Origin of the sequence: Nonomuraea turkmeniaca (assembly GCF_005889735.1) — a bacterium.
In the GTDB taxonomy this organism is placed as follows: domain Bacteria; phylum Actinomycetota; class Actinomycetes; order Streptosporangiales; family Streptosporangiaceae; genus Nonomuraea; species Nonomuraea turkmeniaca.
Genome location: NZ_VCKY01000062.1, coordinates 1 through 45,639, shown reverse-complemented (window position 1 = coordinate 45,639; position 45,639 = coordinate 1). Strand labels below are relative to the sequence as shown.

At 69.2% G+C, this 45,639-nt stretch carries 48 protein-coding genes and 7 pseudogenes; 28 read left to right on the top strand and 27 right to left on the bottom strand.

Annotation, left to right across the window (positions count from 1 at the left end; genetic code table 11):
• The 4 genes from ETD86_RS19945 to ETD86_RS19930 all read left to right on the top strand — a co-directional run.
• Positions 1–619: NADP-dependent oxidoreductase (locus ETD86_RS19945; RefSeq protein WP_138667656.1), on the top strand; the 619-nt coding region annotated here is incomplete at its 5' end.
• A gap of 252 nt (positions 620–871) precedes the next feature.
• The gene (locus ETD86_RS19940) at positions 872–1,282 is read left to right on the top strand and encodes a MerR family transcriptional regulator (protein ID WP_211370172.1); all 411 of its coding nucleotides are present in this window, start codon (positions 872–874) and stop codon (positions 1,280–1,282) included.
• The gene (locus ETD86_RS19935; RefSeq protein ID WP_211370171.1) at positions 1,279–1,692 is read left to right on the top strand and encodes a carboxymuconolactone decarboxylase family protein; all 414 of its coding nucleotides are present in this window, start codon (positions 1,279–1,281) and stop codon (positions 1,690–1,692) included. The genes ETD86_RS19940 and ETD86_RS19935 overlap by 4 nt, the downstream gene beginning before the upstream one ends.
• Before the next feature lie 2 nt (positions 1,693–1,694).
• Positions 1,695–2,594 carry a virginiamycin B lyase family protein gene (locus ETD86_RS19930; protein ID WP_138667655.1) on the top strand — a complete coding sequence of 300 codons (900 nt, stop codon included), beginning with the start codon at positions 1,695–1,697 and terminating at the stop codon, positions 2,592–2,594.
• Between the two features lie 161 nt (positions 2,595–2,755).
• Here ETD86_RS19930 and ETD86_RS19925 read toward each other — a convergent pair whose 3' ends face one another.
• On the bottom strand, positions 2,756–3,463 hold the full coding sequence (locus ETD86_RS19925) for an alpha/beta hydrolase (RefSeq protein ID WP_138667654.1): 708 nt from the start codon (positions 3,461–3,463) through the stop codon (positions 2,756–2,758).
• 31 nt (positions 3,464–3,494) lie between these two features.
• Positions 3,495–3,632: a hypothetical protein gene (locus tag ETD86_RS55265; protein WP_170223167.1), complete on the bottom strand. Its 138-nt coding sequence runs from the start codon at positions 3,630–3,632 to the stop codon at positions 3,495–3,497.
• Positions 3,633–3,727: 95 nt separating this feature from the next.
• On the opposite strand from ETD86_RS55265, the gene ETD86_RS19920 reads away from it, so the two are divergent.
• Entirely contained in the window at positions 3,728–3,976 is a 249-nt protein-coding gene (locus ETD86_RS19920) for a hypothetical protein (protein WP_138667653.1), read from the top strand.
• Here the strand turns inward: ETD86_RS19920 and ETD86_RS19915 are convergent.
• The 3 genes and pseudogenes from ETD86_RS19915 to ETD86_RS19905 form a co-directional block, all read right to left on the bottom strand.
• Positions 3,941–5,156 (bottom strand): annotated as a pseudogene (locus ETD86_RS19915) (RNA polymerase sigma factor). The gene ETD86_RS19920 and the pseudogene ETD86_RS19915 sit on opposite strands and share 36 nt — an antisense overlap.
• Positions 5,156–5,572 (bottom strand): YciI family protein, encoded by a 417-nt coding sequence (locus ETD86_RS19910; protein ID WP_138667652.1) that lies wholly within the window; start codon positions 5,570–5,572, stop codon positions 5,156–5,158. The pseudogene ETD86_RS19915 and the gene ETD86_RS19910 overlap by 1 nt, the downstream one beginning before the upstream one ends.
• A gap of 600 nt (positions 5,573–6,172) precedes the next feature.
• A complete protein-coding gene (locus tag ETD86_RS19905) occupies positions 6,173–6,670 on the bottom strand; it encodes a winged helix-turn-helix transcriptional regulator (RefSeq protein WP_138667651.1) in 498 nt (165 codons plus the stop codon).
• Positions 6,671–6,741: 71 nt separating this feature from the next.
• On the opposite strand from ETD86_RS19905, the gene ETD86_RS19900 reads away from it, so the two are divergent.
• Positions 6,742–7,341, top strand: a complete 600-nt coding sequence (locus ETD86_RS19900; protein WP_246148019.1) for a dihydrofolate reductase family protein — start codon at positions 6,742–6,744, stop codon at positions 7,339–7,341.
• Positions 7,335–7,907: pseudogene (locus ETD86_RS58250) on the top strand (MBL fold metallo-hydrolase); the annotation flags it as partial. The gene ETD86_RS19900 and the pseudogene ETD86_RS58250, both read left to right, overlap by 7 nt.
• A 63-nt stretch (positions 7,908–7,970) precedes the next feature.
• Here ETD86_RS58250 and ETD86_RS58245 read toward each other — a convergent pair.
• From ETD86_RS58245 to ETD86_RS19865, 6 genes are all read right to left on the bottom strand, one after another.
• Entirely contained in the window at positions 7,971–8,693 is a 723-nt protein-coding gene (locus ETD86_RS58245; RefSeq protein WP_246148018.1) for a recombinase family protein, read from the bottom strand.
• A 76-nt stretch (positions 8,694–8,769) separates the two neighbouring features.
• On the bottom strand, positions 8,770–9,948 hold the full coding sequence (locus ETD86_RS19885; protein ID WP_138667659.1) for an RNA polymerase sigma factor: 1,179 nt from the start codon (positions 9,946–9,948) through the stop codon (positions 8,770–8,772).
• Positions 9,949–9,952: 4 nt separating this feature from the next.
• The gene (locus ETD86_RS19880; RefSeq protein WP_138667658.1) at positions 9,953–10,360 is read right to left on the bottom strand and encodes a YciI family protein; all 408 of its coding nucleotides are present in this window, start codon (positions 10,358–10,360) and stop codon (positions 9,953–9,955) included.
• A gap of 176 nt (positions 10,361–10,536) precedes the next feature.
• Positions 10,537–11,037, bottom strand: a complete 501-nt coding sequence (locus ETD86_RS19875) for a pyridoxamine 5'-phosphate oxidase family protein (protein ID WP_138667649.1) — start codon at positions 11,035–11,037, stop codon at positions 10,537–10,539.
• Positions 11,038–11,115: 78 nt separating this feature from the next.
• A complete protein-coding gene (locus ETD86_RS19870; RefSeq protein WP_211370174.1) occupies positions 11,116–11,541 on the bottom strand; it encodes a VOC family protein in 426 nt (141 codons plus the stop codon).
• 310 nt (positions 11,542–11,851) lie between these two features.
• Positions 11,852–12,838 carry a GlxA family transcriptional regulator gene (locus ETD86_RS19865; RefSeq protein WP_138667657.1) on the bottom strand — a complete coding sequence of 329 codons (987 nt, stop codon included), beginning with the start codon at positions 12,836–12,838 and terminating at the stop codon, positions 11,852–11,854.
• Positions 12,839–12,960: 122 nt separating this feature from the next.
• On the opposite strand from ETD86_RS19865, the gene ETD86_RS19860 reads away from it, so the two are divergent.
• Together ETD86_RS19860 and ETD86_RS19850 are read left to right on the top strand one after the other, a co-directional pair.
• Complete coding sequence (locus ETD86_RS19860; RefSeq protein ID WP_138667647.1) at positions 12,961–13,926, top strand: NADP-dependent oxidoreductase; 966 nt, start codon at positions 12,961–12,963, stop codon at positions 13,924–13,926.
• A gap of 534 nt (positions 13,927–14,460) precedes the next feature.
• Positions 14,461–15,051 (top strand): DinB family protein, encoded by a 591-nt coding sequence (locus ETD86_RS19850; RefSeq protein WP_138667645.1) that lies wholly within the window; start codon positions 14,461–14,463, stop codon positions 15,049–15,051.
• A 103-nt stretch (positions 15,052–15,154) separates the two neighbouring features.
• On the opposite strand, the pseudogene ETD86_RS19845 reads toward ETD86_RS19850, so the two are convergent.
• Both ETD86_RS19845 and ETD86_RS59165 read right to left on the bottom strand, forming a co-directional pair.
• Positions 15,155–15,691, bottom strand: a pseudogene (locus tag ETD86_RS19845) (Tn3 family transposase); the annotation flags it as partial.
• 25 nt (positions 15,692–15,716) lie between these two features.
• Positions 15,717–15,890: pseudogene (locus ETD86_RS59165) on the bottom strand (Tn3 family transposase); the annotation flags it as partial.
• A gap of 277 nt (positions 15,891–16,167) precedes the next feature.
• On the opposite strand from ETD86_RS59165, the gene ETD86_RS19840 reads away from it, so the two are divergent.
• Positions 16,168–16,548 (top strand): hypothetical protein, encoded by a 381-nt coding sequence (locus tag ETD86_RS19840; RefSeq protein WP_138667644.1) that lies wholly within the window; start codon positions 16,168–16,170, stop codon positions 16,546–16,548.
• Positions 16,549–16,694: 146 nt separating this feature from the next.
• On the opposite strand, the gene ETD86_RS19835 is transcribed toward ETD86_RS19840, so the two are convergent.
• Entirely contained in the window at positions 16,695–17,048 is a 354-nt protein-coding gene (locus ETD86_RS19835; RefSeq protein WP_211370170.1) for a hypothetical protein, read from the bottom strand.
• Between ETD86_RS19835 and ETD86_RS19830 the strand changes: the two genes are divergently transcribed.
• Positions 17,005–18,051 carry a hypothetical protein gene (locus ETD86_RS19830; RefSeq protein WP_138667643.1) on the top strand — a complete coding sequence of 349 codons (1,047 nt, stop codon included), beginning with the start codon at positions 17,005–17,007 and terminating at the stop codon, positions 18,049–18,051. The two genes, ETD86_RS19835 and ETD86_RS19830, sit on opposite strands and share 44 nt — an antisense overlap.
• Before the next feature lie 447 nt (positions 18,052–18,498).
• Here ETD86_RS19830 and ETD86_RS19825 read toward each other — a convergent pair whose 3' ends face one another.
• Positions 18,499–19,113: a TetR/AcrR family transcriptional regulator gene (locus ETD86_RS19825; RefSeq protein WP_170223166.1), complete on the bottom strand. Its 615-nt coding sequence runs from the start codon at positions 19,111–19,113 to the stop codon at positions 18,499–18,501.
• Positions 19,114–19,179: 66 nt separating this feature from the next.
• Here ETD86_RS19825 and ETD86_RS19820 point away from each other — a divergent pair, with 66 nt between their 5' ends.
• From ETD86_RS19820 to ETD86_RS19810, 3 genes are read left to right on the top strand one after another with little or no spacing between them, the layout of a single operon-like run.
• Entirely contained in the window at positions 19,180–19,539 is a 360-nt protein-coding gene (locus tag ETD86_RS19820) for an ATP-binding cassette domain-containing protein (RefSeq protein ID WP_138667641.1), read from the top strand.
• A gap of 18 nt (positions 19,540–19,557) precedes the next feature.
• Positions 19,558–20,793 carry an FAD-dependent monooxygenase gene (locus tag ETD86_RS19815; RefSeq protein ID WP_138667640.1) on the top strand — a complete coding sequence of 412 codons (1,236 nt, stop codon included), beginning with the start codon at positions 19,558–19,560 and terminating at the stop codon, positions 20,791–20,793.
• A 34-nt stretch (positions 20,794–20,827) separates the two neighbouring features.
• On the top strand, positions 20,828–21,346 hold the full coding sequence (locus ETD86_RS19810) for a DoxX family protein (RefSeq protein WP_211370169.1): 519 nt from the start codon (positions 20,828–20,830) through the stop codon (positions 21,344–21,346).
• Between the two features lie 157 nt (positions 21,347–21,503).
• Here the strand turns inward: ETD86_RS19810 and ETD86_RS19805 are convergent, their stop codons facing one another.
• The 4 genes and pseudogenes from ETD86_RS19805 to ETD86_RS19790 form a co-directional block, all read right to left on the bottom strand.
• Positions 21,504–21,767, bottom strand: coding sequence for a hypothetical protein (locus ETD86_RS19805; protein WP_211370168.1), 264 nt, complete (start codon positions 21,765–21,767; stop codon positions 21,504–21,506).
• Positions 21,768–21,841: 74 nt separating this feature from the next.
• On the bottom strand, positions 21,842–22,075 hold the full coding sequence (locus tag ETD86_RS19800) for a hypothetical protein (protein ID WP_211370167.1): 234 nt from the start codon (positions 22,073–22,075) through the stop codon (positions 21,842–21,844).
• 358 nt (positions 22,076–22,433) lie between these two features.
• Positions 22,434–22,922, bottom strand: a pseudogene (locus tag ETD86_RS19795) (transposase); the annotation flags it as partial.
• A 220-nt stretch (positions 22,923–23,142) separates the two neighbouring features.
• Positions 23,143–24,996 carry an extracellular catalytic domain type 1 short-chain-length polyhydroxyalkanoate depolymerase gene (locus ETD86_RS19790; RefSeq protein ID WP_138667638.1) on the bottom strand — a complete coding sequence of 618 codons (1,854 nt, stop codon included), beginning with the start codon at positions 24,994–24,996 and terminating at the stop codon, positions 23,143–23,145.
• Between the two features lie 298 nt (positions 24,997–25,294).
• On the opposite strand from ETD86_RS19790, the gene ETD86_RS19780 reads away from it, so the two are divergent.
• The 3 genes from ETD86_RS19780 to ETD86_RS19770 all read left to right on the top strand — a co-directional run bounded on the left by ETD86_RS19780 (position 25,295) and on the right by ETD86_RS19770 (position 27,644).
• Positions 25,295–26,188, top strand: coding sequence for a hypothetical protein (locus ETD86_RS19780; RefSeq protein ID WP_246148017.1), 894 nt, complete (start codon positions 25,295–25,297; stop codon positions 26,186–26,188).
• 32 nt (positions 26,189–26,220) lie between these two features.
• Entirely contained in the window at positions 26,221–26,997 is a 777-nt protein-coding gene (locus ETD86_RS19775; RefSeq protein WP_138667636.1) for a hypothetical protein, read from the top strand.
• A gap of 263 nt (positions 26,998–27,260) precedes the next feature.
• Positions 27,261–27,644 carry a hypothetical protein gene (locus tag ETD86_RS19770; protein WP_138667635.1) on the top strand — a complete coding sequence of 128 codons (384 nt, stop codon included), beginning with the start codon at positions 27,261–27,263 and terminating at the stop codon, positions 27,642–27,644.
• Positions 27,645–28,107: 463 nt separating this feature from the next.
• Here ETD86_RS19770 and ETD86_RS19765 read toward each other — a convergent pair whose 3' ends face one another.
• The 5 genes and pseudogenes from ETD86_RS19765 to ETD86_RS19745 form a co-directional block, all read right to left on the bottom strand.
• The gene (locus ETD86_RS19765; protein ID WP_138667634.1) at positions 28,108–28,335 is read right to left on the bottom strand and encodes a hypothetical protein; all 228 of its coding nucleotides are present in this window, start codon (positions 28,333–28,335) and stop codon (positions 28,108–28,110) included.
• 59 nt (positions 28,336–28,394) lie between these two features.
• The gene (locus ETD86_RS19760; protein ID WP_138667633.1) at positions 28,395–28,592 is read right to left on the bottom strand and encodes a hypothetical protein; all 198 of its coding nucleotides are present in this window, start codon (positions 28,590–28,592) and stop codon (positions 28,395–28,397) included.
• Positions 28,586–29,076: pseudogene (locus ETD86_RS19755) on the bottom strand (IS256 family transposase). Before ETD86_RS19755 ends, ETD86_RS19760 begins: the two are co-directional and overlap by 7 nt.
• A 45-nt stretch (positions 29,077–29,121) precedes the next feature.
• On the bottom strand, positions 29,122–29,322 hold the full coding sequence (locus ETD86_RS19750) for a hypothetical protein (RefSeq protein ID WP_138667631.1): 201 nt from the start codon (positions 29,320–29,322) through the stop codon (positions 29,122–29,124).
• Positions 29,323–29,332: 10 nt separating this feature from the next.
• On the bottom strand, positions 29,333–29,605 hold the full coding sequence (locus ETD86_RS19745) for a hypothetical protein (RefSeq protein WP_138667630.1): 273 nt from the start codon (positions 29,603–29,605) through the stop codon (positions 29,333–29,335).
• Positions 29,606–29,864: 259 nt separating this feature from the next.
• Between ETD86_RS19745 and ETD86_RS19740 the strand changes: the two genes are divergently transcribed.
• Both ETD86_RS19740 and ETD86_RS19735 read left to right on the top strand, forming a co-directional pair.
• Positions 29,865–30,521: a tyrosine-type recombinase/integrase gene (locus tag ETD86_RS19740; protein WP_211370166.1), complete on the top strand. Its 657-nt coding sequence runs from the start codon at positions 29,865–29,867 to the stop codon at positions 30,519–30,521.
• An 85-nt stretch (positions 30,522–30,606) separates the two neighbouring features.
• Positions 30,607–31,149 (top strand): hypothetical protein, encoded by a 543-nt coding sequence (locus ETD86_RS19735; RefSeq protein WP_138667629.1) that lies wholly within the window; start codon positions 30,607–30,609, stop codon positions 31,147–31,149.
• 332 nt (positions 31,150–31,481) lie between these two features.
• Here ETD86_RS19735 and ETD86_RS19730 read toward each other — a convergent pair whose 3' ends face one another.
• On the bottom strand, positions 31,482–32,042 hold the full coding sequence (locus tag ETD86_RS19730; protein ID WP_277750836.1) for a recombinase family protein: 561 nt from the start codon (positions 32,040–32,042) through the stop codon (positions 31,482–31,484).
• Between the two features lie 210 nt (positions 32,043–32,252).
• Between ETD86_RS19730 and ETD86_RS19725 the strand changes: the two genes are divergently transcribed.
• Entirely contained in the window at positions 32,253–32,927 is a 675-nt protein-coding gene (locus tag ETD86_RS19725; protein ID WP_138667628.1) for a hypothetical protein, read from the top strand.
• Between the two features lie 477 nt (positions 32,928–33,404).
• Here the strand turns inward: ETD86_RS19725 and ETD86_RS19720 are convergent, their stop codons facing one another.
• Complete coding sequence (locus tag ETD86_RS19720; protein ID WP_170223165.1) at positions 33,405–36,170, bottom strand: helix-turn-helix transcriptional regulator; 2,766 nt, start codon at positions 36,168–36,170, stop codon at positions 33,405–33,407.
• A 67-nt stretch (positions 36,171–36,237) separates the two neighbouring features.
• Here ETD86_RS19720 and ETD86_RS19715 point away from each other — a divergent pair, with 67 nt between their 5' ends.
• The 6 genes from ETD86_RS19715 (at position 36,238) to ETD86_RS19695 (ending at position 43,343) form a co-directional block, all read left to right on the top strand.
• Positions 36,238–37,458, top strand: a complete 1,221-nt coding sequence (locus ETD86_RS19715; RefSeq protein ID WP_138667626.1) for a GNAT family N-acetyltransferase — start codon at positions 36,238–36,240, stop codon at positions 37,456–37,458.
• 358 nt (positions 37,459–37,816) lie between these two features.
• On the top strand, positions 37,817–38,836 hold the full coding sequence (locus ETD86_RS19710; protein ID WP_138667625.1) for an aldo/keto reductase: 1,020 nt from the start codon (positions 37,817–37,819) through the stop codon (positions 38,834–38,836).
• A gap of 138 nt (positions 38,837–38,974) precedes the next feature.
• Positions 38,975–39,148, top strand: coding sequence for a VOC family protein (locus ETD86_RS55260; protein ID WP_164903668.1), 174 nt, complete (start codon positions 38,975–38,977; stop codon positions 39,146–39,148).
• A 213-nt stretch (positions 39,149–39,361) separates the two neighbouring features.
• Positions 39,362–40,711 carry a cytochrome bc1 complex cytochrome b subunit gene (gene qcrB / locus ETD86_RS19705; protein ID WP_138667624.1) on the top strand — a complete coding sequence of 450 codons (1,350 nt, stop codon included), beginning with the start codon at positions 39,362–39,364 and terminating at the stop codon, positions 40,709–40,711.
• Positions 40,695–42,440 carry an L-aspartate oxidase gene (locus ETD86_RS19700; RefSeq protein ID WP_138667623.1) on the top strand — a complete coding sequence of 582 codons (1,746 nt, stop codon included), beginning with the start codon at positions 40,695–40,697 and terminating at the stop codon, positions 42,438–42,440. Before qcrB ends, ETD86_RS19700 begins: the two co-directional genes overlap by 17 nt.
• 63 nt (positions 42,441–42,503) lie before the next feature.
• Positions 42,504–43,343 carry an NAD(P)H-binding protein gene (locus ETD86_RS19695; protein ID WP_138667622.1) on the top strand — a complete coding sequence of 280 codons (840 nt, stop codon included), beginning with the start codon at positions 42,504–42,506 and terminating at the stop codon, positions 43,341–43,343.
• 278 nt (positions 43,344–43,621) lie between these two features.
• On the opposite strand, the pseudogene ETD86_RS19690 reads toward ETD86_RS19695, so the two are convergent.
• Positions 43,622–44,156: pseudogene (locus ETD86_RS19690) on the bottom strand (sigma-70 family RNA polymerase sigma factor); the annotation flags it as partial.
• A gap of 163 nt (positions 44,157–44,319) precedes the next feature.
• On the opposite strand from ETD86_RS19690, the gene ETD86_RS19685 reads away from it, so the two are divergent.
• Entirely contained in the window at positions 44,320–45,045 is a 726-nt protein-coding gene (locus tag ETD86_RS19685; RefSeq protein WP_127933454.1) for an SDR family NAD(P)-dependent oxidoreductase, read from the top strand.
• Between the two features lie 224 nt (positions 45,046–45,269).
• A partial coding sequence (locus tag ETD86_RS19680; protein ID WP_138667621.1) for a hypothetical protein occupies positions 45,270–45,639 on the top strand: 370 nt, incomplete at its 3' end.

Genomic DNA, 45,639 nt, shown 5'->3' with positions numbered 1-45,639 from the left:
CCCCAAGCCTGCCTCCCTCGACCACGTGCAGGCCGCCGCCGTGCCGTTGGCCGGGCTGACCGCCTGGCAGATCCTCATCGACACCGCCAATGTCAAGCCCGGACAGCGGGTACTCATCCATGCCGCAGCCGGGGGCGTGGGACACCTGGCCGTGCAGTTCGCCCGGCACTTGGGCGCGCATGTCATCGCCACCGCGACCAGCGCCAAGCACGGCTGGCTACGCCATCTGGGTGCCGCCGAGACCATCGACTACACGGCCGCCTCCTTCGAGGAGATGGTGAAGGATGTCGATGTGGTCGTCGACCTGGTGGGCGATGAGCACGCTTCCACCAGCACCCGGTCGCTGCGGGTGCTCAAGCCCGGCGGCCTGCTCGTGGCGGTGCCCTCTGGAGTGTCGCCCGACCTCAGCGACCGCGCCCAGGCCGCTGGGGTGTGCGTCACCCCGTTCCTGGTCGAGCCCGACGGCGCCGCGCTCCCAAAGATCGCCTCCCTGATCGACCAGGGCGCGGTCAGCGTCGAGGTCGAGCGGGTGCTGCCACTTGACCAAGCCGCCGAGGCCCACCGTCGCGGCGAACAGGGTCACACCCGCGGCAAGCTCGTCCTGGACCTGCAGTCCTGATGGCCGGAGGACCCGGCTGGCGGTTGGACGCGGCCGACACCGCCCCGCCAGGATCTCCCTGACCCGCGCGGGATGGACGGCTGGTCCGAGTGCCGCCTAGGTGTGGCCATGTTCAGCGTCGTCCTACACCCGCGCACGCCGATCTCGGCTTCACCACGATCGCTCTGCCCGGCATCCGTGATCCCCCAGGCAATGGCGGCATCCGCGTCCGGGCTTGCGTTCGAGCGCGCTCCAACTTCTAGCGTTACCGCCATGACCATGACATCACCGTCGGCGTCCGCCCTCGTCGAGGATGAGACGCTGCCCATCGCCGAGGTCGCCCGGCGTACGGGTCTGTCGGCTGACACCCTGCGGTACTACGAGAAGGCCGGCCTCATCGACAGCGTGCGCCGCACAGCCGGCGGCGTCCGGCGGTACGCGGCCGGCGACATGGACTGGCTGGCCTTCCTGCTCCGCCTGCGCGACACGGGCATGTCGATCGCCGACATGCAGCGCTTCGCCGAGCAGCGCCGCGAGGGGGACGCCAGCGTTGCAGAGCGCCTGGCCCTGCTGCGCGAGCACCGCGACTGCGTCGACAGGCGCATCCGCAGTTTGCGGGAGAACAACCGTGCCCTGGATAACAAGATCGCCCACTATGAGGAACTGCTGGAAGGAGAGCGATGATGGAGGACGAACGATATGCGCGCGGCCTTTCGATCTTGGACGCCGTGGATGGGGAGAGCGGTCACCGGGTCGTTGATTCCCTGCGCGACATCGCACCCGATTTGGCCAGGCACATCGTGTCTCACGCCTTCGGCGACATCTACGCCAGGCCGGGTCTGCAGCCGCGGCAGCGGCAACTGGTCACCATCGGCGTGCTGACCGCCCTCGGTGGTTGCGAACCGCAACTTGAGGTCCATCTCAACGCCGCGCTGAACGTGGGGCTGACGCCCGAGGAGATCGTCGAGGCGCTGATCCACAGCAGCGTGTACTGCGGTTTCCCGAAGGTGCTCAACGCCGTCTTCGTGGCCAAGCGTGTCTTCGCCGAACGTGGCCTGCTGCCTGTCGGCGCCGGACGTCCCGGGGAGGTTTGATCATGCGCTTCCCCTTCGTCTCCGGTTTGAACGGGCCGCGCGTGCTGGTCGCGGGCGCCCTGCTGGTGACCGCCCTGTCGGCATGCGCCGGTGACGGCGGACGGCCGCGGGTCGGGGCTGGTACGCCGGCGCCCAGCCTGGCCACCACCGGGACCCCCGCCTCTCCGGGGTCCTCCGCCACCCCCGGCGCTCCGCTGCACACCGGCTTCTCTTCCCCGACCGGCATGGTCTACAGCCCGGACGGCAGCGTGTACGTGTCCAACTGGTCCGCGGGAACGGTCGAGCGCATCACGTCCGATGGACGTCGCTCCACCTTCGCCGAGATCTCCTCTCCGTCAGGCCTGGCCATCGACGGCAAGGGCAATCTGTACGTCGCCAGCTACTCGGACGACGTCATCCACCGGGTGACGCCCTCCGGAGAACGACAGACCTTCGCCACCGGTTTCCATACCCCCGCCGGGATCAGTTTCGACTCCCGGGGCAACCTGCTGGTCTGCAACAGGGCCAGCGACGAGATCATGCGCGTCGCCCCGGACGGCGCGGTCAGCCGCGTGGCGGGTGGTCTCAACACGCCGGTCGGGGTCGTCGAGGACTCCGCAGGAACGATTTACGTGTCCAACTACGTCGGCGGCGTGGTCTCCCGGATCACGCGCGACGGCAAGGCGGAGCCGTTCTCCGACGATTTCCAAGGCCTGGGCGTGGGCTTGGTCGTCGACCGCGACGACCGCCTGTTCGCCGTGGACTTGTCCGGCGGCCAGATCAAGCGGATCGAAAGGGACGGCCAGGCCGTGGCGGTGATGTCGGGGCTCGCCTCCCCGGTGGCGCTGGCCGCCGCCCCGGACGGGGTTCTGCACACCGCCACCTGGGGCGACGGCGCCCTGTACCAGGTGCCACGAAGCTGAGGCCCGGCACCCAACCGGCCCTGGAGGATCGAATGCCAGTGGGGTGTCGAGCCGCTGGTCACGGGTGCGTTCCGGTTGTGGCCCGATCGGGCCCAAGCCGGTTCCGCTCTCGCACAAACGCAGCCGCGATCTCGGCAACGTCGCCGTGGGGAAGGAACGGTTCACTGCTCGATCCTCGTGGCAGACGCGGTAGCCGCGTAGCTCGCCAACAGGTCCGCCACCTCTCTGGGGCGGCTGAGTGCGACGCAGTGGCCGCCCGGGATCTCGTCGGGGACGATACCCAGGCGCTCGGGCACCAGCCGGCGAAAGAAGTCGGGCGGGAAGAAGCGGTCGTCGCTGCAGAGCACGAACCTCGTCGGCACGTTCGGCCACGCATCCAACGGCCATGGAGCGGCCGATGCGGCCGTGGACGGATGGTCGCGCTCCTTGCTCATCGCCTCCTCGGCCAGCGCCCGGGGTACATCGTGGTAAAAGCTCACGAATGGATCCGCGCTGCCGGTCAAACCGCCATCGCGCTTGGCCTGCTCCGCCACCGCACTCTGGTAGCCGGTGTTGGCCCACCACTCATCCGGCGACTCACCCGGCGACGGGATCATGCCGGCCAGGAGGACCAGCACATCGACGGGCAGCCGATCGGCGACCAACGGGGCGGTGAACGCGCCGAACGAGTGGCCCACGACGACCAGGTCCTGCTTGTCACCGACGGCCTCGACCACCGCGTCGGCGTAGTCCGCCAGGGTCTTCGACTCGTCATCACCCGGAAGGTCGGGAGCCAGCACGTCGTGCCCACGCGCTCGTAGCTCGGCCTCCACCAGGTGCCAGGACCATCCGACGTCTCCGCCGCCGTGGATCAACACGAATGTGCTCATTGGACTCTCCCTTGATTGTTGGAACCCGGATTTATCGTGAGAACTCGGAGCGCACGATGACGGCGACCGCGAGCCCCACGATCATGCCGCCGCCGACGATCGCCAGGGCGGCCCCGACGAGCAGGAGGGGGCTTCGAGCTTTGGTCCGTGCAACGGCGGTTATTGTCATGCCAGCCACACTAGGAGCCAGGCGTCATTGTGAAAAGCGATTGTTTCCGATGAACTCGATCGCTAGACGCGATGACTCGAAGGACGCTGGGCCCCGTGACCGATCTCGTAGCGGTCGGCCGCCGGGCCGCCGATCTCCCGGCCCAGGCCGGACTGACTCCGCGCGCGGTGGACATCACCGCGCACGAGGCCGAGGAGGTGCTGCGCGCGGCCGTCGACGTCGCCGACGGGCTCGACGCGCCGACCGTGGGCGAGTTTCTCACCGGGTTCGCCCCGCTCCCGCCGTCCGCGTCCGGGAAGCTGGAGAAGTCAGCCCAGCGCGGCCGCCTTGCGCAGCAGCACTGAGCGTTCGCGCTGGTTGGCGCAGAGCCGGGCCGCCAGCTCGAACTCGGCGCGCGCTTCCGGTCGCCGTCCGAGCCGGGCCAGCAGCTCACCGCGCACGGTCGGAACCAAATGCGAACCGGGGAGCCGGTCCAAGGCGATCAGCTCGTCCACCATGGGCAGGGCTTGCGCCGGACCCGAGGCCATGGCCACGGCGACGGCCCGGTTGAGCTCGACCACCGGCGAGGGCGCGACCCGGCCGAGTGCCTCGTAGAGCACCACGACCCGGTCCCAGTCGGTCGCCTCGACGGAGGGCGCCGACGCGTGGGTGGCGGCGATCGCGGCCTGCAGGCCGTAGGGGCCGAGGCCGCGAGTCGATGCCTTGGCCAGCGCGGCCAGCCCACGGCGGATCGCCGAGAAGTCCCACCGCCGCCGGTCCTGCTCGTCGAGCAGGACCGGCGAACCGTCCGGGCCGGTCCGGGCCGGGAAACGCGCGGCCGTCAGCTCGCACAACGCCAGCAGGCCGTGCACCTCGGGCTCGTCCGGCTGCAGCGCGGCCAGCGTGCGGGCCAGCCGGATCGCCTCGTACGCGACGTCGGGGCGCAGCAGCCGGTCGCCCGACGTGGCCGTCGACCCCTCGGTGAAGATCACGTAGAGGACACTGAGCACGCCGCCCAGCCGCTCCCGGCGCTCGGCGGCCCGCGGCAGCTCGAACGGCACCCCGGCCGCCGCGATCGTCTTCTTGCCCCGGGTGATGCGGGCCTGCACGGTCGGCACGGATACGAGGAACGCGCGGGCGATCTCCTCGCTGGACAGACCGCCGACCACGCGCAGGGTCAGCGCCACCCGGGCCTCGGGGGAGAGCACCGGGTGGCAGCTGACGAACATCAGCGCCAGCAACGTCGTCATCGATCTTGTCGGGGTCGACTTCTTCGTCGACCGCCGAGTCGGCCGCCAGCAGGGCGTATCGGTCCTGGAGGGCGGCTCGGCGGCGGATCGCGTCGATCGCCCGCCGCCGGGCCGTGGCCATCAGCCAGCCGGCCGGATTGGCCGGAGGGGCAAGCGGCCATGACACCAGCGCCTCTGCCACCGCCTCCTGGGCCGCGTCCTCGGCCAGCCCGAAATCGCCGGTGAACCGGGTCAGCGCGGCGACGATCCGCGCCGACTCGATCCGCCAGACGGCCTCCACGTCGGCCGTACCCATCAGATCTGGTCGCTGCTCTCGCGCCGGGCATGCTCCTCGGCGATGTACTTGTCGTCCTGCGGGACCTCGTCGCTCCCGGCCACCCGGCGGACCTCGATCTTGGACCCGGGGACCGCCGGGACCCGCTTGGCCCACTCGACCGCCTCCTGTTTCGAGGCGACATCGAGCAGGAAGTAGCCCCCGAACAGCTCCTTGGTCTCTTCGTACGGGCCGTCAGTGACCACCGGGGCCTCGCCGCTGAAGTCGACCACGACGCTCCGGCCCGGATGGTCCAGCCCTTCGGCCGCGAGGAGAACACCGGCCTTGATCATCTCCTCGATGAACCGGCCGGTCGCGGCCATCGCCTCGTCGATCGAAGCCATCATGGCCGCGTTCGACTCATCGGTGCCCCGCATGATCAGCATGTACTTCGGCATCGTGTTCTCCTCGTCCGGCGGGGCCGCCGCTCGGCCCTCGCACTCGCACCCACACGTCGAACGAGCGGCGCACGGATCGACACAGTCCCGAAAAAATCTCTCGCCACGACGCAGCCGATCCCTCCGAGCCGCGTTTCGCCCGTCGAACCGATGACGCGGACGCCCTGCTGAATCAGAAAAGCTTAACGTCGCATCTTTGGAAGGTGGCAACGCTCACACGGATCTGGGAAACCATTCGGACGCGGCCAGTGATTCCTTCCCGCTACCTGGCTGAAGAGATGGCGACGGGAATCTTCAGCGGCGTTTCGCCCGCGGCGCACGCTCTTGCCGCGATCCGCGCGTCTGCCCGCTGCGGTCAAGCGTCGCCATCCGGGCGGCGCGCGTCAGCGAGGCGCGGTGTCGAGAACGCGGCTATCCGCCCCTTCTGACGGGAACTGGACCCTGACCTACTCGGCCGCCGGCAAGCTGGCAACCGCCACCGAGTCCGCTCAGCAACCGAACGGCCAGTCACGTTAAGGAGCCCGGCGGACGCCTCTTATCGTCGCCGGCGTTCCGATGCAGTAGCCCAAGAAGGTCAGGGCGGGGGCCGGTCCGTCACCGTTAATCGACGTGTTCTTGCTCGGCGGCCGCGGCGTAGGCGGCGTCGAGGCGCTCGAACGGGCCTGGACCGTCGTGCGGCTTCGGCGGGGCGTCGAGGTGGCGGACGCGAAGCTCGTCCATGAGCTCCTCGATGAACGCCGGACCCTCATCGCGCATGAGCTGCTGCCGGCTCCGGAGCTCGTCGCTGCCCGGGCGCCAGTCGAGGCCCCAGTTGCCGAGGGCGTAGATGATCGGAAGAGTCTGGATGCCGGCTTCAGTGAGGCTGTAGCGAGCGCGCTGCCCCCGCGCGGCGGTGCCGCGGGTGAGGATCCCTGCGTCGACGAGCCGCACGAGGCGGTCGGCGAGGATGTTCGAGGCGATGCCCTCGATCGACCCGGTGAGCAGCGCCCGAAAGTAGCGGCGGTCGCCGAAGATGATGTCGCGAAGCACGAGCAACGACCAGCGATCTCCGAGCACCTCGACGGCGGCGTTGATCGGACACCCGGACCGTGGTTCCACGATTCCTCCTTGACACGTATTTCCCCCTACCTATAGTAGTTGCAGAGTACAATCACTCTTGGGAAGAGGCGATGATGGGCCGCTTCGTCTATTCGATGCAGGTGTCCCTCGACCTGCGGATCGAGCAAGTTCCTGGGGACAACGGTGCTGGCGAGTGGCTGCGTATCCACGAGGAACTGCACCGCGAGGCTAATGCGCAGACGCGGGCGCTCGCGCTCATGGTCCACGGCCGGGTCATCTACGAGGTCATGGAGGAATACTGGCCACGGGCGCGCGAGGACGCGTCACTGCCGGACTACATGCGTGAGTACGGCGAGATCTGGACCGCCAAGCCCAAGGTGCTTGTCTCCCGCACGCGCCTCAGCGCCGATCACAACACCCGGATCATCGGCGGAGACGACGTGATCGAGCAGCTCGCCGCCCTGCGGGCCGGAACCGACGGCAGCATCAGTGTGGGCGGCGCGGCGCTCGCGACGCAGCTGCTCCGGGCGGGGCTTCTTGACGAGTTGATGCTCTGGACCCATCCCGCGATCCTCGGCTTCGGCAGGCCGCTGTTCGACGACTACGACATGCCGATCGAGCTCGACCTGCTCGAGCAGCGATCGTTCGAGCAGGGCGTCACGATGCATCGTTACGCCATCCGGGATGCAAAGGAGGCGAGCTCGTGCTGAGGCAGGTCGCGGAGGGTGTGCTGGTCCACGAGAGCGAGTTCGTCCAGAGCAACGCCGTTGTCGTGCACGGCCGGGCCGGCGTGTTGCTCATCGACCCCGGGGTGCAGGACCACGAAATGGCCTGCCTCGCGAACGACCTGTCCGATTCGGGCCAGACCGTTGTGGCAGGCTTCTCGACGCATCCGGATTGGGATCACCTACTCTGGCACGCCCAGCTCGGCGCGGCCCCTCGTTACGGCACGGCCCGCTGCGCGGCCACCGTCCGGGAGCAGCTGTCCGACCCGGACGCGAAGGCCCGCATCGCCGCCCACCTGCTCGAGACGGAAATCGCCGGGAAGGTCCCGCTGGACCTGCTCGGCGACATCACCGCCCTGCCCGCCGAGACGACGCAGATTCCATGGGATGGCCCTCAAGTCCGGATCATCGAGCATCAAGCGCATGCACCGGGTCATGCGGCGCTGTTCATCGAAGAACGCGGGGTTCTCGTCGCCGGCGACATGCTCTCTGATGTCTTGATTCCGATGCTCGACTTGGACGGCACCGTTGACCCGATCGAGGACTGCCTCGTAGCGCTGCGGCTGCTGGAGGGCGTGGCGGGCGACGTCGATGTCGTCGTCCCTGGCCACGGGTCAGTCGGCGGAGCCGATCAGGTACACGCACGGATCGAGCTGGATCGGGCGTACGTGCTCGCCTTGCGTGAGGGCCATGTTCCCAGTGACCCGCGGGTCGGCCCATCGGCCAAGCCCGGCTGGGAGTGGGTAAGCGATGTGCACAACGGGCAAGTCCAGCGCCTCGCCCGAAGAAGCGAGCGCGACGGGACGCCCGGCTAGCGATCGGTGTGCGACAGCCGGTACGCGCGGCGCGTTTGTCGTCCTCGACAACGGGGGGCGGCCGCCGACCCGGCCGCGTGCGCGGGCGGGGTCCAGACCGTTCTTGGTCTTGCGGATGATGTCGCGGCGCCGGTCCTCGGCCAGGGCGAGCACGATGTCGAGGACCAGGGACCGTTCGGTGTGCTCGCCGGCCGCGATGCCTTCCAGGACCTTGACGACGAGGCCTTGCTGGAACAGGTCGTTGAGGACGATCAGCCCTTCCAGGAGGTTGCGGCCGAGCCGGTCGACCTCTCGGACGGTCAGCAGGTCACCCTCGCGGATGTAGCCCAGCGCGCTCAGGAGGTCCGGCCGGTCGTCGGTGGCGAGCTTGCCGCTGATCTTCTCCTCGAAGACCTTCCCGGTGACCGTGCGGCCGGTCAGGTCCTGGACGGCGGCTGTCGTCCCGGTGCCGCCCCGCAGGCCCGGGGGCGGCTGCGCCGGCAGGGACGTCGTGCGGGACGCCCTCGCTCTCGTCGGCGTCACGGGCTTGGTGGTCGCGGGCGGCCTGGATCAGGTCGGGTTCGACGTCGGCCGGCCAGCAGGGTTGAGCAGACCGTCCCTATCGGGTCGGTGAATGCCTGCCACCCGCCGCTCGACTGCGCAGCTGCGTGTTGAGCCGTGCCGCCTGTCGCGTGAGGTGGTCGCGTTCGGGGAGGCTGGGCGCCGATCGGGCGGCTTCGGCGTAGAGCCGTGCCGCGGTCACGGGGTCACCGTCACGCTCGTGCAGGTACGCCGCGACGGCGGCGTGGCGGGGGAGAGCGGGATCGAGCCCGGCCAGAGCGGCCAGGCCGGCCCGCGGGCCGTCGGCTTCGCCGACCGCGACGGCCCGGTTGAGGCGGGCCACCGGGCTGCCAGTGAGACGCACCAGTTCGTCGTACCACTCGACGATCTGTACCCAGTCGGTCTCCTCGGCCGTCTGGGCGTCGGCGTGCAGCGCGGCGATGGCGGCCTGGGCCTGGAACTCGCCCAGGCGGTCGCGGGTGAGGGCCGCCTGGAGCACGTCGACGCCCTCGGCGATCAGGCGGGTGTTCCACAGGCTGCGGTCCTGCTCGGCAAGAGGCACGAGCCTGCCGTCGGGGCCGGTCCGTGCCGGGCGCCGCGCGTGGTGGAGCAGCATGAGCGCGAGCAGGCCCGCGACCTCCTCATGGTGGGTCTTGACCGCCAGCTGGCGAGTGAGCCGGATCGCCTCACCGGCGAGGTCGACGTCGCCGGAGTAGCCCTCGTTGAAGACCAGGTAGAGCACGCGCAGCACGGTAGCGACGTCACCGGGCTGGGTGAACCGGACGCCTGAGACGGTCCGCTTGGCCCTGCTGATCCGCTGGGCCATGGTCGCCTCCGGCACGAGGTAGGCCTGCGCGATCTGTTTCGTGGTCAGGCCGCCGACCGCGCGCAGCGTGAGCGCGACGGCCGAAGCCGGTGTCAGGGACGGGTGCGCGCACAGAAAGTACAGGTGGAGCGTGTCGTCCACCGCCTCGCCCGGGCCGGGAAGGGGCTCCGCCTCGACGCGTACCTCGCGGTGCCGCCGGGAGGTGTCGGCGCGGGCGGCGTCGAGGAACTTCCGCCAGGCCACGGTGACCAGCCAGCCCTGGGGGTCTCGCGGTGGGTCGTCCGGCCACACGCGCACGGCCTCGACCAGGGCGTCCTGCACGGCATCCTCGGCCGACGCGAAGTCGGCTCCGCGACGGACGAGGGTCCCGAGCACGGCGGGGGTCAGGGTCCGCAGCAGGGCCTCGTCCACCATGTCACTCCGTGATGGTCGAGGGAGCCGCCAGGAACGGGCGCACCTCCAGCCACTCCTGGACCGGCCTGCCACCCGCACCCGGAGCCGCGGACAACTCGCCGGCCAGCTCGAGCGCCCGCTCGTAGGTCTCGACGTCGATCACCATCCAGCCGGCGATCAGGTCCTTGGTCTCCGCGAACGGGCCGTCGGTGACCGGTGGCCGCCCCTCGCCGTCGTAGCGGACGAACGTGCCCTCCGGGGTGAGCGCCTGGGTGTCGACGAACTCGCCGGTGCCCTCGAGCCGAGCGGCGAAGTCCTGCATGTACCGCACGTGGGCCGATAGCTCCTCCGGCGTCCACTGGTCCGTCGGCACGTCGTTGACCGGTGCCGGCGCGCCCCGGTAGTGCTTGAGCAGCAGGTACTTGGCCATCATGTTCTCCTCAGTGCGCTACGGCCCATTGTGGCCGTGTTCTTCCTGGGACGAAACCGCGTGGGGGTTCTCGACATCCCTTCGCGGCATTTCCCGGCGACTTCACAGACTCCACCTACCGTGGTGGCGGGGTTGAGGCGTGGGCGATCCACCCGGCGCGGGCGACTGTGCGGCGCTCAGGCGCGCTGACGCTCCTCCCGCTGCCGGATCAGCTCCTCGACCGCGCTCGGCAGAGTCGTCTCGAAGTCGATCAGCTTCGCCCAGGTCGGGGTCACGACGATCCGGACCATGCCGTCGTGGTAGAGCGAACGCACCTCCGCCTCCCACACGACCCGTTGCTCGGGCGTCATCTCGTAGGTGCTGGTCGCCTGGAGGTACTCCTCCGGGATGTCATCGACGAAGTCCAGCTCGGCCCGGCCACGGATGAGCAAGATCATGGGCGGGTGCACCTCGGTGTCGATCGTCAGGGCAACCATCGGGTTCTCGCTCAAGGCCTGAAGCTTCGGAGCGTTCTTCGGCGTGCACATGACGATCTCCGAGCCGTTCCAGGCAAAGATGATCGGGACATTGCGAGGTGTGCCGTCCTTGGCGACGTAGGCCAAGCGGGTCACGTCGCGAGCCAGCAGCTCCTGACTGATCGGTCGGTTCAGTACCTCGGTGATCTCGTTCGGTCGCACGGTTACTCCTCCTGTTGTCGTTCTCGGTCCATTCACCGGATCGTTCTTGGTTGGTCGCAGGTCGGCCGCGACGGGCCGTCAGCCGAGCTCCTCGGCCAGTGCGACGACGATGCCCTCGGGGCCGCGGATGTAGCAGAGCCGGTGGATGTCCTTGTACTGCACCACCTCGCCGACGAGTTCGGCGCCGTGGGTGCGCAGGCGGGCGATGACGTCGTCGATGTCGTCGACCGCGAACATGATGCGGCGAATGCCCAGCGTGTTCGCCGGGGCGTCCTCCGGCACGCCGCCGATCGCCTTCGGCGTGTGGTACTTCGCCAGCTCGATCCGGCCGTGGCCGTCCGGGCTCCGCATCATCGCCACGTCGACTCGTTGGTCGTCGAGCCCGACGACACGTGCCGCCCAACGTCCCTCGATCAGCGCCTTGCCCTCTAGCTCCATGCCGAGTTCCACGAAGAACGCGATTACAGCGTCGAGGTCGTCGACGACGATGCCGACGTTGTCCATCCGCAGGATCGTCATGCTGGGTCTCCTCGTGTAGTACGGCCACGCTGGCCGCGCCTGCCCCTGAGACGGAGCTGCCAAGCCGTTCTCGACATCCTCTGCACCATCTTCTTCGAGAACTTCTTGACGTGGCAGTTCGCGTCACGCGCCAGTCGTACCGCTCCGGACGAAAGCACCGCAGGTCAGAGACCCTCTCGCCATCCTGCGAGGCCAACCCTGACGCTCAGCCGGGCCATGAAGCCCCAAGTCTCAGCGAGACCTGCGCCACTATCGTGGAAAGAACGCTCTTCGTGGGTCATGCGGCCCCCATGCGTCAGACCTCGGCGTGCTCGGGTGGCGATTCGTGCGTGTGGAAGGTGCGCCGATAGGCCATCGGCGAGACGCCGATCGCCGCGTGCAGGTGGTGGCGGAGTGAGGACGTCGTGCCGAACCCGGTCTGGCGGGCGATGAGGTCGACGGGCAGGTCGCTGGCTTCCAGCAGATGACGAGCCCTGTCCACGCGCTGCCGGATCAGCCACTGGCCCGGCGGCATGCCGACCTCCTCGCGGAAGCGGCGGATGAACGTGCGTACGCTCATCCGCGCGTGCGCGGCCAACTCCGGCAGCGGCAGCGACTCGTGCAGGCGTTCCAGGGCCCAGGCGCGGGTGTGTGCGGTACTGGCCGTCGACGGCGCCGGCACGGGCCGTTCGATGTACTGGGCCTGGCCGCCCTCGCGCCATGGCGGGACCACACAGCCACGAGCCACCTGGTTCGTCACCTCGCTGCCGTGGTCGCGGCGGACGAGGTGCAGGCACAGGTCCACCCCGGCCGCCGCGCCCGCCGAGGTCAGCACATCGCCGTCGTCGACGAACAGCACATCCGGATCCACCCGGACACCGGGGAAGAGCCGCTGGAAGTGATCAGCATGGCCCCAGTGTGTGGTTGCCGGCCGACAGTCGAGCAGACCCATCGCCGCCAGCACGTACGACCCGACGCAGATCGACACCATGCGAGTGCTCGGCCGCACGGTCGCGAGCGCGGCGTGGAGCGCGTCCGGCAGCCGTCCCAGCTCGTGGATCATCTCGGAACCGTAGGCGGCGGGGATGATCAGGGTGTCCGCGGTGGCGAGGGCTTCGGCTCCATGCTCGACGGCGATGGTGAAGTCCGCCGTGGTCCGTACGGGGCGGCCGTCGACGGTGCAGGTGATGACTTCGTACAGCGGTTCGCCGTTCGGGCCCACGGCGGTGCCGAAAACGCGGGACGGGATGCTCAGCTCGAACGGGATCACGCCGTCGAGGGCGAGCACGACGACGCGATGCATGGCGTGATCCTTGCGCACAATGGCAATCATGCCACTTCTTCCGGGCCCGTCCATCGCCGAGGCTGGTCACCGGCGCCGCAGTCGCGACGCACTCACCCCGGCTTTGAAGGAGCGTTCTTCCCATGAGCGAAGACACGACGGCGGCGGCACGGATGCGCGCGATCATCCAGGAGTCCGCGAGCGGCCCCGAGGTGCTGACCCTGGCGGAGGTGGACCGTCCTGCGCCGATGCCGACGGAGGTCCTGGTCCGGGTGCACGCGGCCGGCGTCAACCCGACGGACTGGAAGTCACGGACGCATGGCAGGCTGCTGAGCGACCCTCCCGCCATCCTCGGCTGGGACGTGTCCGGGGTGGTCGAGACGGTAGGTCTCGGGGTCACCCGCTTCCGGCCGGGTGACGAGGTCTTCGGCATGCCCCGCTTCCCGCACAAGGCGGGCGGCTACGCGGAGTACGTGACCGCCCCGTCACGACACTTCACCCGTAAGCCGGCCGGCCTCGACCACGTGCACGCCGCGGCGCTGCCCTTGGCGGCGCTCACCGCGTGGCAGGTCCTGTACGACACCGCGAACGTGCAGCCGGGCCAGCGCGTGTTGATCCATGCCGCGGCCGGCGGGGTCGGCCATCTGGCCGTGCAGCTCGCCAAGCATCTCGGCGCGTACGTGATCGGTACCGCTCGTACGCCCAAGCACGCCTTCGTACGTGAGTTGGGCGCCGACGACGTGATCGACTACGCCGAGAGGGACTTCGCCGAGACGGTCCACGACGTCGACCTGGTCATCGACAGCATCGGTGGTGACTATGGGGTGCGTTCCCTGCGGACGCTGCGAGACGGTGGCACCCTTGTCCAACTCGCATCGGAGCCTGACGAGGACCTCATTCGTCAGGCCGGGGAGCGCGGCATCTGGGCGTGCTCCGTCCTCGTCGAACCGGACAACGCCGCGATGGCGACGATCGCCGAGCTCGTCGAGACAGGGCGGCTGCGCGTCGAGGTCGGCACCGTCCTGCCGTTCGAGCAGGCGGCCAAGGCCCACGAGCTCGGCGAGACCGGCCGTACCACCGGAAAGATCGTGCTCACTGTCACCGGATGACGTGCACCGGCGCCAGGTCCCTGGGCTGGACGTTCAGAATCCCTTCTACCGTGACGAAATGATGCGACCGGCCCATCGAGCCAGGGCCAGCAGGCTCGGGAAGCTCAAGAGCACCAGAGGCTACAAGCCACCACGATATGGACACTCCCTACGAAAGTTCCGCCGCAGCACCGACGTGGTCAGCGTCTTCCCCGACCGAGCGGCGATCATCCGCCTTGTCGGCGCCTCTTCCTGTCGGCGAGAGGAACTCGAACGCCGGGGTAGTCGTTTGACGACAGGCGGACAGGGTTCGATCCTCGGTCGCAGGGTTGAACCCTGGTGAGGGTGTCCAGCCTGCCCGTTTCCGCCGCCCCGTTCGGCCTTACGCCCTCGCCGCCGCCAGAGGCCGGCGACGGCGCCCGCTCTTCGCCGCGAGGCAGTGCCGTCCGTGACTGTGAACAACGGCGGCCATGGCCAGGCCTCGGCTCTGACAGTCGTTGCGGACCACGTACGGGAACTTGAGACCATGAGCAGCCCATGGCAGGCTCATGCCGCATGATCGATGAATTCGCGAAAGACACCCTGCATGGGAGACTGCGGCGGGACCGCAAGGCGCTGCTCTGGAAACTCGACGGCTTGTCCGAATACGACGCCCGCCGACCTTTGACAGCGACCGGGACCAACCTCCTCGGCCTGGTCAAACACGTGGCCACCGTCGAGGCCAGGTACTTCGGCGAGGTCTTCGACCGCCCTTCCCCGGAACCGCTGCCCCGGTGGCAGGACTCCGACGGCAGCGATCTGTGGGCGACCGAGGACGAGACCCGCGATCAGATCATCGGGTTCTACCGGCGCACGTGGGAACACTCGGACGCGACGATCAACGAGCTTCCCCTCGACGCCCCCGGCCACGTGCCGTGGTGGCCGGAGTCAACGCCGGCCTGGCACACGAACCTGTTCGCCATCATGGTCCATGTCCTCGGCGAGTCCATCCGGCACGCCGGGCACGCCGATATCCTGCGCGAGGGCCTCGACGGCCGGACCGGGTTGCGCGCCGAACACGAGAAGCAGATCGACGAGGAAGCTCGTGCAGCCTACTGCGCGAAGATCGAGCAGGCCGCCAGATCGGCCGCACCAATCACGGCTTAGTTTGACATATCAGGCAGCCTCACATCAGCTCACCTACCGGTGCTTGCGATTTCCGAGCACCCCGGCCACCACCTGATATGCCAGCGTCACCCGATGTGGGCGTTCAGTCCACGCCTTCGTCGTCCTCGTCCAGCTCGGGCGCGTCCGGGTCGCGCAGCGGGCGGAGGGCGCCGGCGGCCGGGGTCGAGGCGGTGAAGCTATAGCGGCCGAGCAGGTTCAGGTTGCGGTGCTTGAGCGGGGAGAGCCGGGTGATGTCCTCCTCGCGGATCTCGTGGCCCTCGGCCTGGAGCTGGGCGACGGCGGCATCGATGTAACGGGTCGTCCAGAGCACGATGGCGTTGAGGACCAGGCTGAGCGAGCCGGGCTGGTCCTCCATGCCGTCCCGGTACGCCTGGTGGATGGGTCCGCGCTTGCCGTGGCACACGTCCCGGGCCAGCTTGTGGCGGGATTCCTGGACGGTGAGCTGCCGGTTCATCTGCCTCCGGCAGGTGCCGTCGACCGGGTCGACCACGCGCAGCAGGTGCTCGGTCTTGGCGATCCGCCCGTACTCCGCGAACGCCGTACCCAGCGGAGTCAGGCGCCCCTCGCGTCCGAACATGCGCAGCAGGCCGTAGGCACGGACCTGGTTGATGACCAGGGAACCGGCGACCTTTCAGCATGTCCGGCCAGTGCCTGATCACCTTGTTCAGGTTCACGCGGTTGCGCGCCAGGTCTTCCACCGCGCCGTATGTGCCCGTCTCGACGCCGGGCATCGTGGCCCGCCAGAACCGCTGGTCGTCCAGGTCGCGGAACCGCGGGCTGAAGTTGTAGCCGAGGATCTTGAACAGGCCGAACACCATGTCGGAGTTTATATGGACACTGTCAAGGCTTGTCGCCCGCTCAGGCCGACCGATCGCCATCACTTCGGTACCCGCCTGCCAGGCTGGGGGCGATCGCCGCGCAAGGCCCACCACTCGGGTCAGCTCGACCGGACGCAAGGTAGCGCTGAGTAACATTGATGACGTTCAGTGCTCGCAGAAATGAACCGGCGCGGGCCTGCGACTCTTATGTGATCATTGGCGAGTGCGACCTGTGGGTGAGACTTCCCGGCCATCTGCTCGGAAGCGGGTGTCACTCGTGGCGGCCATCGCCGCCACGCCTTTCCTCCTGCTGTACGCCGCCGCGATGGCCCCCCAGTGGATCACCGATCACCGCTTGGCGAGCCTCGAGAATCGAGCCCTCAAGCATCCGTTGCCACCGGGCACGACGTTCGGCGGGTCCGAACCTCAGGGGCCCGTGACCGGAGACTCCGGCGACTGCTGGGCCGGCTTCGCCTTCAGCCTCCGCACCGAACGCCCACCCGAGGAGATCAAGCGGTACTACGAGGCAGCTCCCTTCATGCGGACTGACGCGGACTTCTCCGAGCTGAGTGTCAGCGCCTTGCAGGAGTCCGCCGACCACGTATCGGTCGGCGTCGACACGATTTCCTCTGGCATCGGGGACCTCCGCTGCTGGTGAACGCCACTTACGGTCCCAGATTCCAGATGTAACTCTCAGTTACTTCCTCGGGTGACATCAACCCGAGCGGTGGGCTCGCAACGCCTCCTTCGTCGGCGCTGCGCATCGAGCATGCTGTGGGCTCGCGATGGATGTGATCGGCTCGCTCAGTCCGTCGACGTGCATGATGACCTTCCTGAAGAGTTGCCGTCACCCGGAGCGGTGGTCTCGCCGAGGTCGGTGAGCAGGCCGGTGAGACGGCGGGCGACGGCGGTGTGCCGTTCAACCTCGCGGGTCCAGCCGCGTTCGTCGGCGTCCTGGACGAGCTGCTGTTCGACCTCCAGACGGGCCCGGAGTCGTGGGGCGTAGTCCGGGGTGGTGACGAACTTGGCGCAGGTCAGATAGAGGTCGCACTCGCAGGGGCCTTCGGCGGGTAGGCGCAGGCAGTGGCCGAGCTCGAGCTCAGTCTTGAGGAAGGTGCTCTTCAGCCAGTCAACGGCCTCGGCGGGCTCGGCCGTCATCACCGGCCGTGAGGTCACCGCGCCGACCACGGCGACCATCACCGCCTCCTACGGCTCCGTCGTCCAGCGGCAGACGATCGCAGTCGTCCCTGCCAGCACTCCGGCCCCGTCGCCGAGCCCTTCCGATCTGCCGAAGCTACGCTCGGGCAGCGTCTCCCCGCCCGTCATCACCGGCGGCGACGGCGCGGTGCAGACCATCACGCTGGACCGTCCGGCACCGGCCGCCGGCGTGGTTGTCTCGCTGAGCTACGACTTGATCTACGGCGCATCCACCGGCCGCAGGGCCGTCGTCCCCGCCGGCGCCACCAGCGTGACCTTCCCCTTCCGCATCGGCGCCCCCAAGCAGGAGACGCTCGCCCGGCTGCACGCCCAGGTGCCCGGCTCGGCGCTGATGCCGATCGCTGAGGTCAGGATCCTGCCCGCCGACCCAGCCATCCGCGCCGTGACCGCTCTGGACTTCTCGGCCCCAGCGGCTCTCGTCGGCGCCACGGTGACCGGCACCGTGACCTTGAAGGAACCGGCACCGACCGGCGGCATCACGGTCGCCCTCTGGTCCAACACGAGCTACGGGCCCAGCGTGTACGTCCCGCCGTACGTCACCGTCCCCGCGGGCAGCGTGAGCGCGAGCTTCCCCGTCAGGGTCACCGAGGCCGCTACCGCGTCGGTCGTCACCCCGTCCGCCGACCTGGGCACCTCGCTGGTCACCCATGAGCTCGTCGTCGTGCCCGACACGTTCTCCCTGTCCGGCGGTGGCGGCCTCCAGCCCGGCGAGACCGTGCGCGGGGCCGTGGGGATCGGGTCGGCGCCCAACCCGGGCGGCGCCACCATCGCGCTGGCAAGCGACAGCCCCAGCGTCAGTGTCCCCGCCACCGTCACCATCCCGCCGGCAAGCCCCGGCGCGGCGTTCCCGATCACCGTGGGGGACGCGATCCCGGCCGACCGGGTGGCGGACCTCACCGCCACCTGGAACGGGCAGAGCGTCACGTCCACCCTCTACTTCTGAGCCCCCGGCACCGCTGGCACGCTGGCCATTCGCCGCGCCAGCGGTGCACCCAGCTCTACCCCGGTGTACGTGTGAGTGCATTCTCTGCCACCGCGGTGATCTCGCCCGTCAGCGCAGAAGCCCGGCACATCTGACCTGAAGCATCCCTCGGGGCGTGCCGGGCCGCGTGCCGCAAGGAGCGGCACGCACGGTTCCGAGGAGCCTCGGTGCCGCAATGCACATTGGGACTACCCGGCAGGCGGAGGGCCCGATGACTTCATGCGGAAGGGACAGCCCGCCCGAGGGGAGGCTACGCTCCGCTCCAGGCGCTCGGTCACCTCGTGCATCTCGCGCTGCTGATAGCCGCCGGGCATGCCATCGTTGTCACCACATCAGCAACATCTAGACTCACCGCCACCACCCCATGGGCCCCGGCGGTCATCGCGGCCGACCCACCGGCCAAGATCTTCAGGACAGTCCTCGGCGACGTGCCTGCCCGCCGCAGAGGCGCAGCGTGCTTTCCAAGCACAGCGCCTCTGCCTCGTGGGTGGTGAGGTGCCCGGTTGCGACTTGTGCTGCGGCGGTGTGCTGGAGCCCGAGGATGGCGGCGGCGAGCCAGGCTGCGGGGAGTGAGGGGTCGAAGTCGCCCGTGTGCTGGCCTCGCTGGATGAGTCGTTCGAGCCGCGGGGGCGCGGTGTCGTGGGGATCGCTGTGGGGCCGCGGGATCTGGGCGGCGCCGGCGTTCAGCAGGAGGGGATAGCGGCCGAGGAATCGCCAGCCGGCGCTGAGGAACTGGGCCAGCGCGTCGGCGGGCGGGGCGGTGTCGAGGTCTGCGTCGTCGAGCAGGGTGGCGTATTCGGCGGCCGCGGTCTCGACGAGGGCGGCGATGAGTGCGTCGCGTGAAGGGAAGTGCGCGTAGACGGTCTGGCGCGTGACGCCGGCCGTGGCGGCGATGTCCTCCATGGTCGCATCGGGCCGCTCGCCGAGCACGATGCGGGCCGCGTTGAGGATGGCGTCGATGCTGCGCCGGGCGTCGGACCGGCGGCGTCGTGGCGGCGTGGCGGTGTCGTGCGGGTTGGCCATTCCAAGAATGGTAGGGCATCCGGCCATAACCTTGACAAGCTGTAAGAGATAGATAAGTCTTACGGCATGTCAAAGAAGAGCTTAGGTGGAGATCATCCGGCGATCGAGGTGCGCGGCCCGATCAACGCCTATGGAGACAACCGGGTGCTGGGCGGGATCGAGCGCACAGTCCGGTGCGGTCAGGTGTTCGGGTTCGTCGGCCCCAGCGGGGCGGGCACGACCACCACGATCCGCATCCTGACCACGCTGACCCCGGCCGGACGGCGGGACCGCCCGCGTCCTCGGCCACAACGTGCTGACCGTGGCGGAGGCGATCCGGGCCGGGTGGCGGTGACCGGCCTCGGACATACGCCCATGCTCCAGGACGTGCCGCGGGCCACCCCTCTGCCGGCCTTCACCGGGATCCACGCCGTACGGGTGGACTGAATGGCAAGGAGGGGTGGCATGCGGATTCTCATCTCCGGCGCCAGCATCGCCGGTCCGGTCGTGGCGTACTGGCTCACCAGGCACGGCATGTCCGTCACCGTCGTCGAGCGCGCGCCGACTCTGCGCAAGACCGGTGGCCACGCGGTCGACCTGTTCCGGCCCGCGGTGAACATCTCCGAGAAGATGGGCGTGCTCGCGCGCATGCAGGAGCGGGCCACCGGCACGGACCGGATGACCATTCACCAGGAGGGCGCGCGCCGCCCTGTCCGGGCGGACCTCACCAAGATCTTCAGCGCCACCTCCGACCGGCACCTGGAGATCATGCGCGACGACCTGAGCGAGATCTACTACGACGCCACGTGCCACGACGTCGAGTACGTCTTCGGCGACTCGATCACCGAGATCTCGCCCAACGGAGAGGTACGGTTCGAGAACGCCGCGCCGCGCCGTTTCGACCTCGTCGTCGGCGCGGACGGGCTGCACTCCAACGTGCGCCGCCTCGTCTTCGGCGAGGAGTCCCGCTTCAGCGCCTTCATCGGGGCCTACCTCGGGGTGCTGACCCTGCCCAACGGTGCCGACCTCGACGGCGAGCTCTTCATGCACGTCGGCGTGGGCCGCACTGCCGGCATGTACGGCGCGCGGCACCTCGGCGACGCGCGGGCGTTGTTCCTGTTCCGGAGCGAGCGCGAGCTCGACTACCACCACCGCGACGTGCGCCGGCAAAAGGCGCTGCTGCGCGCTGCGTTCGACGGCATGCACCCCGAGGTGGACCGCTGGCTGAGCGAGCTCGACCGCACCCCGGCGTTCTACTTCGACTCGATCAGCCAGCTCCGCATGGGCACCTGGTCACGAGGGAGGGTGACGCTCGTCGGCGACGCAGGCTACTGCCCCGGCCCGGCCGTCGGCGGCAGCACCAGCCTGGCCGTCGTCGGCGCCTACGTCCTAGCCGGAGAACTGGCGCAGGCAGCCGGCGAGCACGAGCGCGCCTTCCCCGCCTACGAACACGCCATGACCGAGCACGTACGCCGCAGCCGCGCGGTCGCGCTGAGCGCGGCCAAGACCCTCATCCCCACATCCCGGCTCGGCGTCTCGGGACTGGCCCAAGGCGCCCGCCTGCTCTCCGCCCTCCCCGCGGGCCCCAGCCGCGCCCTCCTGCGCCTGGCCACCAAGAGCGCGCGCCTCTACAACTCCATGACCCTCGACGACTACCCCCCGCCGCCCGCCGCATCAGCAGGCCGAGTCGGCACCCGCTGACACATGGATAGTGCGACCACCCCAGGGAGGGCCAGTGTTCCCGTTCATCATCATTCCGACCGGTGTAGTGATCTTCCGGCTACTCGGGGCGGTCGGCGTGCGACGATTCTCCACCCTGCCGACCAGCGCGGCACACGCCATGGCGCTCATGCTCGTGATCACGGCAAGCGCGCACTTCGTCCCGGCCAGCGTCTCAGCGATGCCGAACCACGCAGACCTCGTCGCGATCATGCCGCCCTTCGTCCCGTTCCCCAGCCTGGTGGTCTATGCGACCGGCGTACTGGAACTGCTCGGCGCCCTCGGCCTGGTCATGACGCCGACACGCCGCCTAGCGGGGATCGCGCTCGCGATCTTCTTCGTGCTCGTGCTTCCGGCCAATATCTACGCCGCCGTCGCCGACATCCGCTTCGCCGGCGAACAAGCCACCCCGCTGTGGCTCCGGGTGCCCGAGCAACTGGTCTACATCGCCGTGGCCCTCTGGGCGGCAAGATCAGCCGACTTCAGCGCCGAGGAGAAGTCAGGGCTCACGGAAGGAGAGGCGCCGAAGCACTGAGTGTTCTGCGACGCGAAGTGCAGCGAACCCATCTCACCCACACTTGACCGCCTACACCCGTGGCCGCTGCCGTGGCTCACAGGCCAAGCGCCCAGCAAGGCTCACGCGGAGGGAACGGCAGCCAGTCGTTCTCCTCGGCAAGCCTCAGAAGGTCTCGTCAACTCCCATATCCGAACCTGATCATGGATGCGCCGACCTGACCATCGTCCTTCCCATGCGAGGCGAAGGAATCCCGGCGGCTCAGCACCGCGGCCGCGTCGAGACCGCTGGTCACCGCTTCGCGCTCTCCCGGCATCTGACGCGCCGCCCGCAACGCCGCCGCGCTGCGCAGCAACGCCTTGGTCGGCATGCAGGCCCCGTAGGAGCATTCCCCACCGACGAGCTCGCGCTCGACGATGGCGGCGCTCAGCCCGCCCTGCACCACCCGGTCGGCGACGTTCGCCCCGACCGGTCCGGCCCCCGATGACGACGACGTCGTACGTGTTGCTGTCCATGTCAGTTTCCCTCCGCGGCGCGGCCGAGGCGGATGGCCGAGATGAGGAAGAAGATGCCGCCGCTGATGATCATCGGCCACTGGCCGCCCATCTTGCGGCGGGTGACCCCCATGATCAGCTGGATCAGCCCGGCTACGACCGCCCAAGCGCCCCACACGCGCAGCAGCGCCGGGATACCGGAGGCACACGCGATGGCCACGCCGATGGCGGTGATCAGGCTGACCGCGATGTTCACGTACAGCAGGGCAGGTGATCGGTTTTCCAGCCGGTCTGCCGGGTGGGCGGAGCGAGGTCTTCCGCGTGCAGGTCGAGGGCCAGTTTCCCGGCTGCCCGAGCGAGGTGTTCAGCTTGGCCACGGAGATGGCGGCGCTGCTTGCGGGTGCCGTCTTGACGTTGGTGGCGCTGGGTGAGCGGGCGCCAGCGTCTGGCGCGTGTCTGGCCGAAGGCCCACCGGCAGGCGTCGGAACAGTACTGGCGAGGCTGCCCGCCACGGGCGACGGGCGGGCGCAATGGTGCCTCGTAGTTCAGGCATTGCTCGGTCCGAGATCCCATGAGGGCACTCACCAAGGGTTTCGCGGCCGTATGGCTGCGGCTCAGCGTCTCTCGTTTGATGGGTTCCGAGGCACGGTAACCCGCAGCGGTGCGGTCACGAAACCTTTCCCCAGGACGACCTGGCGAGGGCGCTGCGGGTGAGGCGGCGCGTCATCGGTATGGTCGCCGAGCAGATGATCACGATTGTGCTGTTCTGGGGCCAGCCGTTCATGGTCGCGCATGTTGCGGCGGGCGCGCAGCGCCCACGACGGGCTGCGTTCCACCCCCCAGCGCTTGGCCAGCACGACGAAACCCTGAGCACCGCGCGGCCGGGAGACCACCTTGACGGTGAGGTTCAGGAAGGTGCGCGCCCACTCGATCAACGCTCCCGCGTAGACGGAGTCGGCCCGGACGAGCGTGATCTCGGGGTGGGTCAGGCGCAGCCGGAACAGCAGGTCGCGGGCGCAGTCCCGGTCGGCCATGTCGGCCGGGGTGACCATGACCATCACCTGGAGCCCGTCCGGATCGACCAAAAGATGTCGCTTCCTCCCGTTCGTTCGTTTCGCGGGTCATATCCGCGCGTGGACTTGCTGACCGTCTCCGATCCCTTCACCGACTGAGAATCGATGATGAGGGTGACCGCGTTGGGACAGCCCTGCCACAGCACGATGGCGGTACGCAGCCGGTTCTCCCGCCGGCGCGGATCCCCTTGATCACGGCCCGGTCCCACCGGTCCATGACGGGGCCGTGATCAGGGAAGCGCGCTGACGGTCAGGCGCAGGTGTAGCCGGACGGCAGGGCGGTGTTGCCGTTGGGCCTGCTCGCCTGGAAGCCGAAGCTGGTGGTGCTGGCTCCCGGCGCGAGCGTGCCGTTGTGGCTGGAACTTCTGGCCGTGACGGTCTGGCCGCTGGTGGTGATGGTGGCGTTCCACGAGCCGGTCAGGGTGTGTCCGGCCGGCAGGGTGAAGGTGACGGTCCAGCTGGTGATCGTCGAGGTGCTGGTGTTGGTGATGGTCAGTGGCTGGATCACATACCCGTTCCCCCACTGGGACTGCACGGTCGGGGTGGCCGAGCAGGCACCGGTCGTGCCTCCCTGAGTGGTGATCTGGACGGTGTTGGAGACCGGTGAGACGTTGCCAGCGGCATCGCGCGCCCGGACCTGGTAGCGGTAGGTGGTGTTCGCAGTCAGGCCCGTGTCGGTGAACGAGGTCGTGGCCGAGGTGCCGACCTGGGTGAACGTGCCGCCCATCGCGCCGGGAGCGCGCAGGATGTCATAGCCGGTCACACCGGTGTCGTCAGTGGAGGCCGTCCAGGTCAGGCTGGTGCCGGTTGTGGTGGTACCCGAGGCGGTGAGCCCGGCCGGGGCGGTCGGCGGCGTGGTGTCGCCTCCGGTGGCGGCCGTGGTGAAGGTGGCCGCCGCGGAGTTGCCCGACAGGTTGCCCGCGCCGTCACGTGCCCGTACGTACACCTGGTATTGGGTGTTGGCACTCAGCCCGGTCAGGGTGATCGAGGTGGTGGTGGACTGGCCAAGCTGCGGATCGGTGGCGCCCTGCTCCCGGTAGACGTTGTAGCCGGCCAAGCCGGAGCCGCCCTGGTCCGTGGACGCGGTCCAGGTCAGCGTGGCACTGGCGGCGGTCACGTTGGACGCGACCGGGGTGCCTGGCGTGGTCGGCGGCGTGGTGTCGGTCGAACTGGTAGTCAAGCCGAAGAACTCGATGGCGTAGAGGGCCATACCGCTCTGCGGAAGATTGTGCCCGGCGCCCTGGATGCTGTACGCCTCCACCTGCACGGTGCCGGACAGATTGGCGTACCGGCTGCGGTTCCAGTTTGCCTGCGGGGTGTCGGTGCTGGTCGGGGTCTGGCTCAGCCCAAACACATTGGTCCACTGCTCGATCGATTCTCGCAGCAGCGAGTAGGGCACGAGGGTGTCGCTGGTGCCGTGCCACAGCTGCATGCGCGGGCGGGGGCCGGAATATCCCGGGTACGCCTGGCGGACCGCATCGCCCCACTGCTGGGGTGTTCGGTCCATGCTCCCGCCGGTGCACCTACTGCTTCCGGGCGGGTAGTCGGAGGCGCCGGCGAAGCAGTTGAAGGGCACACCCATGAAGGAGGCCCCTGCCTTGAACACGTCCGGGTAGACGGCGAGCATGTGCTGGGTCATCATGCCGCCGGACGAGCTTCCAGTGGCGTAGACACGGTTCGGGTCTCCCTGATAGTTCCGCTCGACATAGTCGATCATTGAGGTGATCGAGACCGGATCGCTGCCGCCGCCGCGCTGCTTGGCCGCGTCCGACCAGGTGTCGAAGCAGTTGCCGAACCCTGCCGACTGGGTGGCGGTCGGGTAGATGACGATGAAGCCATGTCGATCCGCCAGCGAGGCGAACTCACTGCCCTGGTAGAAGCCGGGACCGGAGCCGCCGCAGCCATGCATCGCAACCACGATCGCCGGCGAGGCCGGGTGCGAGTCCGGCACATAGACGTGCATCCGCATGTTGCCCGGGTTGTTGCCGAAGCTGGTCACCTCCACCAGGGTGGCGGCGACGGCCGGCGATCCGAGTGCCACGGTCATGACGGCTAAGAGCGCCGCGGCACAGGCACTAGCCAGCACCGTGGTCAATCGTCTCATTCGCGCTCCTCCTCTCCATAGCCGCGGCGCGCCGGGGTCGGTCCGCCGCGTATTGACATCGGTCGCTGGAAAATAGAAGGGCCACAGTCCGCCGTCAATGCACGCTTGGTGCGCATGTCCGCCGGTTCACCTGGCAGAGAGCCGTTTCCCCTGGTTATCAAGTAGCTTGCTATCAAGGTCCTTGATAACGGTGTGGGAAACTTACATGGGGGCTCGTTCTGATGGGGCGCGATATCGTCTCCTGGTGACCGATCCGGGTGTCCCCGCGGCTGCTGCGCCGGATGCACCGCCGCCCCGTGTGAGTTACCTGGTGTTCCGGCTGGAACGCCGCATCCGCGCCTGCCTGGATGAAGCGCTCGCCCGGCACGGCATGACGACCACCGAATACATGGCGCTGAGCGAGCTGCGCCTGCGCGACGCCCATCCTCGGCCGACCTGGCCCGAATCGCCTTCGTCACCCCGCCGGGCTGGGCGCGTCCAGCGGCCCGAACGACGCCGCCCGCCTCGCCGACGTACAGGCGCCGCCGCCGGCATCAGCGTGAAGCCCGCCGTACGGGCGGGGACCACGGCCAACGTGGCCCTGACCGGGCTGCTGACGATCGACGGCATCACCCTGCTTGTCGGTGACCGGGTGCTCGTCAAGGCGCAGACAGACCCCGTCCAGAACGGCTTGTACACCGCGGCGGCGGGCGCCTGGTCCCGCACGGCCGACGCCCTCTCGCCGAACACGTTCGTCTTCGTCAGCAAGGGGAGCACGTTGGCGAAGACCGGGTGGACGATCTCCACCAACGGCGCCATCACGCCCGGCACCACGCCGATCGCGTGGGCGCAGTTCGCCGGTGGAGGAGGCGGCGGGGCCGGGGCAGGCCTCGCGCAGAACGGCGCCAACCTCGACATCGTCGCGGCGGACGGCTCGATCGTCATAATCCCGGACAGCATCACTGTGGGACTGGTGCCCATCAGCAAGGGCGGCACCGGCGCCACCACCGCGGCGGCCGCCCGGACCGCTCGGCGTCGGCAGCACCTTCAGCGCGCTGCTGCCCGCCCTCACCGCGGGCGTGTGGACGAACGTGGTGCACAGCCTCGGCACGGAGGACATCCTCGAGCCGTCGTTCCGCGAGGTCAGCTCGAAGGAGTTCGCGAAGCTGGACTCCAAGACCGTGGACGTCAACACTCTGGCCGTGCGCGCTGACGTCGCCGTCACCGCCAACCGGTGTCCAGCTGATGCGGCACCTGTCCACGATCACGCTGCCGCACCTGGCGACAGCACCACCGAACCCGCCCGCCGGAATCACCCTCCTGTACGCGAAAGCGGCCGGGCTGCACGCATGCACACCCGCCGAGCGGGATGTGCCGCTCGCCCTGACGTGGCGGCGCCTGCCCGCCAACGTGTCCGCCGGTACCGCTGGCATCACCATCACCGCCCTGAACGCGCCCGTAACCACCGGCACGTACTCCGTCACGTACTTCGGCACCTACACCGGCGCATCCGCCAGCGTCGGCGCGAGCTTCGCGGTCCCCGGCCCCGCCGCGTCCGCGATCATCGGCCACCTGGAGATCGCCACTGCTGACGGATTCGACATGAAGCCACTCACCGGGCTCGGCGGGTACGTCGGCACAGGCCTGTCCCTGGGCGCGACAGCGCTGCCGTTCATCATCCGGGCCACCATCACGTTCACCACCGCTGGGACGCTGTCGCTGTCGGCAAACGGCCACGGTGGCCGCCGCCGTTGTCGCCTCAGTCAACTTGGGCGGGAACATGCAGATGCCGACAGTGCTGACCGCGCTGGGGGCGCTGTCAGCCAGCGACTACGCCGACCCCGGCGACCATCCGGTGACCGTGGACGCCGTCGTGACCGTCACCCAGGCCACGTCGATCCGGCCGGTTGCGGCGTCGCTCACCGATGGGTCGGGGCTCAGCGTGAAATCCGGCATCGGGTGGGCGCTCCGCGCGGCCAACTGAAGGATGCCGCCCACCTTCAGAAGTTGGCCTGCCAGTAGGAGCGGAACGGCGAACCGGGTTTGCTGTCACATCTGTTGACGCTGGGCGGGATGATGATCGACGGCGGCCCCGCCGTGATCTCTGGCGGGAGTCGCTGACCAGCCGATCTCTAGGGGTATCGGCGACGTCGCATGCCTCTGGTTGTCATCGTGTGGCTCGGGTGAGCAGGCCGAGCGAGCCCTTGTTGCCGTTGAGCTGGATCCCTTCTGCTGTCGTCGAGCATGGTGACAAGCTGATGCGTATGAACCCTCAAGCTCGTCTTGTGATCAACACTAAGGTGCACTCCCTGTCGTGGGGGTTGTTGGCGGCGACTACGCCTCGGATCCTCCTGAACGGTCACCCCTACCCGGCGCGGTGGGGTCAGAACGTGCTAGTGCTGTCGCCCGGCCAGTACCAGGTCGAGGTGTTCGTGCCGGACTTCAGGTGGCGGCCGCGGTACGGGCACGCGCACGCGCCGGTCTCGCTGCAGCACGGTCAGGTGCTCGAGCTGGAATACCGGGCTCCGCTTGACGAATTCCTCTCCGGATCGTTGGGGCAGGGGGCGCAGTCGTGGAACGGGTCGGGCATGCTGATCGCCATTCTCGCGCTCCCTGCCGTGGCCGTGCTCCTCGGCGTCTTGGTCGGCGTGGTGCTGGCGTTCACGTGATCGCAACAGTTACGGGGGTCGATAGCGCTGTTGGCGACCTTCTGCGAGCTGAAGGAAGGTGGCACCAAGCAGGGAGAGTGTCAGATTTTCTGTGCGCGGGAGCCTTCACCTGTCCGGAATGAGCCATGTGGCGGCATTCCGTGTTCGCACGTTCTATTGCCTTGATGCCCGACATGTGCTGCGCTTCGATCGATTCGGACTTACCGAATCTAATGTGGCCGAATGCTGCGCGTCTGTGTTTTCCGGGCTTTGCCGTTGTTCTGGACGCCGCTGCTTGGCTCTTTCGAGCCGTGTGGCGGGCTGTTCCGTGATTCGAATATATGAGGTCGTATCGGATGATGCGAGGCGACACGCCGCGCCGACCCGCCGGTTCCCCGATGATGGCGGCCATGCCCGCCGTGTCCCGCTGTGCAGTTCTCAAGTAGCCCGGCTGACGCCATCTCGATGGGCGAGCGGCGGCAGCTCAAGACGGGGTGAGGGCGGTGTGCTCGGCGGCGGCATCGCTCAGATCAGCGGCGGCCAGGGCCAGGTCGATGCTCAGCTCGGCCGGGCTGCGCTCGCCAGGTGCATGTTCAGCGTTGACCAGCTCGGCCATCTGCTGGCCGGCTAGCTGGCCGATCACCACGGCGGCGTGCTCGAGGAGGTCGATGATCTCCTCAGCGTCCATCGCATCCAACGGCACGCTGCCCATGCGCACCTGCCGCCACCGACCGACACCCCTGCCTCACCCCGTCTGCGTTGATCACCCTGTCACAGCTGGCCAGGGAAGCGTTCGGGCCAGCGGGCAACCATCTCGCCGTAGGCCTCGCGCCACCCGGTGGTGACGTGCCCCTCGATCAGCCGGGGCGAACTCAGCCGCTCGCCGGCCGCTTTCCCGGCCTGCTTGGCCCGCTCCGCCGCCCGCTTCTCCTCAATATCGAGGATGGCCAGCCACAACAGCTTCACCACTGCGTCATCGTTGGGAAATGCCCGCGCGTTTTCAACACCTTGCGCATCTGCCGGTTGAAACTTTCGATCGCGTTCGTGGTGTAGAGCACTTTCCGCAACGCCGGCGGAAACTCCAGGAACGGGGTGAATTTGTCCCACGCGCGTTCCCAGACCGCGACCGCCGCCGGATACTTCTTACCCAGTGGCGAGTCGGCGAACTCCAGCAGCGCCTGCTCCGCCGCCTCGCTATCACAGGCCGCGTAAACTTCTTCAGCTCCGCGGCCAGCTTCTTGCGATCCTGATAAGCGGCGTAGCCCAGGCTGCGCCGGACCAGGTGCACCACACATGTTTGCACCGTCGCCTCCGGCCAGGTCGCGATGATCTCCTCGCCGAGCCCGGCCAGCCCGTCGCAGCAGACGAACAACACCTCCTCCAGGCCGCGGTTACGCAGCTGGGCCAGCGCCTGCGCCCATGCCTTGGCACCCTCGGCGCTGGCCACCCACATGCGGCGGACCTTTTCACCGGCCCTGTTCTCCAGCAGAGAGCTGGGTCAGTTCAGATCTTCGATGATCGTCCAGCCGCGGCTACCGCCGATCTTGGCCAGATGCCGACGTAGCACCGCGATCCGCTCACGCGCGTCCGGCCCAGCGATCCCGATCGTGATGCGCTCATCGGTCGCGTGATAGCTGGTCCGCCGATCGCCTGCCGCAACCCGGCACGCCGCGTTGATGGCAGCTCGCAGCCGGGTCACTTTGCGTGGATCACCTTGCCCCGCCGAACCCTTCGATCGTCACGGACGAGAATAACGGTGCGAGACGCAGGCCGGCCTGTCGATTGACAGCATCCAACTCTTCCTGATCGGCACTCAGATCCTTCAGGATCCTGTCCCGGTCGACCGAACTGATCGGCCTACGACCGAGCCAGTCGGGCCAGCCATCCGGCCGAGTTGGCACCACCCGCACCGGCTCGAACGGAGGCGGCGCTATCGCCTCACCGGCCTCGTCTTCAGCATCGGCGGGGCCGCTGTCGCTCAACCAGTCTCCTCATGCCGCGCCCGCGCGGCAGCTCGTGATCTTCACCCGATCGTACCGGTCGTTTCCAGGCCGATGACCTACAGATAGGACAGGCGTGTCTCATCGTGGGCGCGCCATCCACCCACGCCCCTTCGCAACCCTGCCTGACCTGCGGCGGAGGCTTATCGTTCAATTCCGGCCGGATAGTCCCAAGAACCCCTGTCTGCGGCAACCCGCAAGCGCAAGCGCGGCGCCGTCGCCTCCAGGTGCAAGTTGGGCCGTGCGCCACGACCTGCTCGACGCCAACCCCATGGACAAAATCGACACCATCAAGGTGGCCAAGAACCTGCCCCGCCCCGCCGCGACCGTCGACGTCACCAAGGTCCTCAATTCGATCTGCAGCCGCCGACCGCGCAAGGACGTCCCCCTCGACCGGCTCCGCGACCGGGTCCTGTTCGAGACGATCTACGTGTGCGGAACCCGTGCCGCCGAAGCCTGCGTCCTCGACCTCGACGACTTCGACCTCCGCCAAGACGACGAGCACGTCCGCATCTACGGCAAGGGCGGCACGGTCCGCACCGTCCTGCTCGACGACCACGGCTACGTCGCCCTCCTCAAGCTCTACCTGAGTCGCGCCGGCTACCGGTTCGGCCCCGTCTTCCGCGCCAGCATCAACGGGACCGGCGGACCGCTGTCCTACGACGCCGCCCACCACCGGTGGCAGGGCTACTGCGAGGCGGCCGAAGTCGACATCGAGATCCACCAGCTACGGCACGCCCACGCCACCGAACTCATCAACGCCGACGTCTCCATCGAGGTCGTCCGCCGGCGGCTCGGCCACGCCTCCACCGAAACCACCCAGCTGTACACCCTCCTCGCCGACGACGTCGCAGACACCGAGATCCGAGCCGCCCGCCGACGCCGCGACCGCCGCTGACCTGCACGCTCACTGCTCCACACGTCACTACACACAACCAAGATCAATCTCAGCGCCAACGGCTGTTCCCAGGTTCCTCAACCCCGTGGTCGGCGTCGACCAGCGTCCACGACGCGATCAGATCATCGAGGTCCCACTCACGGCGCACCGCAACACCGTGGCAGACAACGCCGCCCGCCGATACACCCCACAGTCCGGCCAGGCCGTTACGCTGGCCAGCGCACAACCAGGCGCGAGAACGGGGTACACAATGCACAGGTGGGTCCGCTACGAAGCCCCGATCATGGTCCGCGTCGACATCGACGACCACACCGAACACACCGCGGTAGACAAGGTCGTCGTCTGCATCGACCCTGACGACATCCACCTCGCCCGTGACTACCGCGGCCAGTCCCTCGTCTACGACGAGAACATGGAACCCGTGCACAGCGACACCGACCACCCCGCCCGAACAGCGCTCCACGTCGCCGAAGACCGCGCCGGCTGGCCCGCCGCCGACAGCCTCGACTGGGAAGACGGCCCCGACCCGCTGCGCTTCCCCGACCTCTACGACGACGAGGATGCCCAAGACGACGAGGACGACCTCGAACCGCTGGACCTCACCGACGAACCCGCCCGCACAGCCTGAACCGCGCCTCACAAGGCCATCAGCCGCGCTCAACGAGCGCGGCTGATCCATATCCGGCATCCAGTATCAAGATCAAATATTTGTGGTGCTGGGGCAGCTAAACAAGCGTGGGGCCGAGGGCTGGGCGCGCGTCCGGCCTCCGTGAGGCGATCAGCCTGCGCGGTGCTTGGCTGGACCGCCAATGAGGTGTCCTGGCCGACCGCAAAGCCGTCATGGCTGAGCATTCTGCACCACCAAGATCAGAGCCGAAGGCGGAATCCGACAACAACACGCGGACACGGCCCAGGACTCCTGAAGCTACGGCGAGCCGCAAGGTAGAGCTTTGGTGCTCGTCAGCGGGCCGGCTCTATCTCGTTGGTCTCGGCCGCTGTGGCGTGTTCGTCGTGGTCGCGGAGCATTCGCATGACGGTGGCGGGTGAGGGTCGTTTGCCCTTCTTCTTGCCTTGGGTGATGAGGAGTTGGGCGGCGATGTCGCGCAGGCTCTGTCCTTGGTCGCGTAGGTGCAGGGCCATGGACAGCATGGCGGGGTCGGTGACGGTGGCGCCGCCGATGTTCTTGCCGCGGACTCGGGCGGACTCGTGGCCGTCGAGGGTCTTGTCGCGGATGTACTCGCGTTCCATGCCGGACAGGGCGGCCAGGACGGTGAACACGATACCGCCGGGGTCGTGGTGGCCTTGGAGTTCGCCGGTGAGGAATTCCAGGCCGATGTCGCCGGCGCGCAGCCGTTCGGCGAGCTCTGCGAGTTCCAGGCCGCGGCCGAGCCGCTTGTGCTCGTGCACGACGAGGGTGACGGCGACGCCGGAGGCGCGCAGGTCCGCAGCGTGCGCGATGGCGCGTTCGAGTTCGGGGCGGGTCGTGATGCGGGTGGAGACCTTCTCGGAGAAGGGGGTCAGAGAGATTTGGAACGGAATCCGGCGTTAACGGGGTTCTCCCAGGTCAGCAACCCCCTGCCGCTGCGGTCTTCCGGACGTGGTTGACGCCGGATTCCGTTCCATCGCACAGACGGTTGGCGCTGATAATGATCACGTGTGGGAGGCAGCCCTGGGTCTCTATGTGGTGAAGGTGCAGCGGGCGGCTGGTGGGGGTCTGGGACGATCTGAGGCATGGCGCGTGGTGATGGTGGCGGCAGGGACGGCCGGGGCGAACCCGAGTGGCGCCCGGTGGCCGACGTGGACATGATGACCGCGGTCGTCCTGGAGCAGCTGGGCGCCAACCGCGATCAGGTGCGGACCCTGGAGCCGGCGCGGCGCGCCCCGCATCTGCTGGACGACCACACCGTGGAGCGGATCAAGCAGGTAATCAGGCAGCAGCGCGATCACATGTGGCTGTGGGTCGAGACCGGTGAGCGCTGGCAGGCTCAGGACCTGACCGCGGCCGAGGCGGCGAAGGTCGATCAGTACGTGGCGGCGGTGGAGGCGTCCGCGGCGAGCAACACGGTTATCCTGGCGCTGGCCGATGAGTTGGCTGCGGGCACGATCGAGGCGGCGCTGGCCAAGTCGGACCTGGAGCTGGGCGTGGAGGCATTGGCGGGAGCGCTGGCCCGGCAGGCGAACCCGTTCCCGGACGCGTCTCCGGTGCGGGTCCGCTACCCGTTGACGGCCGGCGACACCGATGAGACGTGGTGGCCGTGGCTGATGGGCCTGGTGGTGGGCAGGGTCGCCCCGGGCGAGTGGGACGTCGTGGTGATCGATGACCGTCTGGTGGAGGGGCTGGACGCCGGCGGGAACCCGGTCTACCCGGTCTGCCGCCGCGCGGCCGAGGCGATCCGCCTGCAATAGCTCTTGTCGGCATCCGTAACGACCGGCTGCTGTATCGTGATCCGCCGCCGCGCGAGCCGGAAACGGCGGCTGCGCCGGACGTCCCCGGCCGCCACGGCGAGCCGTTTTCCTGCGCCCGCCCCGACACCTGGGGCGAGCCCGACCAGCAGCTGACCCTCCACGATGGGCACTACGGCCAGGTCAGCGTCACCGCCTGGCACGGCCTGCACCCCAAGCTGGACAAGAAAGACCACTTCGCCCACCGGGCCGAAGCGCCGATCCTGTCCGGCACGGTCATTTGCGTCCAGGTGGAGCGGCTGCCCGGCGGACGACGTGCCGCCCTCAAGCCGGCCTGCCAGTAGGAGTGGAACGGCGAACCGGGCTTGGTGTCAGATTCGTTGACGCTGTAGATCCGACCAGGCCAGTCTTGCCCGCGGCACGATGTGGGCAAGGCCACCAAGCGCGTCGAGACGGTCACCGGACCAGGAAAGGTAAACGTCAAGCTAAGCGGGGAAGGACCCCCGCCAGCCCCTCACGGAACGCGATGGCCGCCGCCTCGGTGCGGGTGGCCGCGCCCAGTTTCGTCAGGATGTGGGAGACATGCACCCCCGCCGTACTCGGTGAGATGTGCAGCCGGGCGGCGATCTGCCGGTTGCTCAGGCCCTCGGCGATCAACCTGAGCACGTCACGCTCGCGCTCCGTGAGCCCACCCTGAGCCGATCGGGGTCGCCCGAGCAGGGCGATCTCGCGGGTGAGCGGCGCGGCGCCCAGGTCTTCGGCCAGCCACGCGGCTTCCCTGAGGCGGGCCGTTGACCCGGGCCGGTCGCCCGCCGCCAGCGCGGCTCGCGCGCCGTGGAACAGACTCAGCGCCAGCTCGTACGGCTGCCGCAGCTCCCGCCAGGCACCCGCGGCGTGGTCCCAGCCGTCGTCCTTGATAAGCGCGCGCAGCATGATCTGCCAAGCTCGGTCGAGCGGCCCGTCCACGCCGAGCGCCGTATCGGCCGCGGAGAGCTCGGCCTGTCGTTTCGCGACCCGCTGCCGTAGGTCCCTGCCGTCGCCGTGCGCGAGCCGGGCCCGCTGCGCCAATGCGCCGGCGACCAGGACCGGCCGGGCGTCGCTGCTGTAGATCCGGGTGAGCGCCGGGTCGGCCAGCGCCCGGTCCAGGAGCAGGTCTGCCCTCTCGTGGTTGCCCTGGGCGACGGCGAGCAGGCAGAGCAGCTGATAGCGGGGGAACAGGCCCCCGTTGCCGGTGTGCTCCACGGCCGCCGCGGCGTCGGCCGCCCTGGCCAAGTCTCCGCGCAGCAGCGACAGGTAGCCGGCGAGCACGCGCAGGGCCTGCCGCGGCAGCGGTGGCGGGTCCTCCTGGAGGCTCTCCTCCAGCACGGCGGCGGCCTCGTCCCACCGCCCGGCCAGGATCAGGCTGTGTCCGGCGAAGCGCGCGAGCTCGGCGCCCCGGCTGCGGCCCAGCCCGTACCGGCGGGCGTGGCGGATGCCGTCGCGGGCCGCCTCGATGCCGCGGTCGTGGTCACCGGCCTTGGTGTGCAGCGTCGCCTCGTACATCGGGACGGTCATGAGCAGGTCGTGGCCGTCGAGCCGATCGGCCAGCGTGCGGGCCTGCGCCAGCATCCCGAGGTCGCCCGTCATGGACCCGACGCCCAGCAGCCCACGGACCGTGACCGTGGCATCGCCGGTACGCCGACCGATGGCGAGCGCCTCCTCGAACGGCTCGCGAGCCCGGTCCACCTCCGGCAGCAGGCCCATGGCCAGCACGCCGAGCAGCCGCCCTCGCTGAACGCCGCCGGGGGTGGCGGGCACCAGTTCCAGGGCTCGTTCCCAGTCGGAGACGCCGGTCGCCTCCAGCCGGTGCCGCAGCCTGCCTCGATGTTCCAGCAGCTGGGCGGCCCGCTCGGGCTCGCGCCGCTCGTCCACGGCGGCCAGCCCGGCGCTGGCGTACTCGACCCCGCGAGCGTAGTCGCCGCTGAGCATGCACGCCTCGGCCGCGCCGGTCAGTACGTCGATCCTGTCGACGCCCAGCCGCGCCTGCGGGTCCCAGAGTTCGAGGACCTGGTCGAGCATGCGGACCTGCTCCTCGTAGGCGTAGGACCTGCGCGCCTGGCCCGCGGCCAGGTAAGCGGCGGACAAGGCCAGCCCGCGATCACCGGCGGCGTGGGCGTGTGCGGCCAGCTCCGCGTGGGCGCCGGAATCGCGCAGGGCCTCGGCGTAGCGCGCGTGCAGGCGCGCCCGCTCGCCGGGCAGCAGGTCCTCGTACACCGCCTGCCGGATCAGGGCATGGCGGAAGTCGTAGCCGTCCCCTGCGGTGACGAGCAGGCTGCGGTCGACGAGCTCGCGCAGCAGGGCATCCAGCCCGGTCCCGTCCTGCCCGGCCACCTGCGCCAGCAGCCGGTGGCCGACCCGGCCGCCCGCTGCCGAAGCGATGCGCAGCAGCTCGCGCGCCGGGCCGGGAAGCGACCGCGGGCCGTGCAGCAGCAGGTCGCGCAGGCTGTCCGGGGTCCGTTCACCGGCGTGGGCGAGCGCCTCGACGAACAGCGGGGTGCCGTCGCTGCGTTCGTGTACGCGGCGTACGGCGGCCGCGTCCGGCTCGGTGCCGAGGATCGCGGCCAGCTGCCGGCCCACGCCCTGCCGGTCCAGGCCAGGCAGCCGCAGCGTGGTGGTGCGCGGGCGGCGGGCCAGCTCGGACAGCAGCGGCCCGAGCAGTCCGTTGCCAGTTTCCGGCGGCCGGTAGGTGATCACCAGGAGCACACCGGCCTGGGTCAGGTTCCTGGCCAGGAAGCCGAGCAGCTCGCGGGTGGCGGCGTCGGCCCAGTGCAGGTCCTCGATCGAGACGACGAGCGGCTGGTTCGCGGCCACCCGCTCGACCAGCGTCAGGACCTCCTCGTACAGCAGATGCTTGCCGCCTTCCGCGTCGCCCGCCTCGCCGAGCTCGGGGAACCAGCGGGCCAGCTGGCGGTAGGGCCCCGGCAGCACCCCTTCGACCCGGATCAGCCTGCGCAGCACCGTCACGAACGGCGCGTACGGCAGGCCGTCGCTGCCCAGCTCCGCGCAGGCGCCCTCGACCACCCGCACGCCCCGGCCCAGCGACCGCGCGAACTCGGCGAGCAGCCGCGACTTGCCGATCCCGGCCTCCCCGGCCACCAGCACCACCGCCGGCCCCTGCCCGACAGCCGTGTCCAGGGCCGCCACCAGCGCCGACAACTCCTCGCCCCGGCCGACGAACACCGGGCTGACCACGCGCTCCGCCACCACGACGCCAGCATATAAATACACAGATCACCCGATGTGCGGTGCCTGTTTACCCGGCCATTCTCGAAGCATGACGGCGACCTACCCCCTGCGGACGATCCGCGCCGACGAGCTCGACGCGTGGGCTCGCATGATCACCACGACCTACGGCCAGGACTGGTACGAGGGCGGCCTGCGGAACGCCGCCGACTCCATCGAGCCCGGACGCACGATCGCCGCCTACGACGGCGAGGAGATCGTCGGCGGTGCGTCGATCTACGGCCGCGTCATGACGGTCCCCGGCGCGGTGACGCCCGTCGCCGGCATCACGCTCGTCGCGGTCCTGCCCACCCACCGGCGCCGCGGCATCCTCACCGCGATGATGCGCAAGCAGCTCACCGACCTGCACGAATCAGGCGGCGAGCCGATCGCCGCGCTCAACGCCGCCGAGGCCACGATCTATGGCCGCTTCGGGTACGGCGTCGCCAGCTGCGTGGCCGAGATCCAGGCGGACAAGAAGCTCCTGGCCCTGAGGCCCGGCACCGACCTCGGCGACGGGACGATCCGCCTGCTCGACCGCCGGCAGGCCCGGCCGCTGCTAGAGAAGGTCTACGACACCGCCCGCCGTACCGGGGTCGGCTGGGTGGACCGTACGGAGAAGTTCTGGGAGGCCCGGCTGGCCGACGGCGAACGCGCGCGCGACGGCGGGACGGCCCTGCGCTTCGCCGTCCACACCGAGCCCGGCGGCGAGGTCAGCGGCTACGTCTTCTACCGCTCCAAGCCGCGGCTGGTGCAGGTCATCGAGGTCGCGGCCACCACTAGGCAGTCCTACGCCGCCCTGTGGCGTTACCTCATCGACCTCGACGCTCACGCCGGCCTCACCTATGACGGCGCCGTCGACGAACCGCTGAAGCACCTGCTGACCGACCCGCGCGCGGCTCGCACCAGCGTGATCGACAACCTCTGGGTCCGCCTGGTGGACGTCGACCGCGCGCTGGCGGCACGCCGCTACTCGACTCCGCTGGACCTGGTCCTGGAGGTTCAGGACACGTTCTGCCCATGGAACGCGGGGCGCTACCACCTGTGGGCCGGCGACTCCGTCACCTGCGAACGCACCCAGGCCCGGCCGGGCCTGCGGCTGACCTCCGCCGAGCTGGGTGCGGCCTATCTGGGCGGCACCACCCTGGCGGCCCTGGCGGCCGCGGGCCGCGTCGAGGAACTGCGCCCCGGGGCGGTCACCGCCGCCTCGCTCGCCTTCCGTGGCGAGCGCGAGCCCTTCCACCCCTCGGGCTGGGCCTTCCCCGCCTTCTGACGGGCGCTTTGGAGACCAAGGACGTCGCCTGGCGGACTCCACTGGAGAGCCGGCGCTTCAGCGGCGCAGGACGCGGCGACGATCGCACCCACCGCGACCCTGGATGGAGCAGTGCTTCCGGGAAGGCGAGGGGCGTTGGACGTGCCGCGGCTTCGCCGCATCTGGAGCCGACTGCGGCAACCGTCGCGCAACGGCGCCGAGGTGGTGAGCCACGACGACCTGGTCCCCGGAACGTGCTGGTTCGGACGGCCGTCTCACCGGAGTCCTCATCACACCGGGCGCCGAAGCGGATCAGATCGGCATGAACATCATAATGTCCGGCCGGAAGCCGGAACCGCACACGAGGGAGACAAGTCACATGCGCACTCATCGCCTCGGTCGCAGCACGGTGGAGGTCACCGAACTGGGCTTCGGGGGCGGGCCGCTGGGCGGCCTATTCGAACCGGTGGACGACGACACCGCGGCGCAGGCACTGGCGGCCGCCTGGGACTCGGGAATCCGCTACTTCGACACCTCGCCGCACTACGGCATCGGGCACTCTGAGCGCCGCATCGGCGAGCTGCTGCGCAGCAAGCCGCGGGCAGAGTTCACGCTGTCGACGAAGGTCGGCCGGCTGCTGGTCCCGCAGGATCCGAACGGCCGGATGGACGAGGGCTTCGCCGTGCCGGCCACGCACCGCCGGGTTTGGGACTTCTCCCGCGACGGCATCCTGCGCAGCGTCGAGGACTCGCTGACCCGCATGGGCGTCGACCGGATCGACGTGCTGTATCTGCACGATGCCGAGGAGCACTTCGAGACTGCCCTGCGCGACGGCTACCCGGCACTGGCCGAGCTGCGCTCCCAGGGCGTGGTCGGCGCCGTCGGCGCGGGCATGTACCACCCCGGCAAGCTGACCCGCCTGGTGCGGGAGACCGACGCGGACGTGGTCATGCTGTCGGGCCGCTACACGCTGCTGGACCACACCGCCCTGGACGAACTGCTGCCCGCCTGCGCCGAACGCGGAGTCTCGGTCCTGGCCGCCTCCGTCTTCAACTCCGGTCTGCTGGCAACCGACCGGCCCGCCGAGGGGGCGCGGTTCGACTATGCACCCGCCGCCCCGGAGCTGCTGGAACGGGTCAACCGCATCGCGGATGTCTGCGAGGCGCACGGCGTGACCGTTCCCCAGGCCGCCATGGCCTTCCCGCTGCGCCACCCCGCGGTCGCGGGCATCGTGGTCGGTATGCGCTCGGCGCAGGAGGTGCGGCGCAATGCCACCGCGTTCTCAGCGCGCATCCCGGCCCGGTTGTGGTCTGATCTGCGCGACCGGCTCAAGACCTGGGCCGACTGGCAGGACCTCTCGGCGCAGGCTCACGGCACGCTCGATCAAGAAGATCGGTGACCCTCTGCTGGACCGCACCCTTCAACGTCACCAGAGTTTCCCTGCGCGGTGCGTCTGCAGGGCCGGCCTCCATCTGGAGGCGCAATCTGGCCCGGTCGGTGCTGCTCAGCGGTCGGCGAGGGGCCGGCCGGTGCGGTGGTGTCCTTCGCCGTCACGAACCTTCCGGCCGAATACGCGCGGCCGGTCGCGGGAGGCGCCGCCGTTTCCCGCCCGCTGCGCACCGAGTCGTGGGGCGAACTGGTGGTGCAGCTCACCGACCCCGCCGGCGCGCTCGTCCAGCTCACGCAATGGCTTCCGCCCAGCGGGCGGTGACGCCCGCCGTACACCGACAAGACGCGAGGAACCGTGCCGCCTGGTCGCCGTGAGTAACCCCGTCAACCGCATCAATCGCCACCATCAAGCAGCCCACGGGCTGAGGAGTAAGCAAGCAATGGCACACGGGACTGACAACCCCGCGCGAGTTTCGCATCACATGCATCGGCGGGAGTCCAAGGACTCCGCTGGACTCTTCCGCGTGGTCGGCGCATGAAGGGCCTGCAGGTACGGCTGGCGCACGTTGTGGGCAAGCGGCCACTCAGCCGTACCGACCATTGGTCGTTCCTGTTCTGCCAGATCGCGATCTACAGCCTGGTGGTCCTGGTCCTCACCGGAGCATTCCTGACCTTCTTCTACGACCCGGACACGACCCAGGTCATCTACCAGGGCGCCTACACTCCGCTGCGCGGCGTGCTGGTCAGCCAGGCTTTCGCCTCCACCTTGGAGGTCAGCCTGGAGGTACGCGGCGGTCTGCTGATGCGGCAGGTCCACCACTGGGCCACGCTGATCTTCATCGGCGCCGTGTGCGTGCACCTGCTGCGCCTGTTCTTCACCGGCGCCTTCCGGCGGCCACGCGGCCTGAACTGGCTGATCTGGGTCGCCCTGTTCATCCTGGGCATCGCCGCGGGCGTCACCGGCGGCATCCTGCCCGACGACATGCTCTCCGGTGGCAGCCTCAGCCTGATCCAGGGTGTCACCCAGTCCATCCCGCTCGTCGGCACCCACCTGACCGGCCTGCTGTTCGGCGGAGCCGTCCCCGGTGATCAGGTCATCCCGCTGTTCTACCGGCTGCACGTACTGCTCATCCCGGTGATCATGGTCGAGCTGCTCGTCGTCGGACGCTGGCTGCTGCGGCGGCACGGCCACAGCCACTACCCGGGCGCCACCCACATACCGCCGCTCAGCTCGCTGGCGTTGTTCTTCGCCACCTGCGGCATGCTCACTTTGCTGGGCACCGTCGGGCAGATCAACCCCATCTGGCTGTACGGCCCAGCCCGCCCTGGCACCACCGGCGCCGGAGCCGTACCCGACTGGTACATGGGCTTCCTCGACGGTGCCATCCGCATCATGCCCGCCTGGGAACCCATCGTCGCCGGTCGCCCGCTCACCCTGTCCGTTCTCATTCCCGCCCTGATGGTGCCGGGCGCCTTCTTCACCGTCCTGGCCGCCTATCCGCTCATCGAACGCTGGCTCACCGGCGACAGCCGGATCCACCACACCCTGGACCGGCCCCGTGAGGCCGCCGTCCGCACCGCCGCAGGCGCGGCCGGCATGACCTTCTACGGCCTGCTGTGGGCGGCGGCCGCCAATGACCAGCTCGCCCACCACTTCAACCTGTCCTTGTTCGCCGTCACCTGGTTCTTCCGCGTCGCGATCGTGGCCGGGCCGGTCGTGGTCTTCGAGCTCACCCGGCGCATCTGCCTGGCCCTGCAGGAACAAGACAGGCAGCAGCTCACGCACGGCATCGAGACCGGCGTCCTGCGCCGCTCGCCCCGCGGTGAGTACACCGAGGTCATCGCATCCCCCGCTCGGAAAGGTATCCATGCCAATCAACACTGACATCGAGATCCACGCGGTGAACGTCCTGGTCATCGGCTCCGGCGCGGCCGGATTGCGGGCGGCGATCGCCGCCGCCGAGGCGGGATGCGAGGTGCTCATCGTCGGCAAGCGCGCCAGGACGGACGCCCACACCGTCCTCGCCGCCGGCGGCATCAACGCCGTCCTGGGCACCCGGGACCCGCAGGACACCTGGGAACAACACTTCGCCGACACCTACAAGGAGGGCTACGGCCTCGGGGACCCGGCGATGATCGAGATCCTGGCCCGCGAGGCGCCCGAGGCGATCCGTGAGCTCGCCGACTGGGGCACCCCTTTCACCCGTCTCCCCGACGGCCGGCTGGACCAGCGCTTCTTCGGCGCGCACACCTATCGCCGCACCTGTTTCGCCGGTGACTGGACCGGCCGTGCCGTACTCGAGACTCTCGCGCGCAGGAGCGCGGGCATCGCGATGCGTGAGCGCTTCTACGTCTCCGGCCTGCTGCACGCCGACGGCGAGTGCTTCGGCGCCTTCGGCTTCGACCTGGACACCGGGACCAGGACCGCCATCTATGCCGACGCCGTGGTGCTGGCCGCGGGCGGGCACACCCGGTTGTGGCGGCGCAGTTCCTCACGCCGCGACGAGAACACCGGCGACGGCATGAGCCTGGCTCTGCGCGCGGGCTGCCGGCTGGCGGACCTGGAGCTGGTGCAGTTCCACCCCACCGGGATGGTCCATCCGGAAGAGGTGGCCGGCACCCTGGTCACCGAGGCGGTGCGCGGTGAGGGCGGACGGCTGTACAACGCGCTCGGCGAACGGTTCATGACCGCCTACGACCCCGAGCGCATGGAGTTGTCCACCCGTGACCGGGTCGCCCTGGCCTGCTACACCGAGATCACCGAGGGCCGCTCCGGACCGAACTGCGGGATTTTTCTCGATATTTCCCACCAGGACAAGGCTCTGATCTTGGAACGGCTGCCGCGCATGTACCGGCAGTTCCTCGAACACCAGCTCCTCGACATCTCCACCACCCCCATGGAGGTCGCGCCCACCGCGCACTACTCCATGGGCGGCGTGGTCGTCGATGCCGAGACCACCGCCACCGACCTGACCGGCCTGTACGCCGCCGGCGAGGTCACCGCGGGCCTGCACGGCGCCAACCGGCTCGGCGGTAACTCACTCACCGAGACCGTGGTCTTCGGCCGCCGCGCCGGCCAGGCGGCGGCCGCCTGGGCCAGGGACAGGACCACCATCAGCCGCCCCTCCGCCGTCGTCACCGCAGTCAACGAAGCGCTCCTCGGGCTGGTCAAGCGTGGCGGCGAGTTCGCCCGGCCGATCCAGCGCGACCTGCGCACCCTCATGTGGCAGCGCTGCGGCGTGGTCCGCGACGAGGACGGGCTGAAGCAAGCCCTGGCCGACATCGAGGCCCTGACCGAACGAGCGCGGGACGTGGACGTCTCGCCCACCGCCGAAGGCTACGAGGACCTCGCGCATCTGCTCGACCTGCGGGCGGCGCTGCTCGTGGCCGAGGCGACCGTCCTGGGGGCCATCGCCCGCCGGGAGACCCGAGGCTGTCACAACCGCAGCGACTATCCGGCCTTGGACGAGACGCTGACCAGAACGCTGGAAGTGTCCTCGACCGAGTCGGGACTCCGGCTCGCCAGCCGCGCCGTGCTCAAGCCCGCCCCGGAGCTCGCCCGCCTCGTGGAACGCACGGCCGACCTCGAATCCACCGGACGGCTGGTCGAGTGACGCGATCGTCACCGACCGGCCCCCGGCTCACACAAAGAGAAAGAAATTAAGGAGATCTCAACCATGATCCTGGTAACCGGTGCCACCGGAAACGTCGGTTCCCACGTCGTCCGCCAACTCCTGGAGGAGGGTGAGAAGGTCCGTGTCCTGACCCGCAACCCCAGCGGCCATGCCTTTGCGGACCAGGTCCAGGTCGTGACCGGCGACCTGACCCGGCCGGAGACCCTGCCTGAGGCACTGTCCGGCATCGAGCGGGCCTTCCTGTTCCCCGTCCTCCAGGGCATCGACGGATTCCTCGACGTGGCCAAGCGAGCCCGCCTGCGCCATGTCGTGATGCTGTCCTCGGTGTCGGTCACGTGGCCCGAGCCCGGCTGGGTCGGCGAGGTGCACCTGCGGCTCGAACGATCCGTCCAAGCGTCCGGGTTGGCGTGGACCTTCGTGCGGCCCGACGGGCTTCCGACCAACGACCTGGTCTGGGCGCCCCAGATCATCGAGGGCGATGTCGTGCGCGGCCGGTACGGCGAGGCCGCGACGGCCCCGGTCGACCCGCGCGACATCGCCGCGGTCGCCGTCCGCAGCCTCCTCGATGGGCGTGCCGGCGAGGGGTACTCGGTGACCGGACCGCAGTCGCTGACCCAGATCGACCGCCTGCGCATCATCGCGGAGACCCTCGGGCGGCCGTTGCGGTGGGAGGAGCAGTCCGAGGACTGGTTCCGGGACCAGATGGCCCGCCACGGCATGCCCGCTGCGGGGATCGACGATTACGTCGACGCGCTCACCGCGAGAGTCGGCAAGACCGCGGAGGTCCTGCCGACGGTCGAACAGGTCACCGGCCGACCGCCCTTCACCTACGCACAGTGGGTCGCCGACCACGCCGCCGCCTTCGGCGCAGCGCCGGCTTGACCGATAGGCGGCACCCGCCGGCCGCCGGGCGCGTCCCGAGGGACGCGCCCGGCAGCCAGGGACGCGGCTGGATCGCCGTTCGGCTCACCCCTTCGGAAAGGCTAAATCCTTCAGAACGACTCAATCCTTCAGGAAGAGAGAAGTACGGCGAAGACGTGGAAGACGAGGCGGCCGCCGGGGGTGGTGGTCCCAGGCGTTCGTGCCGGCTGGTGCAGCCGATCTCGCGCTTGCGCAGGTCACCCACCATGGTGATGAGGTCGTGAAGGCAGCGGCCGTAGCTGGGCCTGGCTCGGGCAGACTACTTCACGAGGGCGGCGGGCATCGACGTGCCGGCGGGAGCGGTGTGCGAGCTGGCGGACGGCCGCGGGGGCTCTTGCCGACGGCGTCGGCGATCTCGTCGTAGCCGATAGCGAAGGCCTCGCGCAGCACGAACACGGCGCGCTCGGTCGGCGACAGCGTCTCCAGGACGAGCATGAGCGCCATCGACATGCTCTCGGCGAGCTCGATGTCCTCGGCCACGTCCGGCGCGGTGAGCAGCGGCTCAGGCAGCCAGGGGCCGACGTAGGACTCCTTGCGGCGCTTCATGGCGCGCAGCCGGTCCAGGGCCCGCCGGATGGCGAGCCGGACCAGGTAGGCCCGCTGGTCCGGCACTGCGTCGAGATCGACGCCCGACCATCGCAGCCAGGTCTCCCGCAGAACATCTTCGGCATCGGCGGCCGAGCCGAGCATCTCGTAGGCGACGGTGAACAGCAGGTTGGGATGGACGACGAACGCCTCGGTGGTGCGGTCCGTCTGGTCGCTGCCCTTACGCATTGCCGGCCCTCCACGCTGATCTCGACGGCGCCTGCACACAAGACGCCGATCCCGCCGGCTTGTGTCAACCGCCGCTGGTGGCCTACATCACACCTCGGCAGTGTCACAGGAATCGGGCCGGAACCGCCACATGGTCGTAAGTACAACAACGTCAGGAGAGAACATGACCTCAGTATTGATCACTGGAGCGAACAAAGGCCTGGGCTACGAGACCGCGCGCAGGCTCGGAGAGCTGGGCTGGAGGGTCTTCCTCGGCTCACGCGACGAGGGCCGGGGAAGGGCCGCCGCGCAGAAGCTGGCCGCCGACGGCGCACACGTCATCATGGTCCCCTTGGACGTGACCTCGGAGGAGTCGGTGGCCGGGGCTGTGCGGCAAGTCCGGGAGCACACCGACCGGATCGACGTGCTGATCAACAACGCCGGCACGCCCGGCGGCGGTGTCAACCCGGCGGACGCGACGGCCAAGGACATCCACGCCGTCTACGACACCAACGTGTACGGGCCGGTCCGGGTCACGAACGCGTTCCTGCCGCTGTTGCAGGCGGCCGATAACCCGCGGGTGGTGATGGTCACAGGCGCCGGTGGGTCTATCGCGTTCGTGACCGACCCCGGGCAAGCCGTCTCGAAGATGTACGAACTCGCCTACACCTCGTCGAAGGCGGCACTGAACATGATCACCGTCCGATACGCTCAGGCGCTGCCGGCCATCAAGTTCAACGCCGTGACCCCCGGCGAGGTCGCCAACGGCAGGTTTCCCGCCACCGACATGAACCCCGTGGGCGTGTTGACGGTCACCGAGGGCAGTGATCCGATCATCGATCGCGCGACGCTCGCCTCTGACGGGCCAACCGGGACCTTCATCGACCGCCTCGGCCCCATCGCCTGGTAAAACATCCCAGAACGGAGAGACAGACGGGCAAAGGCTGGTTCGTCACAGGCTCCTGACCACCACCGCCAACCGCAAGGCGATCGACCGGATCCCCATCGAAACCCCGCGCACAGCGGCAGCTGTTCGGGGAGCAGCCCGATGACCTGTGGCTGTGGGTCGAGACCGGCGAGCGCTGGTAGGCCCAGAACCTGAACACGGCCACGGCCACGAAGGCCGACCAGCACGTGGCCGCGGTGAAGGCGTCCGCGGCAAGCAACACGGTCATCCTGGCGCTGGCCGATGAGCTGGCCGCGGGCACGATCGAGGCGGCGCCGACCAAGTCGGACCTGGAACTGGGCGTGCAGACCTTGGCCGACGCGCTGGCCCGGCAGGCGAACCCGTTCCCGGACGCGTCCCCGGCGCAGGTCCGCCACCCGCTGACGGCCGGCGACACCGATGAGACGTGGTGGCCGTGGCTGATGGGCCTGGTGGTGGGCAGGGTCGCCCCGGGCGAGTGGGACGTCGTGGTGATCGATGACCGTCTGGTGGAGGGGCTGGACGCCGGCGGGAACCCGGTCTACCCGGTCTGCCGCCGCGCGGCCGAGGCGATCCGCC

Bases quoted from the DNA above. Each gene is read 5' to 3' on its own strand.
- ETD86_RS19695 (WP_138667622.1), top strand. From the start codon at position 42,504: ATGATCCTGGTAACCGGTGCCACCGGAAACGTCGGTTCCCACGTCGTC.
- ETD86_RS19930 (WP_138667655.1), top strand. From the start codon at position 1,695: ATGCGCTTCCCCTTCGTCTCCGGTTTGAACGGGCCGCGCGTGCTGGTC.
- ETD86_RS19775 (WP_138667636.1), top strand. From the start codon at position 26,221: ATGCGGCACCTGTCCACGATCACGCTGCCGCACCTGGCGACAGCACCA.
- ETD86_RS19910 (WP_138667652.1), bottom strand. From the start codon at position 5,572: ATGCCGAAGTACATGCTGATCATGCGGGGCACCGATGAGTCGAACGCG.
- ETD86_RS19820 (WP_138667641.1), top strand. From the start codon at position 19,180: ATGTCAAAGAAGAGCTTAGGTGGAGATCATCCGGCGATCGAGGTGCGC.
- ETD86_RS19815 (WP_138667640.1), top strand. From the start codon at position 19,558: ATGCGGATTCTCATCTCCGGCGCCAGCATCGCCGGTCCGGTCGTGGCG.
- ETD86_RS19870 (WP_211370174.1), bottom strand. From the start codon at position 11,541: ATGGACAACGTCGGCATCGTCGTCGACGACCTCGACGCTGTAATCGCG.
- ETD86_RS19835 (WP_211370170.1), bottom strand. From the start codon at position 17,048: ATGACGGCCGAGCCCGCCGAGGCCGTTGACTGGCTGAAGAGCACCTTC.
- ETD86_RS19935 (WP_211370171.1), top strand. From the start codon at position 1,279: ATGATGGAGGACGAACGATATGCGCGCGGCCTTTCGATCTTGGACGCC.
- ETD86_RS19710 (WP_138667625.1), top strand. From the start codon at position 37,817: ATGCGCACTCATCGCCTCGGTCGCAGCACGGTGGAGGTCACCGAACTG.
- ETD86_RS19865 (WP_138667657.1), bottom strand. From the start codon at position 12,838: ATGCATCGCGTCGTCGTGCTCGCCCTCGACGGCGTGATCCCGTTCGAG.
- ETD86_RS19850 (WP_138667645.1), top strand. From the start codon at position 14,461: ATGATCGATGAATTCGCGAAAGACACCCTGCATGGGAGACTGCGGCGG.
- qcrB (WP_138667624.1), top strand. From the start codon at position 39,362: ATGAAGGGCCTGCAGGTACGGCTGGCGCACGTTGTGGGCAAGCGGCCA.
- ETD86_RS19685 (WP_127933454.1), top strand. From the start codon at position 44,320: ATGACCTCAGTATTGATCACTGGAGCGAACAAAGGCCTGGGCTACGAG.
- ETD86_RS19925 (WP_138667654.1), bottom strand. From the start codon at position 3,463: ATGAGCACATTCGTGTTGATCCACGGCGGCGGAGACGTCGGATGGTCC.
- ETD86_RS19860 (WP_138667647.1), top strand. From the start codon at position 12,961: ATGAGCGAAGACACGACGGCGGCGGCACGGATGCGCGCGATCATCCAG.
- ETD86_RS19700 (WP_138667623.1), top strand. From the start codon at position 40,695: ATGCCAATCAACACTGACATCGAGATCCACGCGGTGAACGTCCTGGTC.
- ETD86_RS19725 (WP_138667628.1), top strand. From the start codon at position 32,253: ATGGCGCGTGGTGATGGTGGCGGCAGGGACGGCCGGGGCGAACCCGAG.
- ETD86_RS19790 (WP_138667638.1), bottom strand. From the start codon at position 24,996: ATGAGACGATTGACCACGGTGCTGGCTAGTGCCTGTGCCGCGGCGCTC.
- ETD86_RS55265 (WP_170223167.1), bottom strand. From the start codon at position 3,632: ATGACAATAACCGCCGTTGCACGGACCAAAGCTCGAAGCCCCCTCCTG.
- ETD86_RS19880 (WP_138667658.1), bottom strand. From the start codon at position 10,360: ATGGCCAAGTACCTGCTGCTCAAGCACTACCGGGGCGCGCCGGCACCG.
- ETD86_RS19900 (WP_246148019.1), top strand. From the start codon at position 6,742: ATGATGGGCCGCTTCGTCTATTCGATGCAGGTGTCCCTCGACCTGCGG.
- ETD86_RS19825 (WP_170223166.1), bottom strand. From the start codon at position 19,113: ATGGCCAACCCGCACGACACCGCCACGCCGCCACGACGCCGCCGGTCC.
- ETD86_RS19765 (WP_138667634.1), bottom strand. From the start codon at position 28,335: ATGGGCAGCGTGCCGTTGGATGCGATGGACGCTGAGGAGATCATCGAC.
- ETD86_RS19940 (WP_211370172.1), top strand. From the start codon at position 872: ATGACCATGACATCACCGTCGGCGTCCGCCCTCGTCGAGGATGAGACG.
- ETD86_RS19715 (WP_138667626.1), top strand. From the start codon at position 36,238: ATGACGGCGACCTACCCCCTGCGGACGATCCGCGCCGACGAGCTCGAC.